The organism is Bacillus swezeyi (genome assembly GCF_030908325.1).
Classification (GTDB): Bacteria; Bacillota; Bacilli; order Bacillales; family Bacillaceae; genus Bacillus; species Bacillus swezeyi.
Genome location: NZ_CP133085.1, coordinates 1,548,595 through 1,601,653 on the forward strand (window position 1 = coordinate 1,548,595; position 53,059 = coordinate 1,601,653).

Below are 53,059 nucleotides of genomic sequence, written 5' to 3' on the forward strand. Positions count from 1 at the left end.
TTAATTTGCGATCCTGATTATTATTCCAAAACCCGCGCTTTAGGGATGTGGAGTTTGAAAGATAAAAGCGGACCATTTCAAGCGGTGCTTGAAGAACAGCTTGACGAAGCTTTCCAATTTTATAAAAACGAAGTTGATCAGCGCAGCTGGTACGGGTATTGGCATTACGGAGATGTGATGCATACGTATGACTCCGTCCGGCATGTGTGGCGGTATGACCTTGGCGGCTATGCCTGGCAAAACACGGAACTCGTCCCGAATCTATGGCTTTGGCAGACGTTTCTCAGATCGGGAAGGGAAGATGTTTTTCGAATGGCAGAAGCGATGACGCGTCATACAAGCGAGGTTGACTGCTACCATTTCGGGGAATACAAAGGGCTCGGATCAAGGCACAATGTCCTTCACTGGGGCTGCGGCTGTAAAGAAGCGAGAATCAGTATGGCCGGACTCCATAAAACGTATTATTTTTTGACGGCGGATGAACGCATCGGCGACATTTTAACCGAAGTGAAGGATGCTGACACAGCTCTAAAGCGGCTGGACCCGATGAGAGCGTATTATCCAAAAGGTGCGTTTCCAACGCACGCAAGAGTCGGTCCAGATTGGGCGGCATTTTGTTCCAACTGGCTGACACAATGGGAACGGACGGGTGACACGGCATATTTGGCAAAAATCGAGAAGGGGATCAGCCAGCTTAAAGCGCTGCCGCTTCGTTTATTATCAGGCCCGACGTTTGGCTATGATCCGGCAAATGCACATCTGTTTCATATGGGGGACGGAAATGAGGGCGGATATCACATGGTCATCGCTTTCGGTGCTCCGCAAGTGTGGATGGAGCTGTCCGGGCTCTTGGAAGATGAAGAATGGAATGAGATGCTTGGCGAATTTGGCGAATTTTATTTGCTCAGCGATGAAGAGAAGCGCCGCAGAAGCGGAGGGAAGCTCCATGATGATTTGTTCCATTGGCCGATGTTTGCCGCTCTAATGGCCGCATATGCAGCACATCGGAATCAAGACCGGGAGCTCGCCGAAAAAGCGTGGCGCCTGTTGCTTGATGAAAAACAAAGCCATACACCGCTGCCGATTGCACCGAAACAGGCGGACTGCTGGAAGAGTCTGTTGGAAATTCCCTGGGTGACGACGAACTGCATATCACAATGGTGTTTAAACACAATTGCGGTGCTGGAGCTGCTCGGCGATATGCTGCCGAGTCAAGAGATGCAAGAAAAGGTGATCGCTTGCAAATCAGGAGCAGTGCGGTGAAACGGCAGGCAAAAAATGAAGATTGCCGGAAAAATGTAAGCGCTTTAAATTTAGTTTAAATAATAAAGGGGGAATCATAAAATGCCGAAGCTGAAATACGGGGGAAAAAAGTGGCTGGTCTCGTCCGCCGTCTTTTTTCTTCTCATGGGATGCAGTTCGAACGAAACATCTAAACAAAATGGCAATGAGAAGGAAAAGGACGCCATCCGCATTATGGCGCCGCTCCTTTCGCCGGAAAGTCCGGGAGAAAACAGCCCATCGTTAAAAGCGCTCGAAAAATATACGAAAAAACAAATTAACGTGACATGGGTTCCTAACTCTTCCTATAACGATAAATTTAACATTGTCATGGCGTCAGGAGATTTGCCGCACGCCATCGTCGTGACGGATAAGTCGCCCGGATTTATCAAGTCAGTCAAATCCGGAGCGTTCTGGGAGCTTACCCCATACTTAAAAGATTATCCAAACCTCGGCAAGGCTGATGAAAAAGTCATGAAGAACAGCTCAATCAACGGTAAGGTTTACGGCATATACAGGGCGAGAGATCTGATCAGGGCCTCCATCATCATCAGAACCGACTGGCTTAAACATGTCGGGCTCGACATGCCGAAAACGATCGATGATTTTTATGAAGTGCTGAAAGCGTTTAAGGAAAAAGATCCTGACGGGAATGGCAAAGATGATACGTACGGGATGGTTGTGCCAAAATGGATGGGGCTCGGCAACGGAAGTCCGTGGGATATCATGCAGACTTGGTTCGGCACGCCGAACCGCTATGGCGTAGATGAGAATGGAGAGCTCGTCCCCGACTTTACAACAGACGAATATATGGAGGCATTGCGGTTCTTTAAAAAGCTTTATGATGAACGGCTGATCAATAAAGATTTTGCCGTGATGGATTCGGCAAAGTGGAATGATCCAGTCGTCAAAGGAAAAGCGGGAGTGATCGTCGATACGGGTTCAAGAGCCTCGCAAATCCAAAGCGCATTGGAGGAAGCTGATCCTGCAAATAAAGATGTGATCGATGTCATCGGAACGGTGGAAGGGCCGAAGGGAACCTATACGTTCCCGACGTCCGGCTATGCCGGTATGATCGCGATCCCGAAACAGAGCGTCAAAACGGAAAAAGAACTGAAGAAGGTTTTGAGCTTCCTTGACCAAATGAATGATGAAGAGGCGCAGATCATTGCCAACAACGGAGTGGAAGGGCGCAATTATAAGCTTGATGACGGAACATTCACATCCTATGAAAAAAATAATAAAAAACTCCTTTACGAGCATGAAGGGCTGGCTCAATTCAGCATGGGTATTCCGGAACGAAGGTACTATATTGAAGAACAAACGTCCAAGCTGTTCCAGCACCGTGAACAGATCATCAAAGAAGGGGAAAAAATCGCCGTCTTCAATCCTGCTGAATCGCTCGTTTCAGATGTATACACCCAAAAAGGCGCACAGCTCGACAATATCATTCTTGACGCGAAAACACAGTTTATTATTGGAGACATTGATGAAAAAGGTTTTCAGGATGCCGTCCAGCTTTGGTATAAAAGCGGCGGCGAAGAGCTGATGAAAGAGCTTAATCAACTGTATCAGCAGACTAAATAGGCCATCTCCGAGGATGAGATGAAAGGGGGATGCAGCATATGGAAATCGCCACAAAAACGGAGAAGGCCGCTGTAAAGACAGAAAGGAAAACGAATTGGCTGACAGCCGTAAGACGGGATAAATGGCTTTACCTTCTGCTTGTTCCAGGTGTTTTATATTTTCTCATTTTTAAATATTGGCCGATGTGGGGCGTATTGATCGCTTTCAAAGATTACTCTCCATATCTCGGCTTTTGGCAGAGCGATTGGGTCGGATTCGAGTATTTTAAGGACTTTTTTATGAATCCCGATTTCTTCCGCCTGCTGTACAATACGCTTATGCTGGCCGCACTCGATTTGATTTTTGCGTTTCCGGCGCCGCTGATTGTCGCGCTTCTCCTGAATGAATTGAGGCATGCCATTTACAAAAGATGCATTCAGACATTTATTTACGTACCGCACTTTGTATCATGGACGATCGTCGTCAGCATGACATTTGTCTTTTTTACAGTTGATACCGGCGTGATCAATAAAATGCTTCAGAATATAACGAGCGGAGAGATTTCCTTTCTCTCTGATCCCGAATGGTTCAGGCCGATGATCGTGCTGCAAAGCATATGGAAGGAGACGGGGTGGGGAACGATTTTGTTTTTGGCAGCGCTTGCTGCGGTTGATCAGGAGCAATATGAAGCAGCCGTGATGGATGGTGCCGGGCGCTTCAGAAGAATGTGGCACATTACGCTGCCGGCCATCAGAAGCACGATTGTCGTACTCCTCATCTTAAGAATCGGAAGCTTTTTGAACATCGGTTTTGAGCAGATTTTTTTAATGACCAACTCTTTAAATCGAAGCGTGGCGGAGATTTTTGACACGTATGTGTATATTGTCGGAATTACCCAAGGGGCTTACAGCTACAGTACGGCAGTCGGTCTTTTTAAATCAGTCGTCGGCATCATCCTGATTTTCGGCGCCAACTATATTGCGAAAAAATTTGACCAGGACGGTCTGTTTTAATAAATGGAGGTGGGTGGAATGACCGGTTCAGAATCGATCCATAACACGAAAGCCGGGCGGGTGTTCGACTTGTTTAATATGTTGTTTCTCGGCTGCTTGGGGCTTGTGACGGTTTTGCCTTTTCTTTATATTATCGCCGGATCTTTTGCAACAGAAGCCGAGCTTTCGGAACGAAGCTTTTTTATCTTTCCTGAAACATTCTCACTGGATGCGTACCGCTATATTTTTTCAACACCGACATTTATCAAAAGCATGGGGGTATCCGTGTTGATTACCGTCGTAGGAACGGTAGTCCAGCTCTTTTTTACGTTTACGATGGCATATCCACTTGCCAAACGGCATATCAAGGGGAGGAACGTACTGCTGAATCTCGTCATTTTTGCGATGCTGTTCAGCGGCGGGATGATTCCGACGTACATCGTCGTCAAATCGCTCGGACTTCTTGATTCCTATTGGGCTTTGATTTTACCGATGGCCATCAATCCGTTCAATCTCATCATTATTAAAAATTTTTTTCAGCAGCTGCCGAAAGAGCTCGAAGAATCCGCCAAAATTGACGGCTGTTCGGAGATCGGCGTATTTCTCAGAATCGCGCTTCCGCTTTCAAAGCCGATCATTGCAACCTTCGCACTGTTTTATGCAGTCGGCATCTGGAACGACTTTTTTCATGCCTTGCTTTATATAAATGACAGCGCCAAATGGCCGCTGCAGATGGTGCTGCGCCAGGTCACAATTCTTTCCGATCTGACCGGGACGACGAATGACATGATGGAAAGCACGGTGCCGCCGGAACAGTCGATCAAATTGGCCGTCATCGTCATTGCAACACTTCCGATTTTAGCGGTTTACCCATTTCTGCAGAAGCATTTTGCCAAAGGGATATTGATCGGATCTGTAAAAGGATAAAAAGGCTGCCGGAAGGTCTCCGGCAGCCCAGGGCGGCTTTAGCTGGCTGAGCCGCTATTTCTTTTTTTCATCCAAACATAAACCGGGAGTCCCACAAGGCCGATCAAAATTGACCACAGACAGCTGTAAAAGTCTGTGATCAGCGTGCTTAAAAGGACAAACAAGGATCCCGCAATAGCCGCAATCGGCAGGTAAGGGTAAAGCGGCACACTGTATGATCTCTCCATCCCGCTGTTTCGCCTCCGCAAAATAAACACCGCGAAAAATGCCATGACATAAAAGATGTAGATCATAAAAATCGAAACCTCTGACAGTTTTTCAGGATTGCTGATCAGCATTAAAACAACGGCAATCATGATCTGGACGATCACGGCAATCCATGGCGTATGGAATGTCGGATGGACATGTGAGATCCAGCGTGAAAACGGGAGCTGATTTTTTTCGGCCATCGCAAAGATGACGCGGGGAAAAGACAGCACCTTTCCGTTTAGACATCCAAAAATACTGACGATAATTCCGATGGAGATCAGTTTTCCGCCCAGCGGTCCAAACAGCATCGAAGCCGCGGTGCTTGTCGCGTTCTCACCGAGCTTAACGATTTGGTCGGCCGGTAAAATGTGAAGCAGCGCCAGATTGATAAACAGGTAGCAGGCCGTTACAATCAATATGCCTCCGCTCATCGCTTTTGGCAGGAGCTTTTCAGGGTTTTTCATCTCCCCTCCTAGCGCTGCGAGGAGAATCCAGCCGTCATAGGCAAACAATGTCGCCAAAACAGCCGCGCCGAAATTCTGCCCGCCGATACTGCTGCTGACGGCGCTGAAAATATGTTCATCGCCTTGCCATAACCCAAAGACGATAATAAATACAATGGGAATCAGCTTTCCGACCGTTGTGATCGTCTGAACCGCTCCGCCGTACTTTGTTCCGATAATGTTGACGATACACAAAAAAGCGACGGAAACGATGCCGATAAGCGCGGCCCATGATTTGTCCCAGGAAAACAGGTTGGCCATGAGCGAACCGAAATATAATCCGAGTGCGCCGATGATCGCCGGTCCGTAAATGATGATCTGAACCCAGCCGCACAAAAAGCCCCAAAATTCCCCGTATATTTCTTCAAGATACGTGTACAGTCCGCCTGTTTTCGGAATTTGTGTCCCGAGCTCGGCGATGGTCAATCCGCCCGCAAGCGTCAAAAATCCTCCGAGAATCCAGGCGAAAAGCGCAATCTGGGCGTTTCCAGAATAAGAAAGAACACTGCCGGGCTTCATAAACACACCTGAGCCGATGATCGTTCCTATGACAAGAGAAAGCGCAAATAATAAGCCAATCTCTTTTTTTAGTCCGTTTGTTTCTGCATTCATTTGTCCGCCTCCCATTGCTTCATAATCTTTTTATAAAAAACTATTTCTATATTGTAATACCTTTTTTTCAAAACGAAAATAAAATAAATTTTCTGATTTTCGTATTTCCTGTCATTGTCAGTGTGTTTTACTGCTGAAAGTTCGAAAACGGATGTTTATATACGAACTTTAATGGTTATTTTGATTCGTATTGTTAGGTTTTTGGTTGTGCTGCTTTTTTAGCGCAAGAAGGCGGATGAAAAGACGGTTTGTTTGACTTTTCAATTGAAATCACCTATTTTGATAAAGAGAAATATCTCGAATTCGAGATATATAGTGATCATCCACATAAAGGACTTCGGGAAATCACACACTGTTATCAATAGGAGATGATTTGATATGAAAGTGAATGGCATTCACCACGTATCCGCTTTAACAGCCAATGCTCAAAAAAATGTCGATTTTTATGTGAAAGGCCTCGGCATGAAACTGATCAAGAAATCGGTCAATCAGGATGATCCGACGATGTACCATTTGTTTTACGGCGATGAGGTAGCGACACCCGGTTCAGATCTGACGTTTTTCGAGATTCCGATGCTTGCCCGCCGTGTGGAAGGAACAAACTGCATTTCATCTGTATCACTCCGGGTGCCTGGCGAGGATGCGCTCGGTTTTTGGCAAAAGCGGCTTGATGAACTCGGTGTTGTTCAAAGCAGGATTACGCAGCGCGCGGGACGGAGCATTCTCCGCTTTTTAGATCATGAAGGGCAAAATATCATTCTTGCCGCAGATGAAAAAGGAAAAGACGATGGGGTGCCTGTGAAAAACAGCGCCATCCCAGAGGAATATGCCATCAGAGGCCTTGGTCCTGTCGAACTGTCTGTACCTGATGCACAGCCGACGGCGGATGTGCTGACGGATATTCTTGGCTTTAAACGAATCGCGGAAGAGAAGCTTGAAGGAACCGATCAAGAGCTGATCATTTTTGAATCGGGAGTAGGCGGAGCTGCGACAGAGGTTCATGTTGCGGAAACGAAGGGTCTCAGAAGAGAGCGGCCCGGAAAAGGAAGCGTCCACCATGTCGCATTCCGCGTCAAAGATGAAGAAGAACTGCAAAAATGGTATGAAAAAATCAGTTCACACGGTTTCACAAATTCCGGCATTGTTGAACGCTATTATTTTAAAGCGCTCTATTTCAGAGAACCGAACGGCATCCTCTTTGAGCTTTCAACCGACGGACCGGGATTTGCCGTTGATGAAGGAATTGATGAGCTGGGCCAAAGCCTTGCACTGCCTCCATACCTTGAAAACAGACGAAAAGAAATTGAAGCCCGTCTTAAACCGATTCAATAAAAACAAAGCTGATCAAGGCCTTTGGCGGGCCTTGGTTTTTTTGAAATGTAAAAGAGGCCATCGGCAAAGCCGACAGCCTTAAGGGGGATTCCATTAAGAAGCTGTTTCCTCTTTTTGGTCAAGCGTCACTTGTTTTGTCATTGTTTTGCCGTTTCTGATGATGGTCACCTTTACTGTGTCTCCGATTTTCGTATTTTTGTAAAGGAAGTTGCGTAGTGTACTTCCTGTATCAGTATCTTTTCCATTCAGGCTGACGATGACATCATCCTGTTTGAGGCCCGCTTTTTCAGCCGGAGATCCTGAAGCGACTTGGCGAATGTAGACGCCTTTGTTCAATTGGCTGCTGCTTAATCCAAGCGTTCCAGTTTGATAGTTTTCAGGAACCTGTTCAAGATCCATCATGCCGATACCGATAAATGGGCGTTCGATTTTTCCTTTTGACAACAGTTCTTCGGCGATCGGTTTGACATCATCGCTTGGGATCGCAAAACCTATGCCCTCTACGCCGGATTCGCTGATCTTCATGCTGTTGATGCCGATCACCTCGCCTTTCGTATTTAAAAGAGCGCCTCCGCTGTTGCCGGGATTGATCGCCGCGTCCGTTTGAATGACGTTCATTTCGGTTTCGCCGGCAGACGTATTGACGGAAACGGTCCGGTCAACACCGCTGATGATTCCTTGTGTGACGGTGCGGGAAAGGTCTTTGCCGAGCGGGTTGCCGATCGCAACCACTGATTCGCCTGTCTTTAGGCTTGACGAGTCTCCGAAAGAGGCGACTTTTTCAACGTGATCCGCGGAAATTTCGACAACGGCAAGGTCTGTCAAGGAGTCGCTGCCTACCAATTTGCCTTCCACTTCTTTTCCGTTTGAAAGGGAAACTGTCAGCTTATTGGCGCCTTCGACGACATGGTTGTTTGTAATGATATATGCTTTTCCATTCGCTTTTTTATAAATGACGCCCGAACCCGTTCCTGTTTCTTCCTCTTCTGAGCCGTTATTGCTGCTGCTTTCAAAGCCGAACATATCTTTCTCTGTCTGTTTTTGGTAATTCGAGATACCGACGATGGCCGGCGATAGATTCTCAACCATTGCTGAAACATCTGAAGAGCTTGTGCTTGATAAGTTTTCAGTTTTTGCCGCATTCTCAGTCGAAGAAGAATTGGCCGTTTGATTTGTTCCGGTCTGAACGGACGAATTAACCGTTTCATCATTGCTGTGCTGATAAGCCGTTACACCGAGGACGAGGCTTCCTCCAATGATGCCGCTGATGATCGGCGTCATCCATGAAAGCTTTCGTTTTTGTTGTTCCGCCTGTTTTAACGCTTGATTCGGCTTTTTATCAGAGACGATGATTTCGTTTTTGGTTTCATGTTGATGTTCCCTGTTATATTCCATATTCTCCACGCTCCTATTGTTATCATATCCTTTGATGTACCCATCATAAACAAAGACTGTGGGATAAACATGAAAACATTGTGGGAAATTGTCAAAGAAAAAGGATAGAATAAATAGGGTGCTACCCTATGCATTTTTACAATACGACATGACAGAGGTGTTAAAAACATTGAAAAAGATCGGTTTCATCGGATACGGGAGCATGGCTCGCATGATTTAGTAAATCAATCCAAAGCCTTATTGTTTCAAGGGTTTTCGCATTTTTATCTTCCTTACTTATCGAAAAAATAACATTTTAATAACATTTATTCACGAAATCCCGATATTGAGGATGTCTCCAAAAGTCTCCTGAACTTTTTGCGAAGCATCCTTTTTCATTTTATTGGTGACATGTGTATAAATTTTCATCGTAGTTTTCATATCATCATGCCCTACCTTATCCATGATTGTTGGAAGGTCAACACCGGCTTCAGTCAACATGCTGATATGTGTATGTCTGAAAATATGAGGTGTAGCATGTTTCTTGATAGATGTTTTTTTCAATATTCTTTCCATGCGCTCGATCAGAGTATTTTGTAGGGTAGGGTATCCTTTTGATCTCGCGAAAACAAAATTTTCGTTATGGTATTCTTCTGGGGGAATACGTGATCTTAATCTTCTTTTTTTCTGTTCAATCTGGAAATTCTTTAGCATCTCCATGATCTGTTTATCGATTTGAATCGTCCGGATTGAACCGACGGTTTTGGGTGGCGTTAACTCATATTCTTTCATATTGCCCTTTTCTGAATATATCGTCTTGGTAATTCGGATTTCATTTGTTTCGAAATTAAAATCAGACCATTTAAGGGCACACAATTCACCTGAACGCATACCAGAAAAAGCAAGTAAATAAAACCTTTCGAGGTCCATATCCAACCCGAATTTTTTTACAGCCAATAGAAATTCTTCGATCTCTTCTTTTTCGAGGTATTTTTCCTCAATCTTATTATTTTCAATTTCTTCTACCGTTAATCGTTTTTTCGGTACGGTTGCCCCCGACACAGGGCTATCCTTCAATAAATTCACTCTAATGGCATACTTGAAAATCAAACCTGCCGTTACATGCACTCCTTTAACTGTGTTTCGTGCGTATCCTTGTTCTATAAGATCATTAAGTATTTTTTGATATTTCCTTGTCGTAATCTCAGTAATATTTTTTTTTGCAATAAATTTATTCAGAATATTTATTTCTTGTTTTCTTATCCTGATGGTATTTTTCTTGTTACCTAAGGTAAGAGCGTAGTCATGAATCCATTCAGCAGCAAGCTTTTCAAATGTCATTTTTTTAACGACAGATTCATCTATACCGTCTTCTTTTAGGGCGGCGATAGCATCTAACACTTTTTTTTCAGCCTCTTTTTTAGTCTTTCCCCTTCTGGATATTTGTCTGCGCTTGCCTGTGACTGGATGTTTTGGCCCGTCTCCAACAGCTAGCCATTTCTTCCCCTTTACTAATTCCTCAAAGTACAAATTCCTCACCTCTGTTACATGCTATATTTTTCTGATTGGTTTTACAGACAGCTTTATACCACATAACCGAAAATTGTTTTCTTCTGTACATTTCAAGCCGTTTTGCTGCAAAAGGATAGGTTACGTTGAACGTATCTCCAATTAACTTTATGGCCTCAGATTGTAGGCGGGGCAACTGAATTTTTGCAAGCATGAAAGTTGGGACACAGAAATGATACATAAAACTGTTTGCCTGGAACTCTTGCAGCTGCCTGAACATTTTATTCATTACGAGTTGATTTCCATAGTGTTTTAAAACATGGCAAAGTTCATGAGCAAAATCTTCCCACTGCCTTTCCGGAGAGAGTCTATTGTCTAACACAATACTATAGCAGCCATGGATACAGAACATACTGCTGTCTGCCTCCTCAAAATGAATATAAATATTAAATGCAGATCCAATTTTTTTCATGTTTATTTGTTCGGGTTGAAATATGTTTAGCCGTACGTATGTTTTTTTGACGTTTTCTTCGAGCATTGATAAATGAAAAGACATGTAATCCCCCTCAATGATGAGAATGTATGTTCGATTTTTAGTTTGAAAGAAAACCCTCATATGAGAGGGCATTAATCAACAAACGTTGTATGTTTTGTTTTCCATTTTTCAAGAGAAATAAAAATCCAAAAGCTATATATACCCAAGGTAATAATGCATAAAAACCACCATTTTATCCAAAGCCCAAATAATCCAATAGCTGACCCATTGAATTTTAATCTTCTACCTTCTATGACAGTATGGTTTATTCTCCAGCCATAAATCATAGTTAAGGACCAGGGATAACAAATTCCTAGAGTGAATATTGTTACTAAAGCGCCTAATATGACCCACCCTATATATTGTAATAATCCGCCATCAAAATATGATTTTCCTATTGTATTATTTACATTCACATTCACAGCGACATTTGATTCTGACATTAAAATTTTCCCCCAGTTCATTTGTATATACATCTTTTATCATAGGACAAAATTCACAATTTTTCAACGGAATATTGCCATTTTTGTAAAAAGTTTCAGCAAAAGTGGTCAGTATTGTTTTTTGCGAGGGATCTTCTTAGTCGAAAACACAAAAATTTTTGATTGACCATCATCATATATTTAAAAGCTTCTGTTTCTTTGCTGCAAATTCTTCCTCTGTAATAAGCCCTTCATCTTTCAAAGCTGCATATTTCCTAATCTCTGAAGCTATGAAATCAAAATCAGAACTTGCTTGACTCTCGCTAGATTTACCCGCAGATTGGACCTCTTTTTAAAACTCGGATTTGACCCAAATTTTCCGGAAGAGAATCCAGATCTTATTAGTAAACAGAATTTAAACATAATAAACAAAGAAAGATATACAGGCCAGCTTGCAATACTTTTGTTTAAGCGAACAACTAATTACCTTTATCTTTAGGTCGGTTTCTCTCTTTCTCTTTGAGGTATTTTATAAAATCAACGGCCTGCTGCTTTGCTTCTTCGGAGAAATCAGCGGCATCTCTAAAAGCAATTTGTAAATCAGGGTCATTGGAAAAATCAGAGTCATTTTTACTCGGACTCTTACCTGTAAGGATATAGTCAGTAGAAACCCCATATAGTTCAGCGATCTTAACTATCATCTCGCCATCAGGTTTCCTCAAGCTGTATTCCCAATTAGCATAAGTCGACATCGCTTTAAGACCTAACTTTTTTGCAACAGTTGACTTACTCCATCCTTTTTTCTCTCTTAATTCGGTCAAAACTTTACCAGTTATATTTTCCATTGAAAACACCTTTTTTCATATAGTGTGTAAATTTTAACACGATTTACACAGGAAAAATAAAAAGTTACACAAAAAGAATAAAAAAGTATTGACTTACTCTTTACGTGTATATTATTATTGGACTAACAAAGTTACTCAAAACGGGTAAGGGGTGAAACGATGAAACTTGAAAAGTTACGTGCCGAAAGAATTTCCCAAGGAAAAACCCAAACATATATGGCTAAGAAACTTGGTTATAAATACGCAAGTGGTTACGCAAACATTGAAATGGGACGTACAAAGCCAAGTTTAGTAATAGCTAAACAAATTTCTGAAATTTTGAATGTTGATGTTAATGATCTTTTTTTTGAGCAAAAGTTACACGTTAAGAGTAAAAAAACTACAGCATAGGAGGGATTGGCAATGTTCACTATGCAATACGATGACAAATTCATCGATCAAATCGCTTCAAAGATAGCTGACAGAGCCACAGACATTTTAATCGAACGTTTAGGCTCGCTGAATGAACTGCCCCACATCCTGACAAGAGAAGAGGCAATGAAAGTTCTTAGATGCGGCCCAACCAAAATGTCTGAACTGATGTCCCGACCTGATTTTCCGGTGACTGATGAATTCGGCAAGAAAATCCCGACCCAGTTGCTTTTCAAATGGGTAGAACGCAACACGAGATGGGTCGAAGAAAACACACATTACTTTAAGAAAGGCGTGAGTTAAATGAATCAACTGCAAAAAGTATTCAGTTATCAAGATCAACAGGTCCGAACAGTCGTTAAAGATGGTGAACCTTGGTTCGTTGCAAAGGATGTTGCAGAAGTATTGGAATTTAGCGAGACCGCACAGATGACAAGGCATCTTGATAGCGACGAAGTCATGTCTGTCAAATTGACAGGTATGAATATGAACTCAACGCTGATCAATGAAGCCGGGCTTTACTCCGTGATCTTACGAAGCCGCAAACCGGAAGCCAAACAATTCAAACGATGGATAACACACGAAGTCATCCCAACAATCAGAAAAACAGGCTCTTATCACAGTGAACAGCCAAAAACTCATCTCGAAGTCTTACAGGGAACTATCAACCAACTGGTTGAGCAAGACAAACGCATGAATCAGTTAGAAGGCCAAGTCAACAATATTTCAAACATCGTATCCATGAACAATGTCGGATGGCGCGAAAAAGTAAATGTCATCTTAAAAAGAATCGCGAAAAACTGGACCGGAGTCGAGCCATACCGAAGTGTCGTGAATCTCAGCTATGACCGTTTAGAGAAGCGAGCAGGATGCAAGCTTGAGCTTCGTTTAAACAACCGACAAGAACGCGCTATTTCACAAGGCATGTCCAAAACTTATGTAAAGAAAATCAACAAATTAGACGTGATCGCCGAGGAAAAGCGCTTAGTTGAAATCTACATCCAAGTAGTCAAAGAAATGGCTATTCAATTCAAGGTAAACATCAATGACTTTAAATTTGATGAAGTTATTTAATCTCATGACTTAATCATACATCCAATATCTGTACAGAAGAATAGAGATCATAGGACAAAGGAGAGTTTAAGGATGCCGGAAATAGTAACGAAATCACTGGCCCATTTACTAGAAGCGGAGGACATGACAAACGGGCAGCTTGCCCTTGATCTGAACGTTTCGGAATCAATGGTAAGCAAGATGAAAAACGGAACAAGGAAAATGCCGTGGGATGTGGCGGAAACGTCGCTTAAGAAATTCGATCAACCGTTTTATGCAATGGGGATTATGAACAGTTTCAGTGATGGATGTTCGCCGCCTGTCTTCACCGGGGAATCTGTAGAACGTCATCGGCTGGCTTTTGAGGAAATCATGGTGACGCAGGCAACGGAAGCCGTTCAGACGCTTAATGATGTGAGTTTTGTTAAGAATCCGAAGTTGATTTCACTTGATGAAAGAGAGCGTGTGAAAGGAGCCATAAAAGAACTTCTGGACGTAGAGGCATGGGCGAAAAATTTGGCGGCTTTATTGGCGAAGGAATACAACATTTCTCTAAAAGAGTGTTACAAGAAAGCAAAAATCACATGGAAAGCGAAAGGGTGGCTCGAATGAACTTAAATCATTTCTTGAAATCTGACAGGGAGAAGGCGGAAAGGCTTTATGAATCAATTCAATTTATGGCTTTTGATTTATTGGCAAAGGCTATCGAAGACGGGGATTTTGTTGGGTGCAAAGAAGTCGCTGAAGCAATAGCCCAACACAGTAAAGATTTAAAGAAGATGGAACACCCTGAGAGAGTGGTGGAGCTTAATGAAATCGCGTCAGAGTTTGCCAAAAGAGGGTTGAACGTTGTTCCTGTTAAGCCGCCATCAAGGAGGGTTCATTGATGATCCATTTCATTCACAAGCCAACCACAGCATTAGAAGTGCGTGCATGGTGCGCGAGAATCCGAAATTATCCTGAATTACATCTTGTATGGGATCAGCGGTTTAAAAAATTCAAAGAAAAAAGGAGCCGTTTAAATGAATCATAAAAAATTCAAGTTGTCATCTTACATTTTGCAGAATGCGAAATCTATGGGCTATTCAGAAGAAGATATCAAGGGGGCTGTACAACTTCTCCATGAGGAAATCAACAAGGAGAACAAGTTTATTTTGAATTTGGTCAAACAAGTAATGTCCAACAAAGGAGTTGATTCAAATGAACATAGAACACCCAATGATTACAGAAATTAACCGTTTCGGCTACCCGAAAGAACATTTACGGTACGAAGACGAGGAAGAGAACGAAGACGATGACAAATAAAAAAAGTTCACTTTTGGGGAGTGAACTTGCAAACGGAAGATATGACTAAAAAACTATTACTTTAAGTGTACCGAGTATTTTTAAAAAAATCAAGAAAAGGGGCAATGTCTCTATGAATATATCAGATGAAATAAAGAAAGATTTAATGGATGCAATGCCGCAGGAAGATGAAGGGCCAGAAATATTTGAGGTTCACGATCTGGAGACGGCAGCAGAGGCGCAACGGCGTGTTGCTTACTTCAAAAGAAAGCAGGCTGAAATAGATGCGGTGGCCGACAAGCAAATAGAGCGCCTCAAGAGAGAAATCTTGCAGCTTGAGTATTGGCGAGTAGAAGAAAAAAAGGAATACGTCAGGCGTGAAAACTTCTACAAACATCGGCTTGAAAGATACATGCGCGAGGAAGTCAGGAAGATGCAAGATAACGGCAAAAAGCCAAAGAAAACAATCAAGCTGCCTTACGGAACGATCAAGCTTGTTAAACAACAGCCGGAATACCAACGAAATGAAAATGATCTGCTAAAATACGCGGAATCTAAGGGGTTTGTCAGGGTTAAAAAAGACGTTGATTGGGCGGCTATTAAAAATAAAGCCAAGGTGTTCGGCGACAATTTAATAGATGCAGACGGCGAGTTAATCCCCGGCGTAACGGTGGTTGACAGGGAAGACAAATTCACGGTCGAGGTGAACGAGTGATGAACATTTATCAAAAATTGGTTGAAGTCAGGAAGGCTGTTCCGTATTTAAAAAAAGATAATCAAGGCAAGCAATACGCATATACAAGTTCAAGCCAAGTAGTAGCGGCAATTAGAGAAAAAATGGATGAATTAGGTCTTTTGCTTGTGCCGAATATTATCGACAAAAACGTGCGAACTGAAACAGTTGAATTTAAAGACAAAAACGGAAACGTCAACAAAAAAACAACAACATATTTTACTGAATTGACAATGGAATACAAATGGATCAATACAGAAAACCCAGAAGAAACAATGATAGTACCGTTTTATGCACAAGGTGTTGATATAGCAGGGGAAAAGGGAGTCGGGAAGGCTTTAACATACGCCGAGAAATATTACCTTCTGAAACAATTCAACATACCGACAGATGAAGCCGATCCGGATGCATTCCAAGAAAAAGTTGAGTCTTCAAAGCCGCCCGAAATGATCACACAGGAGCAAAAGGATGAAATTCAATCGCTGGCACAAAGCTATGTTGAACTACGCGGTCAGGGTGATGTGAAGACGGTTTTGACAGCCTTGAATGTCATGGATATTAACAATATTCAAAAAGGCGAAGCGGATAAATGTATTTTTCAGCTTAAAAGATGGGTTGCGAAGCTACAGAAAGAATCAGCTTAAAACATCAGGAAAGGCGGCGCATCACGATGAACAAAATCACCCGCAAATGGGCGCGGATGTCGCGGAAACAGCAGGAGAGAAACGAGAATACAACGGCCGTCATTCTGGCGGCTCTCCTATACGGATGTTATGTGCTTATGGGTTATCAGATCATTTCGCTTTGAAAGGGGATTTCAAATGTTAGAACCAAGGTTTTGTTATCGGATACTGGCGGCTGCGGGACTGTCTCATGATGAGCAGGGTAACGATACAGACTGCTTTGCTCAGATTGATCACGTAGGCGGCTGCAAGATCAGCCAAGGACAATATGACCGCATGCATGAACAGCTTAAGCATCGTTTAGCTGCTCAATATGAAATTGACGTGAACCATTTAGAGTGCATTAGCCCAGAAGAATACGACGACAACGTAGACGACTATTAAACGAAAGGGGAAACGTTCCATGTGGGGAGTACATCAAAGACTGGCAGAGTTAAGAAACATCGAGAAAAACCACAGGGCATTGACCGAAGAAGAAAAGGCGGAATTAAACATCTGCTTGGATGCAAATTTAAACCTTTGTCGAAAGGTGGCGCACCTAAAAAACCAGTCTTTACTTGCGACCATGACAAAGGATAACGATTGGCAGTTTGAAATATGCAGCCAATTAGAAGAAATATATACGGTTTTCCATTGATTATTCAGGAGGGGCAAACATGAGAAGAAGAGCCATGAAAAGACAGTTACTTGTCAGCTACTCTTTCCTAGTTGGCGGAAAGAAAGGAAGTGGCAGAACTACAGAGTTTTTAGTCACTGGGAAAAAACGAATATCCCCTAACGACATCGCGTGGATGGAGAAAAGACTAAAAGAAGATAACGATTTTGATGCGGTCGCCATCATCAGCTATCAATATTTTTAAATAAACGCCCCGATCAGCAAGAGACGGACGGATAAAAGGAGGCAGAGGCATTGAACGGTTTGTTATTAGACGAATATCCCTTGATTGTCATTCCTTCTTTAGCAAAAGAAATCGGATTGAACGAAGCAATCGTTCTTCAACAAGTCCATTACTGGTTAAAGTCATCAGGCAAAAAAAGAGACGGTCGAAAGTGGATTTATAACACATATGACGAGTGGTTAGAACAGTTTCCGTTTTGGTCTAAAAATACGTTGAGGCGAACTGTGGAAAGACTTGAAAAGTCCGGGGTGTTGATTACAGCAAATTACAACAAAATGAGAGCCGACAAAACAAAATGGTATTCGATTGATTACGACCGACTGCCCAAAATGGGCAGAGGGACTGCCCAAAATGAGCAGACGGACTGCCCAAAATGGGCAGACAGGAGTGCCCAAAATGGGCAGAGCAATACCAGAGACTACACAGAGACTACTACAGAGACTAACAATAAACCGGATGAAAGTGAAAAACAGGACATCAGTAAAACAGATGCATTTCAAAATGAACTGGAATCGGTTGGTCCTAAATCTATAAATCTTTCAAGTTTAGAAGAGATTGAAAAATTAACAGAACTGACAATTCAAAAAGAGACTCTTCCAGCAGGGATTAAAAAAAGCATCTTAGTTCAATATCTTGACTGCCTCCGTCTTACTCGATCAACAGGTAAAATCTCGGCCAATGTTTTAATGACTCATCTTGAAAAAATGAGCAAGTACAGTCTCGATCAGCTTCATTATGCAATGTGGACGCATGTGGAGAAATACAACGACCGACAAGAAAAATACACGCTTGGCATTCTTAGAAACACAGACGACCACAAAGCGCGGCAGGGCCTCATGAAATTGATGAATCAGGGAGGTACAAGGAAAGATGAACAGTTTAGAAGATACCCTAAAGCAGTTGGAGAAATCGAATCCCGGACTAGCGAAGAGGTTGAGAGACTCGAAGCGCTTGCAAGAGAAAAGGGCTTATCCGGAAAGATACGAGATACTCACTGTGATTTCTGAGGAAAACTGCATGTATAAGAAATGCGACGGCTCCGGCCTGATCTGGATTAAAGACCATCAGGAAAACAAGGAATTCATGAAAGAGTGCCCGTGTAAGGCTGTCAAAACCTTAGAAAGAAAACTGATGGGTGCCCGGCTGCCGGAAGAGTTTAAAGACGTAACTTTAAATTCATTTGAAATAGATGTCTATGAAAATGACGAATCGAAGGAGCGCGCGGCGAATGCAAAGCGGATTTCTAAAAACTATGTATTGAAATTCGAGCAGATGCGCGAGCAGGGGAAAGGATTATATTTTTACAGCCATGAAAAGGGGAGCGGCAAAACGCGGTTAGCTGCAAGTATCATGAAGGCCATCACCAAGATGCACGACAAGCCGGACAATCCGTTGAAAATCATTTATTCCTCAACTGCTGATCTGATCGGAGAGATTAAAAAGACCTTTGAAGCAGATTCGAAGATTAAGAGTTCCGACATTATCGAAGCTGCAAAAACGGCTGATCTGGCGATCTTTGATGATATCGGAGTAGAAAAAGCGACCGATTGGGTAGAAGAAACGTTTACCCGCATTCTGGACTACAGGCTCCAGAATAAAAAGCCGACTATTTTCACGAGCAATTTAGCCATTGATGAACTGGATTTGAAGTATCCGGGTGGCAGGATCAGCAGCAGGGTTGAAAAGCTTGCTTTCCCTATCAAAATGCCAGATGAAAAAGTCAGAAGCAAGATAGCAAAACAGGAAAATGAGGAGTTGTTGCAACTGCTTTATGAATAAACAAAAACACCGAGGCGCAAGGCCCCGATGCTTTATGAACTGTGGGTAATTCAATTATAGCACACTGGGGGCGGTTTAAGTGAAACTGAAACCTATTACTATCAATGATGATCTTAGTTTTACTGGAACGATGGAGAAAGGCAAAGTCCGCGTCATTGTGGTGGATGGGAACAACGGGACGGCGCACGCAATGGACGCCCCGGAACACGGAAAATCAATTATTCAAACAGTAAAAGGCACGTTTAAACGTGTTGATTTTGAAATAGGTCTAAAAGTTGATTAAAGGAGGATTCACAATGTGCAGCTTATGTAACGGTCAGAAGGTTGTCAGGGTAGAAATTTCCAGCATGGTCGCATTCCATGCCTGCCCGAATTGCAAGATTGAGAAGCAGGATTTAACAGAAACCATCCAGCAGCTTAATGCGATCATTCAAAAACGGCAGCAGGAGAAGAGCGCGTAATGTACATCATGCTTACAAAGTGTGAGTTTGGCTGGACGACGGAAGAAATGCAGAGAGCTCGGGAGGATTGGAAAGCGGGCGTCCCCATCGAGGAAACAGCGGCAATATTAGGCCGCCCGGCGCTGGAAGTATTCTTGTTGATTGTCGATCAATGCGAACGCGGGATACTCAAAGAGCGAAAGGGGAGTATTTACGGTGACAAGGCTAAATGTGGGTGATTGGGTTAGCTTTTGCTTCGCTTTTGAATACAAGGAAATCACGGGTTACATCGTCAGAATATACAATCACAACCAGCAGGCAACAGTTCAAGCGACAAACGGGCAGTTGTATTTGAAAAACATATCAGCTTTAAAGAAGATGCCAGCTAGAACAGCACCGAAATACACGCAGGCGGACATCAGAGCGTTGATAGACGTCGCGCTAGACGCAAAGGATAGGCGATGGTTTGAAGAGCTTACAAGCGAGTTGAAACGCATTCAGGAGGTAGAGGGATGAGAGAAAGTTTAGGAGAGCGCCTGCTTCAAGCATTTTTAGAACATGTAGGAGCGACATATGACGAATTAGAACAAAATTCATCAGTCGATCTTGTATGGGTCATGAAAAAGATTTATGTCAATAGATCATTCGCGGATGCTGTTGAGGCATTAGGACAACAGTTTCCCACTTATTTTTCACCAGACGATTTTTTCAGCTTGGATGACGGATGCCCAAATGTTCCTATTGAGATAAAAGATGACATGGATATTTTGTTGGATTATGACACAGATTTCGGACACCCTGCAAATTTCATAGAGGAGGAAACAGCCTAATGCAAAAGATCAAAAGACTCATCGTGCGGCTGATCGGGCGGAAAAAGAAGGAACAGAAAAAAGTGTTTGAATGGTGGAAGCTGATATGAGGGCGCTGCTGTCCATCCTGCTACTGGCCGGATACAGGGAAAAACAGATTGAACAATGGTTACAAGATGACGGGAGGTAAGGGGAATGGACATTATCAAGATTCGTTACACATTTAGGCATAAAGGTAGCGGCAACATTGAAATGAAATGGTACAGCATCGGGCAATTGGAAGAAAGGGCGGCCGCCAAACTGTCCCCGGTATTTTCAGATGAATATGAATTGATCAGCCGGGATTTATACACCGGATTGAAGGATAATACTGACCGCGAGATTTACGAGGGGGACATTATTCATTGCGTGCACTGGTTCTTTGATGGAAACGAAATAGAAGAACACTTTACTGCTTCAGTTGGATTTCGGGATGGATCATTTACTTTGGAGAATATTAATAGCCGTTATTATTCAGATTATACATTTGAAGAAAACGGGAAAGGTATTTGCTGGATTGGGGATATAAATTACTGTGATGAAGATTATGAAATCATCGGCAATATCTATCAAAATCCTGATTTATTATCGGAGGCGGCGGAATGACAAATCTTCACTATCGAGTGTGGGACGGCGAGCAAATGCATTATTGGGATGATGAGGGGATAAGCCTGACGATCAAAAACGACGGAAGTTGGTTCTTATGGCATGATGCAGGTGGCGGCTGTGTTGTATCAAGCGATGATAAAGACGCGGTGCTCATGTGGGGAACCGGCGTGAAAGATGATGAAGGGAAAATGATCTATCCGGGTGATGCAGTCGAATATGAAACGAGAAACCTTGTGCAGGCTTTTGGTGGAGACGGCCCGGAATATTTGCTAGAAAGGCGCATCATCTGCTTGTTCGGAGGAAAGCATAATGTCCCTTGCGGATTTCTAGGGAATTTAAAGGTTATCGGGAACGTATATGAAAATCCTGATCTACCTGATGATCTATTGGAGGCGGCGGAATGAATGACTTTCAAAAAAGAAAACAATTTTTAGAGAAATACTATCAGGAATTTAAGTCATTGCAAGAGGTTGTCCTTGCAAAGTCTTTGGATGAAACATTGTCATTGTTCTGTGCTGCCTTTCCAGAAGCAGAACCACACAGAAACTATTTTTATCAAAGGGCTTTGAAGGAGGCGGCGGAAGAATGAGCGGAATGACACAAAGGGAAATTAGTCGGGATCTATTCGATCAGGTCCAACGGTTGAAACAAGAAATCAGGCAGTTAAGAAAAGAGAATGAACGGTACAAAAAAGCACTTAACAAGATAGCAGGTGATACTTCGGTAGATACCTTGGGAAAGGCCGAAGAGATCGCAAGAGAAGCATTGGAGGCGGCGGAATGATGGAAATCTGGTACAGCAGGACAGAACGCTGCGAGTTTTGTGTATATCAGTCATGGTTCAAATTCAAATACTATTATCTTTACGCTTACAGATATCGAAATAGTAGCAAGTGGTACACTGTCGGCGCTCACGTAACATACAAATCGGCGCGGAAATGGCTGAAAAAGGTGGTGGGCGATCCCGGCCGTATGAAACGGGTCGAACAGCTACCGGATGGCCTGACGGCCAAGACAAGGGAGGCAGCGGAATGAATGACCTTCAAAGAAGAAAACAATTTTTAGAGAAATACTATCAGGAATTTAAGGCATTGCAACAGATTAACACCGCCTCGTCTTTGGATGAAACATTGTCGTTGTTCTGTGCTGCCTTTCCAGAAGCAGAACCACACAGAAATTATTTTTATCAAAGGGCTTTGAAGGAGGCGGCGGCCGAATGATCAATTACGCCAATCGCGGAAAGGCTTTGCAAATGCTGATCAACAACACGAACGCAGTATACAAACAAAAGGGCTGGGCTTTGGTCGATGAAGTCCCGACGCCATCCAAAAACATAAAAGGCCGGATCATCTACGAGAGAAAAAGCACAGTGGACTATTACGGCATTTCGCAAGGGCGCGGCATCGCATTTGATGCGAAAAGCACCAAAGAAACGAAACGATTCGATCTGAAAAACGTTCATGATCATCAAGTGAAATATCTCGATCACTTCCTGAAACAAGGCGGCATTGCCTTCCTGTTGATCGAGTTCGCGAGATTAAGAGAATTCTATTTTGTGAGCATCCCGTTTTTCTTGGAATACTGGAATGCAGCCAAGAACGGCGGTAGAAAATCGATCCCATACGAGGAAATCAGATTCAACTGTGCTCCGATCAGGACTAGGCGGGGCGTCCCCCTTGATTACCTAGAATTATGCTTTAAAAATGTCGAAAACAGAGGGCTGATATTTGATGGAATGCTATAACAGATTTTGCCTTTGGAATGTTTTTGGTTCATGTTGCCATGAAAGTGAAGAGGGAATGAAAAAAGCTACCCCTAATCAACTAGATTGCCCTTCTTCGTTAAGAGCAGATTTTGAAGAACAACTAAACAATTTACTCAATGAGTGTATTGATTTATTAATGCACAGGAACATGAAAGAGCTAATAGAGGTAAAGAAATTTATCAATGAGCAAAGGAGTTAAGGGATACAAATAGGGGGCGATCATATCAAACGCCTGATCATCCGTTATAAAAACCAATACGGGCGCACTGTGGGGCATGACACCCTTTGGAGGGGTTTGGATAGCATAAGAGAGTTGCAACGGCGCTACGGCTTTTTAAACGAAGATTTGACGTATGTCGAGATCGACGGAGAGGAATGCGATCTGAAAAAGGTAAGGGCTGCGCTTGAGAAGCGCGGGTAAAAAATTTCGGCTGAGAATGTCGGTTCTTGTCGAAAAGAGACGAAAGGGGAAAGGGAAATGGATGCAAAAACAGCGCGTGAAATGGCTGAAACATGCAGAGAAATCATTATGGGGAATATACCAAAATCGGATGAATACCAAAATGTTATAAAGGCGATCAGAAATGCTTCCAAAAAAGGATTATATAGACTGGCTTATGATTACGACTTAAAGGATGCAGTTATTTACTATCGCATTAAAGAAATTTTAGAGTCAGAAGGTTTTATATGCGAAATCGAACGTAGAACAAGCGGGCTTTTGGCATCGCATGTTACAGGATTACGGCTAATAGTCGGATGGAGAGTAGAAACGGAGGGCGAAAAGCATGGCGGTTAAAATCACCAATTGGAGCTTGACACCCGGAAATTACCCTCATGATATAAACCCTTTACTTCCCGAAGAAGTAAAAGTCAATATAGCGAAAGCTTACGGAGTCAATATGAATATAGAAATTAGTTTCACCGGAGAAATAAATGACAAAACACTTCCAGAGAAAATTTTAAAAGCTATCGAGGAAATCATAGAAAAGGAGAATGCAAAAGATGATGAATAGAACGGTGCTTGTCGGAAGATTAACCAGAGACCCGGAACTAAGATATACCCAATCAGGGCAGGCGGTTGCCAGCTTTACATTAGCAGTCAATCGGACTTTCACGAATCAGCAGGGAGAACGGGAAGCGGACTTTATAAACTGCGTCGCTTGGAGAAAGACAGCTGAAAATATTGCGAATCATCTGAAAAAGGGATCAATGGCAGGTGTGGACGGCCGTCTACAGACAAGAAATTACGAAGACCAGAGCGGGCGCAGGGTGTTCGTGACGGAGATCGTCGCTGAATCGGTTCAGTTCCTTGATCCCAAGGGCGGAAGTCAGGCCGATAACAGGCAGCAGGGCAGCGGCAACGCAGGACGAAGCCAGAGCAGCGGACAGCAGGGAAACAGCTTTCCGGACGATCCGTTTGCTAATGACGGCAAGCCAATTGATATACAGGACTCAGATTTGCCGTTCTAAGGGGGCTATAGCATGACAAGGCGCGTTGTTCAGTGGTCGGCAACGAATTACGATCGGGAAGAATTGCAGGTCATTCAGGTGTTTGAGGAAGGCATAAACAAGCAGGATGTTAAAAGTCAGGTGCCGTTTAGCAGATGGCACCGGGTTCTTTACAAAACTGAAAGGGGAAACGGATATGACTTCAAATAGAAACTCAAGCAAGCACGGAGAGGTAACAGTTTGGAAGATGACGGAGGAGCAGCGCCTTGCATACATCGAGAAACACCCAATCGTGGCGAGTGATGAGCATTTGAAGTATTGGGATTGGGACGGCGGAAAAAGGGAGCAGAAGGCATGAAAGAGTATGAAATCAATTTGTCTAACGGAAGAAAATTTTACAGAAATGATGATGGTTCGTGTTGGTTGGATGGTGAATTTAAAACAAATTACGGTATCTTTAACGACATTGTAAGTGAATTGTCGGAAGAAATTATTAAATTGCAGGCGGAAAACGCACAACTAAAGGAAGACATTCAAGAGGAAATTTGCACTTGGAAAATACAAAAAAGACAACTAAATCATTGCGAAAAGGAAATTAAGCGGCTGCGGGCAGAAAACGAGGGATACAAAGCCAAATATGAACGATTTTATGACCGTTTTTGCGAAGCTAATTCGAAACTTTATGATGCCAGTACCGATAACGAAAGATTAAAAAGGGAGAACGAACAGTTACGGCAAGCAATTGCAGATGCGCGGCATTTGGCATCATACCACGGAACGACAGAGGATATTTACAATCGATTGATTAAGGTTGACCCAATTCATCAAACCTTTAAATATCTAAGGGAAATCGAAAAAGAGGAGGATTGACATGGGAATCCTTGATGAAATCGGCTTCAGCAATGTTTCTGTATGTGGCAGAGCAGGAGTCGAAATAAAGGAGGGCTGCGGCCCTCTTGAAAGGGTGGGGAAAATGACAATCGGTAAAGTCCGCAAATTCTTGTACGGCTTCGCCAAGTTTTTAGGCGATGTAAACGCAGTGAAACAGGGAACGGTCGGCAAGAGGGTAAGAAACCGGGTGATTGGGAAGTTTACGGGGCGGCTGTTTAAGTGAGGAGGTAGAAAAATACAATGAATGTATTTAAAGTTTATTGCAACGGAAAGAAAGGTTATTGGCGAGTTATTGCTGATTCAGAATCAGAAGCGATTTATGAAGTTACAAAAGGCTATGAAACACACACAGGTGTTTATGCAATTCAAATAATTTAATTAGCAGACGAGACGGGAAGGTGAGGAAATGGACAATAAAAAACGTTTAGAAGAAATAAAAGAATCTTATTCAAATTGCATTGATTTTGCTTTATCTGATGGTGAAACATTGCCTTATTTCGATATAGAAGTAGCCGATCTGAATTTTCTTATTCAGAAAGCTGAAAAGCTGGAAGAATTAGTATCCAACCTGAAAAAGATGTATGAAAATACTATTCATAAAAAAAGATTAGCTGTTCAGCAAAATGATGAATTAACAGCGGAAGTGTTCAGCGATAGAGCGACTACGATTTTTCAAATCGGATTAATGATCGGGTTCGATGTTGCGAAGGAGATAGAATAAACAGCGGCCGGAGCCGGGAAGAAGAATGAAGGACAAAAAACCGCCATGCGGCGGCCGTCCAGGCTAACCCTGAACCCTAGTTTTATGATATAATAGAGGCATAATGAAAGTCAAATAAACGTCCAAGACGGAAAGCCTGCGGACACTGAACTTACAGCATTTACGCTGTTTGTTTGGTGTCCGTTTTTTATTTATATACGACGATAAGGGGGGGAACGGACATGGATAGAAAACAAATTGAGGATATCTTGAAAAATTATCGTTGGATGATGAATAGCATTGAGGATTTAAGGGGAACAATCGAAGAACTAAGGGAATTAAACCGAGATGTCGGCGAAGGATTAACAGCAAAATACGGAATTGAGGCCGCTATGCCAAAGGCGCAGGGCACAACGAGCGATTCTGTTTACAATGAGACTGTAAGGCGGTCGAAACGATATAAGAAAATTGAAATATATGAACAGAAGGTTCAGAAGCTGCAAGAACGAATTAATCGGATTACAGATGAGAGGGAAGGCGAAGTATTGCATTGGCTACTGGAAGGCAAAAGCTATCGGTGGATTGCGCAGCATATGCAATTGTCTTTCTCTCATATCCGTAACATTCGCGATTCAATTATTGATAAGCTGGCTAACGAATCAAATTGCACGAATTGCACAAAAGGCACAAATTTCAGTAATTTGAAATCTGTGGGTTAAAATGGAGTCAAGAAACATCTTTCCCCAAACATGTTTCTTTATTGTCGTTTCTCTTAACGACGTCCTTTCAATCTACACAGGTTGTGGAAAATGTGGTTTTTACTTTTTTAATGCGATCTTGATCAAATCGCAAATAACTATGTACATTTGGCGGCACTGCGAATACGCGGGGTCGCTCTTTTTTATGCCGAAAGGAGCGGAAAACATGTACAAGAATCTAATAGAAACGTTAAAAAAACAGCTTGATATTAGGCCTACAACCGAAAGACAGAAAGAGCATGCTGATGCCCTGATGTATGGACTTTGCGCCGGGATAAAATCCGAGAAAAAAGAAAAATGAGTTTTATGTTTGTTGTGATGCGCGCCCTGTAAGTCTTGGGACAACTACCGGCTAACGCCAAGCACGGGCGCGGCTCAGAGCAAATAAAGGAGAAAAGACTATGATTCTACGACAATATTTACAAGACAAACGAGAAGAAGAACGCGAGAAAGCGAGAGAATCGGCCCGAAAAACTCACAAGTGTCATGGATGCGTGTGGGGGACATGGGCCGGGAATAAATATGTCTGTCCATTCTGGCGGTGCGTCAAAAACAAGTGAGGGAGGCGGTGTCATGTAAATGGATTGGGAGAAAATCAAAAAGGAATACGAAACAACTGACCTGACATTGAAGGCGCTGGCCAACAAACATAATGTGAAAATCGGGACTTTGAAAAGCAGAAAGAGTCGTGAAGGATGGTCAAGAGATCCCACGAAAAAGGATGCAACCAAAAAGAAAGAGGTTGCAACCCCACAACCTATTATCGAATCTGACGAATTAAACGACAAACAGAAAATGTTCTGTCTTTATTATATTAAGTATTTCAATGCGACAAAGGCATATCAGAAGGCTTATGGAGTTGATCGAAATACAGCTGAATCAATTGCTTATAGATTGATGGGGAAGGATGGAGTGAAAAGAGAAATCGAACGCCTCAAGCAAGAACGATTTAACGGAGTATTGCTCGATGCTCAAGCGGTCCTTCAAAAATACATTGATATCGCATTCGCTGATATAACGGACTTTGCGGAATTTGGCATAAAAGAAGTGCCAGCCACCAACGAGAATGGCCCGTTAGAAGATGAGGACGGAAACCCGATCATGATTGCAACTAATTACGTCGCTTTCAAAGAATCATCAGAAGTAGACGGCACAATTATTACAGAAGTGAAAAAAGGTAAAGACGGCGTTTCCGTTAAGCTTGCCGACAAGATGAAAGCCCTTGAGTTCTTGGTAAAATACACTGATCTGCTTTCAGAGAATGACCGCAAAAAGCTACAGCTTGAGAAATTGAAAGCTGAAACGGCGAAGCTTGAGGCCGAAACAAAGCAAGATAAAGGCGACGGCGGCAAAGTGGTGATCGTTAACGACAAGGAAGCGATGAGGAAGGCGATGGAAGATGACGACCAAGACAATTAACATTATGGACTTGATGAATGTCAATTTCTACTCCCTGTGGCTTGCCGAACAATCGCATATAGTAGCGAAGGGCGGCCGTTCTTCTATGAAATCGTCCGTTATTTCCTTGAAGCTTGTTACTGACTTCCTAGAAGACGATCAAGGAAATGTTGTGTGTCTCCGTAAAGTCGGAAAGTACCTTTCAACATCTATTTATGAACAAATCAAATGGGGCATTTACATGCTTGGCGTAGAAAGTGAATTCTATTTCGGTAAATCCCCGTTATTGATAAAGCATAAGTCTACAGGGACAGCATTTTATTTTTACGGCTGCGACGATCCGATAAAACTTAAATCGGCGAAGATAGCCAAAGGGTACGTTATGGCCCTATGGTTTGAAGAGGCAGCCGAGTTCGCAGGCGTGGAAGATATCGATATTGTCGAAGATACGTTCATACGGCAAGAAATCGAAGGGAAAGAGGTAAAGGTATATTTCTCTTATAACCCGCCAAGAAACCCGTATTCTTGGATAAATGAATGGCTGGATTCCAAAGCGAATGACGACGACTATTTTATACACCATTCAACGTATTTAGATGACAAAAAAGGATTCTTGTCTGAACAAATGATCAGGAAGATAGAGAAATACAAAGAGAATGACCTTGATTATTGGCGATGGATGTATAACGGTGAGGTTATCGGACTTGGTGACATGGTATACAACATCAATCATTTCAATTGGATTAAAACGATCCCGGCTGATGACGATTTAAACTTAATCGACATCGCAATTGACAGCGGCTATCAAGTGTCAGCTACTACATTCACAGCCTATGGGGTGACTAAACGAGGTAATGTTATTTTGCTTGATACCTATTATTATTCTCCAGTTAACCAAGGGAGAAAAAAAGCCCCATCTGAATTTAGTAACGATTTATGGGAGTTCGGACAGCAACTTATTCGGAGGTTCAACCGGAACATTGACAAGTGGACAATAGATAGCGCAGAAGGCGGATTGCGTAACCAGTTCTTTAAAGATTACGGGATACGCCTAAACCCCATCGCCAAGAAAAAGAAAGTTCATATGATCGAAAACGTGCAAGACCTTTTAGGACAAGGTCGTTTTTTTATGCTCAATAACAATAACAATCAGATTTTCCATGAAGAACACAAAAAATATCAATGGGATGCTGACACGATGCAGAAGGATGATCCGAAAGTCATCAAAGAAGATGACCACACATGCGACAGCTTCCAATATTACGTGAATGACAACCTTCAAAAATTGAGGTTGAAATATTAAGGGGGAAGAACAAATGTCTAAGGTTGTTATCAGAAAAAGAAAAGATGCCGAAGGGAATATGATTCATTTTAAAAATTATGATGTTTTAATAGACGGCAAAAATTTAAAAGATATATTGAATGGCGGCGCTGGCGTTTTTCGTCTTGAATTGGATTTGTCAGCCTGTCAAACGCCTGTTTTGAAAATAGAGATGCACCCAAAAGAAATAGAGTTCGAAGGCGATGCCAAGATTATAAAAGCCAAACAGGGGGACAAATAACATGCCAAAGTATAGAGAAAAGCATACCGGGGAAGAGGTTGAAGGGTTCCGATTGGGATTGGGTAGCGTCCCGGAGTGGTTTGAAAAAGAAACCGAATATGAAGACGTTCGTTTTGCGTTAGACGGTCGCCTTTACGTCCGGTTTTGGAATTACTTCAATAAACGCAAAAGATTATCGACAGCTTTCGAGGGTTATTACATTTTCAAAAATAGACACGGAAATATCATCCCAAGTGATCCGGAGGATTTCGAAAAAGAATTCGAGGAAGTGGCTGAAGATAAAGCTGATATTTGGAAGAATTTCAGGAAACGGGCGGAAGAATGGAGAGAACAGCAGCGAAAGCATCACGAAAAGGAAATGTTGGAACTGGATAATCTTATTGGACTCATCAAGTTTCTGGAAAAACAAACATCTAACCAAACAGAAGATAAAGAAGCCGATTTTGAATACTTTGCAACGCTTTTTTTAAATGGAATCATCGATATCGAATATTTCAAAAAACAAGTATTCGAGATATTTGGGAAATAAGGCGGTGACACAATGTTCAACAGCCTAATCACGTGGGGAAGGGCGGTGTTACGGAAAATGGGACTTATTAAAGAAATCAATACGATTTCAGAGATTCGGCCGATACCGATAAATGATGAGTTTTACGAAACGATAGAAAGATGGCTGGCGCTATATAAAGGGCATCTCGCGAAGTATGACGATGAGCCGTTTCACGAAGTCGAATTCACAACCATTGAGGGCGGCAAGCAGACAAGACGGATGCACACAATGGGAATGCCTAAAATCGCAAGTAAAGAAATGGCAAGCCTGATCTTTAATGAAAAATGTTCGATCAACATTGATGAGAAAGGCCTAGCCGAAGAGATTGGAAATGTTTTTGAATACAACAATTTCTCTAAGAGATTTCAAAATGATCTCGAATATATGTTTGCGCTCGGCGGCCTTGTTGTAAAAGCGCATGTCGAAGTAGACCGAACCGGCCAAAAACAAATAAAAATCAACTTTGTTACGGCCGACTGTTTTATACCGTTAGCCTATTCGAACGACGATATAACAGAGGGCGTATTTTTAAATATATCGCGCAAAGGCGATAAATGGTACACGCTTTTAGAATGGCATACATGGGAAGGTAAAGAATATGTGATTCAAAATGAACTGTTTGAATCGGACAAGGCCAGTCAATTAGGTGTTAAAGTACCGTTAAAAACGATTTATCCAGACTTGAAAGAATGGGCCTCAATAGAAAACCTTCGGCGCCCTTTATTCACGTATATCAAACCGAATATAGCAAATAACATTGATCTTCAATCACCATTGGGGATTTCTTTATTTGCAAACGGCACCGATACAATAAAGCTTCTCGATACAGCGTTTGACAGCTATCACCGTGAATTCAAGCTAGGCAAAAAGCGGATTATCGTCCCGGCGACTGCGGTTAAGGTAATTGTCGACCCGAAAACAGGGGAAACACACCGTTATTTCGATGCAAATGATGAAGTTTACCAAGCGTTTAATTTTGATAGCCTTGATGCTCAAAAGCTCTATGATAATACCGTTGAATTGCGTGTAGATGAACACATAAAGGCTATCCAATCCCTATTAGATGTTTTCGCGATGCAGATAGGTTTTAGCCCCGGTATATTCTCTTTCGACGGTCAAGGCGTTAAAACAGCGACTGAGGTAGTCAGTGAGAACAGCAAGACCTTTCAAACGAAAAACAGCCATGAAACTGTTATCGAAGAAGGGATAAAGAACCTAATTGCCTCTATTTGCGAATTAGCGAAGCTAGAAAAATTGTTCGCGGTTCCGGAAGAATATGATGTCACAATTGATTTTGATGATTCTATTGCCGAAGACAGGGACGCAAACGCCAATTATTATTTGAAGATCATGAACAACGGTTTGATGCCTAAATATATGGCCCTTATGCGGATACTCAAAGTACCAGAAGATCAGGCGAAACGAATCATTCAGGAAGCAAAAGAAGAAGCTGCCACAGAACTGCCTGACGTTGATCAAATGTATGGTGATGGTGCGTAATGGCGCGCCTAACAAAAGACAGGCTTGATCAAATCACTTGGCCAATCGCTCAAATATATTCATCGATCCAAACAGAAATCCTTGAAAACATCGCGGAACTGTTGGCTAAAGATCAAGATGCATTAGAAGAAGATACAAACGCTTGGTATGCGCTGAAATTCCAGCAAGTCGGCGGCCTTACAAAGCAAAATATCAAAACGATTTCCAAGAAAAGCGGCTTGAGCCAAAAGAAAGTCAGGGAGATATTAAGCGAGGCCGGGCATGAAGGCATACAGGAAAATGAAACGATCTTACAAACTGCGTTTCAAAAAGGCGCTCTCTCCAAACAAGCACCGGAACCTAAAGACGATCCGGCAATATGGCGCATTTTAGAGGCGTTCGAGGCTCAATCAAAGGACATATTTAATCAGATCAATTCAACTATGTTAGAGAATGGCGCTCAGGTTTACCGAGACATTCTGACGCAGACGACAGCGGCCGTTCTATCAGGAACGAAAACACCGCAGCAGGCGCTTAGAAGCACGTTGACAAAGTGGGCTAACAAAGGTATCCCGACACTCGTTAAAAGCAACGGTGACCGCATGTATGCTCAAGAATATGCGCAAATGGTCATTCGTACAATGAGCAACAATGTCGCCAACGAAATGCAGGATGCACGCTTTGATAGTTGGGGTGTCGATCTTGTTGAAATCAGTTCGCACAGCGGCGCCCGGCCAAAATGCGCGCCTTATCAGGGTAGGATATTCAGCAGGAGCGGAAATCATCCAAAATATCCGGCCTTATCCAGCACAAGCATAGGAGAGCCGGACGGGTTATTTGGAATTAATTGCCACCACTTGCAGTATCCTCATGTCCCGGGTGTTTCTGTCCAACGTTACCACCCGGTAAATGCAGAAAAGAACAAAAAAGCATACGAAAATAGCCAAAAACAACGTAATTTGGAACGATCCATCCGAAATGGTAAGCGCGAACTGGCCGTATTTGAAAAGCTTGGCGATGAGGTGGGTATAAAACGCGCCCGGGCCAAGATTGCAAGGCGGCAGGCGCAGCTTAGAACATTCATTGATGAGACCGGCCGCACAAGGCGGAGGAACAGGGAGCAAATTTATGCGTAGGGAGTGACAAGATGTGAAATTAAACGAGGTTGTCGAGATTGTCGAACAATTGAAGGGCTGCGGTTTTAAGTTCGAGGCCGCCCCGTTAGAAAATAATGTTGCTTTTGTCGAATTAGAAAAGATCGCGACTAAAGGAATGGAATTCGAAACAGCTTTATTTCTTTTGAAAAAAGGATACAAAGTTGCCCGTCGTGGTTGGAACGGCAAAGGGATGTTTCTGTATTACGTTCCTGCAAATAGTTACCCTGCACAAACGGAGGCAGCTAAAGAGCATTTCGGCGATATGGTCGATTACGGGGCCTACATTGCAATGAAAACAGCACAAGGAAATGTTGTCCCGTGGCTTGCGTCTCAAACTGATGTACTTGCGGAAGATTGGGAGATTATTAAATGAACAAGTTCACTCAATCATCAATCAATAACAATTCAATGCCTGTTTGCGAACCGATTCTTTATACGGAATCTGATAAATACAAGGAAATGCTAAATAAAGAGTTATATAAAGATTTAAGAATTCAAGTAACGTCCCAAAACTTTAGATCATCACGAATGTAAAAGTCGCTGACGCGGCTTTTTTTCTTGCCCGTTTACCTGTTGTGGGCGGTAAATAAAACACGGGATTTTACCTTATCGGAGGGATTTTCTATGTATGATAAACGCTTTTTACCTTTAAACCTTCAATTTTTCGCTGAGGACGCAGGCGACAACGATAATAACGGCGGCAGCGGAGAAGGTGTACAAGGGGACGATCAGCAAAACCCGGGAGCACAAAACGGGAGCGCTGATAATACCGGAGATTCCGGGGAGAAAACAGTTCCACAATCCAAAGTTAACAGCCTAGTGGCTACTGAAAGGAGGGACACGCTAAAGAAACTTGGAGATTTTGAAAGCATCGACCAGGCTAAAGAATGGATACAAAAAATGAGAGGTTTAGAAGAGTCGCAGAAAACAGAAGAGCAAAAACGGGATGAGCGCTTGCAAGAGTTTGAAACTCAAAACCAAACCCTTTCGAGCGAAAACGAAAGCCTCAAGGCTCAGGTTGCAGCCTTAAAAGTCGGTGTGACAGAGGAGTCAATGGAGGATGTTGTCACGCTTGCTCAAAAATACGTTTCTGATGACGTGGACCTGAATGCGGCCATTGAAAAGGTAATCGAAAAGTACCCGCATTTCAAAGAACAGCAGCAAAAGCAAGACTCGCCAAGATGGACGAATGGAAACCATCAAAAGCCACAACTAAGCGACGTTGAGGCACTCGAAGAACAAATGAAAAACGCAAAAACTTTACCTGAACGCGTTGCATTACGCAACAAAATTGCGGAATTAAAAGCGAAAGGATGATTTATAAATGACACAAGTTCAAGGACAAGGAAACACTTGGAATCTACCAAACTATGCCGGGGATCTTTACACTGCTGAGCCAGAAAGTACGCCGTTTTTATCGATGTTGGGCGGTCTTCATAACGGAGGGGTGCAAACCCAAAATTTTGAATTCACAATCGGTTCTCTTTATGACTATCCGGAACCATCACAGCCAGCGATTTCTGAACAAGCTTCCACGACTGCGCCGCAAGCGATTAATTATGCACGCTCGCAAGAAACAAACGTCACGCAGGTCTTTCAAGAAACAGTCAACCTTACTTATGTTAAACAGTCCAACTTTAACCGCATGCAAGGGCTAAACACAGCAGGACAACAGAACAACGCGCCTAACGAAAAAGACTTTCAAATTGCCCGTCAGTTGACTAAGATTGCGCGGGACATGGAACACACTTCATTTAATGGCCAATATCAAGAATCAACTGATGTTACTACACCAAATAAAACACGCGGCATGCTTGAAGCGGTGGCTAATGGAGGTACAACAATTGCCGCAGCGGGCGCAGATTTAACCCGTGATATGCTTCAAACACTTTGGAGGGAAATGTATAACAACGGCGCAACATTCACTAATCCAGTTATGTGGGTGGGTGCAAGATCAAAGCAGCTTGTTACCGATCTTTACGCATATGCGCCTACATCTCGTAATGTTGGCGGCGTGAACATCCAAGCTATCGAAACAGATTTCGGGAACATCGGCATTAGCCTGAATAAGTTCATTCCTGCTGATTCCATTCTTGTTGCGGATATGAGCGTTATCAATTCAGTATTCCAGCCAGTTCCGGAGAAAGGCAACTTCTTCCTTGAAGAGCTAGGGAAAACGGGCGCGGCTGATCAAGCAATGATTTTCGGTCAATGGGGCTTGGATCATGGGCCGGGATTCTTCCACGGTTCTATCACTGGTCTGGCAACTGCATAAATAAACAGGGGCATTAATTGCCCCTCCTTTAAGGAGGGTTAAAATGGCAGATTTACAAGAAAAAATTGAAACAGCGGTGGGATTACAGCTTGAATTACGGAAATTGTTGCTTGAAATAATCGGGCAAATCCCGGGAGAAGGCGGCGGCACAATCGACGGCTCGGATATCACAGATAATTCTATTACCCATTTGAAACTAGGAGACAGCAGCGTACGAAATAGACACATCGGCACAAGCAGTGTGCAAACGAGTAATATAGCGGCGCAAAATGTGACTCTCGAAAAGCTTGCCGATGATGTTACTACAATTTTAAAAGGGAAATTAACGGCATCACAAGGGGCAGCGGTGGCGGATAGCGCCGGGTCCACTGACGCAGATACAGCAGTTAATGCTTTGCTTGCTTCATTGCGTGCGGCTGACATTATCGCAACATCATAAGGAGTGAAATAAATGCTATTCAAATCAAAAAAACCAAATCTGATTGTATGGGATAAAGAAAAAGACAAGCCTTTGGCAGCTTTTAAAAACGGAGTGTTCGAAACAGAAGAGCAAACTGTTGTCAAAAAGCTCAAAACACACGGTTATGAAGGAGAAAAGGCTGAAAAAGGTGAGCAATAATGGCTTACATCACGCCGGATTATTATAACAACACCTATAAGGGTACGGCTGCACCGTCTACTGCTGATCTCGAACGCTATATCGAGCGGGCAAGTGATGTTATTGATCAGGTGACGGGATTCAAGCTATACGGCGGAAAATTTGATGAGTTGCCGGACGGCTTTGTCAAAGATATGGTCAAGAAAGCAACGGCGGCACAAGTTGAATTTTACGTTTTGAAGGGCGGAGATGCCGAGGTAAACGCCGGGGAAGATACCAGCATGAATAGTGTGAGCATCGGCGCTTTCAGCTATTCAAACGGTTCCTCCGGGGGCGATTCCGGCAGCTCTTTTGGACGTGATGCGGATCGAGTCAGTCCGACTGCGCTTTCTTTTTTAACACCGACAGGTCTATTATATCGCGGGGTGTTTGTCCGTGGCTAAACCAATCCCGAAAGAACTGCTTATTCATTCCATTTCGTATGAAGAATTTGCCGGAAAAGATCGATATGGCGACACATGGAAAGCCCCGGTCAATATTGATTTTGTCAGGGTTGAACCGATTGAGCGTGTTACACGAAACAGCAACGGGGAAGAAATCACTTCACAAACAACGGTTTTCGTGGATGCTGTTTACTCGTCTCCTACTCCGAATTTTGTAGAGAAATCAAAGGTGACGTTTAGCGGCCGTACTCGTTTCATCAATGAGATTCGGGAGCAGTACGCCAAGGTCAACAGTATTCACCATTGGGAGTTGATGCTTGTATGATCAATTTCAACGTCAGGATGGATATTGATTGGGGCAGCATTGAAAGAAGGACAAACCAAGGCTTTGACGCATCACAAGAAATCATAGATTCGCAGGTTTTGAAGGATTCAAACCGATATATCGCTTTTGATACCGGAGAGTTAGCACGATCTGGTGTGAGGTCAACGGAACCGGGGAGCGGTAAAGTTATTTGGGATATGCCGTACGGACGAAAGATGTACTATAATCCGCAATTCAACTTCTCCAAAGACAAAAACCCATTAGCGGGCGGTCTTTGGTTCGAACGGGCGAGATCATCACATTTAAACGAATGGATCAACATGGGACAAAACGCATTCAACCAAAATTTCAGGGGGTGATTGATTGGATTTCTTAGATCGTTTATGCGATGCGATAGAAGCCGATTTATCCCCTTATTCACCTATTGATGTGGGTTCGCTGAGCGACGGCGATTCTATCGCCATTCGTAGATACGCAACGCCCCGCAACACCCGTTATTACAACGGCGGTAAGATTGAAAACTTTGGCTTTCAGATTCTTTGCAAGAATAGCAATGCTACAGCCGCAATAAATACGATTCAAGACATCACGGATTATTTAGATGGAAAAACCGAACTGCTGTCAAATGACGGCAGTTTTTCTTTGAACATAATTGAGGTTTCCACAGACCCGAATTGGGTTGAAACCACCGAACACGCTCAAGAAGTTTATACAGCTCTCTTTGTTGCAGAGCTATACAGGGAGGTTAAATAAATGCCGAAAGATTTTCCTTTACAGTTTAAAAATGAGTTTTCTCTCGATGTAACACCTACCGGCACAACACAGACATTTGAACGCTTGGCGGCAGGATTAAAGACTATTGAATCAAACAATAACGAAGAAATCGACCAAACTGCTTACTATGACGGCAACGGAATGGCGGACAGTGATGTAATCGGTGGTCAATTGACTCTTACATGCACATGTGACCGTGTACTTGATGATCCGGTACAAAATTATATCCTGTCAATTTTATTCGAGTTCGGTGTGTCTCGCCGCACTACATGCAAATGGACAACGTCAACTGGAGAATTGATAGAGGGGCCTGTCACAATCGCAAACATCGCGCCTCCGGGCGGGGACGCAAACGCAAAAGGAGAATGGACATTCGAAATCCATTTCAACGGTAAACCGACTTACACACCTGCACCCTAAGGCGCCCCAAAATCTACAGTACACCGCAACGGTTGATAGCGTGACCGTAACTTGGAGTCCTGTAGATGGGGCGACTTCATACAACGTCTACAGAGGCGAAAAGAAAGTTTTCGCTGAGAGTGTAACTGACACAACATTTACAGCAGACGGGTTGAGTGCTGATACACAACTCACGATAAACGTAACGGCCGTGAATGAGGCAGGAGAATCGCCAATGTCTGAGATCGTAACACGTACATCGGCATCATAACAAGACAGAGAGGGCTTTTGCTCTCTCTTTTTATTTTGAGGAGGAATAGCAGATGACAATTAAAAAATTCGAGTTTAAAAAGACATATGAAGAATTTGAAGCGGCCGGGAAAACGTACCGAATGTATTTTGATGATGAAAAACTACAGGAATATCGTGATTTAGTTTTCAAATACAAAGAAGAATTCAAAGATGAAAATTTTGACGTTACAAAAATGTCAAAAGAAGAATACGACCAAAAAGCAGCGAAGCAAAAAGCGACCATCCAAGAGATGATCAATACATTCCTTGGTGAAGGTTCTTATGATGAACTATACGAAGCAAGCGGGCGCAGTACTCATAATATGGCCGATCTGCTTTATTTCTTGATGGAATTTGTTGAACATCGGACGTCCAACACGCAAAACGAAAAAGTGTACAACTACTACAAGAAAGCAGCTAAAAAATAATGTCTTTCACGCTAACGGAATACTTGGATGATTACGTTGAAATCGAGGGTACCCGTTACGCTTTGAACCTTTCATATGACAACGTTTTGCGCGTTCTGGAACTATTCAGAGATAAGGATTTTTCAAAGGAACAAAGGCTCGAAATAGCGTTCGACATGCTAGTGATAGGCACCGAGAAGCTCGACATCGACCTATATGCAAAAGATCAGATCGTGTCATTTATTCTACAGGACTTTTTAGAAATTGGTTTTAATCCAAAGAAAGGCCCTAAATACTATGATTTCACGGAGGACGCGCCATATATATACGCGTCTTTTTTGCAGGACTACAATATCGATTTGATCGATCAACAAGGAAAATTACATTGGAAAAAATTCATTGCTTTGTTGTCCAGCCTTAGCGAGGAAACAAAATTTAGTCAAGTTGTCGGAATACGCCAAATGAAAATACCGCCTCTTGATAAACACAATGCAGAGCAGCGGGCGAGCATTATTAAAGCAAAACAATTCTACAGACTCAGAGGCGAGGAAGACCCGCATATAGTTGCGGATCGGGTTGATAATGCCTTTAACCAAGTAGCCTCCATGATTAGAGCAGGGGGGTGAAAAATTGGCAGATGGAAGAATAGTCATTGATGCAATATTAAACAGGAGCGACGCAGAGCGCGGGCTTTCTGATCTGCAAAGAAGTTTTTCGAATGTATCTCAAAAAATGGCAAGCGTTGGCGCGACTTTGACAAAGGCCGTTACCCTCCCGTTAGTCGGAGCGGCAACAATGGCGACAAAATTCGCAATTGATCAAGAAACGGCGTTCGCGAAAGTGTCTACTCTTTTAGACTCTTCGAAAACAGATTATAACAAGTATAAAGACACAATCCGGGACGCATCTAACGAAATGGGCGTGTCTTTCGGCGAGTATTCAGAAGCGGTTTATCAATCAATTTCGGCGGGCGTCGATCAGGGTAAAGCTATTAAATTTACAGCAGATGCCGCGAAGCTAGCAAAAGGCGGATTTACAGATACAGCAACCGCCGTCGATATCATGACAACAGCACTTAATGCTTACGGCATGGAAGCATCCGAAGCCGGAAAAATTAGCGACTTATTGATCAATACACAGAACCAAGGTAAAACTACCGTTGATGAATTATCCGCCTCAATGGGTACAGTCATCCCGGTAGCAAAAGCGAACAACGTTTCTATTGAACAGTTATCAACTGGTTATGCAGTTCTCACAAAGAATGGTATTGCTACAGCTGAGGCTGGAACCTATATCCGTTCAATGTTTGGAGAATTAGGGAAATCCGGAACCCAGGTTGATAAAATTCTGAGGAAAAAAACCGGAAAATCCTTCTCTGAGCTTCAAAAAGAGGGGAAAACCACAGCAGATGTCTTGAATATCCTTCAAAAAGAAGCGGATAATTCAGGTTTACAGCTATCTGACATGTTCGGTTCTGTTGAGGCGGGTTCCGCAGCCATGGTGTTGGCTAAAGATGGCGGAGAAGAGTTTGACGAAATTCTTAAAACCATGGGCGATTCAGCAGGCGCGACGGATGAAGCTTTTAAGAAAATGAACGAAACAACAGGCGTTAAACTTCAAAAGGCGCTGATCAGTTTGCAAAACTCGGGTGCTAAAATCGGAGATGTTCTTTTGCCTATGTTAGCGAAAGTGGCCGAAGGTATTGCCTATCTCGCTGATAAATTCGGAAACCTTAATCCCGTAGTGCAAAAAGTCGTTGTTGCTATAGGAATATTAGTTGCCGCAATTGGCCCTTTGATGTTTGCGGTTTTTAGTATTGCACCCGGATTTGTCTCATTAGCCGGGGCATTGAATATGTCAACGGCTGCACTATTAAAGCTGATGGGTCGTATTGCTCTTTTCTCGGGAGTTTTTGCAATTCTGGCCGTAGGCATAGTATTGGCCATAACCCACTTTGACGAACTGAGAGAAAAGGCAACAGAAGTCGGAAAATCTTTGTTAAAGACCTTAAAGCCTGCTATTGAGACCATACAACGCCTATTTGAAGGAGTAGCAAAGGTATTAACAGGTGATTTAAAAAGAGGAACACGGATCATCGAGGACATCCTTCCTAAACCTGTAGCGACTTTCATCGTCAAGGGATTGGATATGATCAGGGAAGGATTTTTGAACGTAAAACAAGCCATTGAAGATGCTTTCAACGGAGATTTTAGCGGGGTAGCTGAATATATCCCGAAAATAATCGGAATTTTAACCGGGGGCATCCCGTCGTTGATTATAACGGGTCTTCAATTCCTGCCAGCCTTGGCGGAGGGTATACAAGCTAATTTACCGATGATTTTAGAGACGGCACAAACAGTAATTCAAACGTTTGTTGATAATTTCGTTGAGAATTTGCCCGTTTTCCTGCAAGCCGGCTTAGATATTGTGACGAATCTTCTCCAAGGAATCACTCAATCGCTGCCGGTTATTATTGAAGCTGTCCTTACACTTTTGAATACAATCATCGAGCAAATCACCATTTATTTGCCTATGATCGTTGGGGCCGGGGTTCTCATTCTTACGAATTTGATCAATGGAATTGTTCAGGCGCTGCCTCAAATCATAACGGCCGTGACTCAGGCCATGACCGTTTTAACTGAAACAATAACGGAATTGCTGCCGATCATCATTCAGGCAGGCATCACGATCTTGATGGCTTTGATTGATGGGATTATCCAATCCTTACCGCAAATTATCCAAGCAACCTTAACTCTCATCCTAGCAATTGCCAATGCGGTCATCGAGAATTTGCCGACCATCATAGACGCCGGGATCAAAATTTTGACATCGCTCATAGATGGAATCATAAAAATGCTTCCTCAATTGATCCAAATGGCCATTTATTTGGTCGTTTCTGTGGCGGAAGCCTTGATCAAGAATTTGCCTAAAATCATAGATGCCGGAATCAAACTTTTGCTTGCTCTGGTTGACGGGATCATAAAAATGCTTCCTCAATTGATAGAGGCAGCGGTGACAATAATAATTAAGCTGGCCGAAGGATTAATAAGGAATATGCCGCGGATTATGGAGGCCGGCGGACAATTATTAATGGCCCTTATCAAGGGTCTAATGTCGTTGGTTGGCGAATTAATCGGCGCGGGTTTTGATTTAATCGGAGAACTTGCTGGGGCTTTCGGAAGTGGAATTGGTGATATGTTCGGAATTGGGGCGGATATAGTCAATGGATTATTGGACGGAATGGGGAGCATGCTTGGAAATGTCTTAGATACAGCGGCCGACATCGGTAATTCCATAAAGGATAAATTTAAAGACATTTTCAATATTCATTCCCCTTCCCGATGGATGCGCGATGACATCGGCGTTAACTTGATGAAAGGTTATGAAGTTGGCGTTGACCAAAAGAAGCAAAGCGTACTGAGAAAATCAGCAGAGACAGCCGAGTGGATGAAACCGGACATATCGATTATGGACTTTATGCCGGAGACTGGTCCATCAACGGCAGCTAGTGGATATACAAATAGCGTCACAAACAATAATAATACACCTGTCACAATCAATATGGAGTATTACGGAGATGGCAGCCAACAGGACGCGAATAATTTCGTTGACATGATCGATAAGGCGTTCGGCGAACGCTTAAGACAAAATAATTTCATGGTGGGGGTGAGAGGGAATGCTTAGATCAATCATCATTCAAAAGCAAGATGGAACGACATATGATCTATCGGAATACGGCGTGAAAATCCGCGATGTTATTATTCCATCCGTTGACGATGTTCTATCAAGTGATTATGTCGAAGGCGGCTCCGGCATTATCCCTCTCGGAACCCGTCAGGATAGATCTCCCATAAAAGTAGATTTCGACTTTCGGGCCATGACAAGAGAGGCCTTTTTTGCTGCCCGAAATACGATTTTTCGCATATTGCGCTCTCCCGATTGGTTTTATCTGATCGACAGTGCGGAGCCGTATAGGCGCTGGAAAGTCTATTGCAATGCTTTTGAACCAGAACGCATATGGTCAATCGGAAGGCAGAACGTTGGATTCACCCTTGTGTCACCCTATGCAGAGAGTATAAATTCTACGGTCATCCCCCTCGAATGGGGGCAAGGATGGGATTGGGGGCGTGGGTTTGAGTGGGGAAACTCTTACAGTTTCACCCTTCCGTCATTCACGGTCAATAACACAGGCGATGAAACAATAGACCCAAGAAATACAAATACAGAATTTAAAATCACTTATACGGGTGCATCTACTAATTTGCGAATCCGAAATCTAACAACAGGCGACGACTGGCAGTATACAGGACAATCCAACACCAAAGACATCATTGTTTTGGATGGAATAAGGAGCCTCAAAAACGGATTATCAATATTCAGGAACACCAATAGACAATTGATAACTTTAGCACCGGGAGAAAATGAATTTCAAATCACGGGGACAAGCGGAATTTTTACAGTGAATGTAGATTTTCGCTTTCTTTACGTTTAGGAGGTAAACAATGCCTAACTATCCATACAACACACTGAATGTACAGCTTTCAATAGACAATTTAAACAAGCTAAATGATAATTTTGTAAACATCGAAACGGATATCAAAGAGGCAAATGATAGGATATCGGAGATTGTCGCACAGGCAGGGAGCGATAACACAGAGATTGTTGATGCGCGCGGCGGCTTTCCTGTATTAAGCGATAGATTAAATGATACTGACACGCGTCTGGATCAAGGATTTGCAAGTGTTCGAGATGATGTTTTTGATTATACACTAACGCCTCAATCGCCTAAGCCTCAAAAAAACGGAATTAGGACAAACAGCGCTAAGATCATTCAAAAAACCAGCGCTGATGAATTGCAAATCGTCCAAAGAACAAATAAAGGGTATGTCCACTATACATTGACTAAAAACTCTGGGGCGAGCGGAACCGAAGACTATGGTATAAATCATGAATTAATCCGGCTGACGAAAGCACGTCAGTTTCAGGATGCCTATGTTTATTTTGATATGGGTTCTCCTGCGTCTGGAACACTGACCACGTTATATGAAGCGGGGCAAAACAACACAATAGAACAAAGACTCTTCAAGCTTCCACAGTTGGATATGTCCCGCAATTTTTCATCAAAAGGCGACGGCACAGGGTTAGCGTGTTATGAATTAGCGACCGGCGGCGAAGTTACCTATAACTTAGATGCGACTAAAACCAAAAAAGCCAACATTTTATTTTTGTGTTCAACTGGCGGCGGCGAGGATGTTCAAATTCTTATCAATGACACCCTTGTGAAGTCTTTCAATCCTCGGAGTTATGTCGTGACCGGAACAACTACGGCTGCAATGGCTCTTATAGAATTCGAAATACCATCAAAAGCTGATGGAGACGAAATTATTGTTCTTAAAATAAAAAACAATTCATCGTCATATCCTGTTTATCCTTGCTGCATAAACTTTTTCGAGTTGAAAGACCATAACGGACAAGTAATTGATAATTTTAAATGCTTCGGCAGCACTCGGGGAGGATGGATAGAAAATTCCGGGGCTTCCGATTATGCCCTTTACGATGCTACAGCTGGGAAATGGTTCGGGAGCTATCACGGCGGCGAAGTATCAGAACACGATTTCTTAATTTGGAACAAAAACGCCATTACAGATATAGATGAATATGATCTCTCAATGACTGCATTTGCTGATGTTCCTACGGGTGAATGGAGAATCCAGCGCAATTTTAAATTATATCAGCAAACAGCGTTAGCGGGCGGCAAAGCGAGAATGGTGTCAGAATTTGATTTCAACGTTGATGGAACTTTAGAAATGGATTTCGGTTATTATGACGGACAAGTGCAATTAGGGACGTTTTACACCGGATTGACATCAACAAACACGGCTTTTTCGTATGTTTTTCAACCTAAATTTCATTTTTTCGGTGATGTACCATCGGGAAATCATTACAATATTCCACTTACAGAGGGAAGGATAAGCCAAGTAAATCCGACTGACGTATTACAATTGGATATTAGGTTTACCAAATTCAATCAAGAGCATGATACAAGAGGGCCGTCCATTTTCGACCATGATAATTACCGTAAGTTCTATTATGGGCCAATTTTCGGAGCGGCTTCTAACCCTGTCAGCTTGGGTTCTTTGTCATTCTCGAAAGGTCTTGATTTTATAGTTAGATAACAAAAAAACACGGGTTCCTCATTGGAAACCGTGTTTTTAACAAACGCTATGATTTTTTAAATCTATTACTTTTTGTGCAGTTGGATTCTCGTCCAAGTCTAACAGTTCAATTAATAGCCTATTATTTAGGTTTGTTAGTCTATATCCCGATAATTCAACACCTGTTTCGGCTTGATACTCTTTTTCGAAATCGCGCACAATCGTATTCAGGTTTAATGTAAGGCTTGGCATATTTGGTACGTTCCCCCTTGGTCTTTATTAGTAAATATACCACAAGTTAAAGCCCAATACCATTAAGGAAGGAGGGGGCTGATGCTTCCAATCACAGATTTAAGCGGGAACACTGAACCTGTTCCAATACTCAAAAACTTTACAAGAACACGGAAAGTCAACGGGGAAAAAACGTTGACTTTTTACGTTCTTCCAACGCATGAAGAAGCTTGGAGAATGGTCGAAACGCAGTCAATTGTAGAATTTGACGATGAAGAATATGTTATCAAAAAAGTCAAAGAAAAAAACGCCGGGCAGCTCTCTATAAAACAGGTTGAAGCTGTTCACCGTTTTTTTGATGACATGATAGGGTGTCAACAGTACGATATTCATAATGGATCGATGACTTTCGCGGCTGCTTTAACAATGGTATTTTCACCAACGCCCTATACATTCAACATTATTGATTCTTTCTATGCTGAAACATTCGAAAATTTCGGCCGCGACAATTGCCTTTCTTTATTCAAAAAGGTTTTGGATCGGTACGGGGCTGAATTTCGGATAGAGGGAAAAACCGTCTATTTAGAACGGGAAATAGGTTCAAAAACGGATTTTCAATACCGATATAGACATAACATTAAAGTTATAGATAAGGAAATCAACACAAACAATTTAGCGACTTATATCAGAGGATACGGCGGAAAACCTGATGATAAAGGAAACTATCCAATTGAGAGAGAATACACATCACCGAATGCGGAGAAATTCGGAATTATCGAGGCGGATGCAGTAGTGGATGAACGTATCACAACTGTTTCAGGAATGGAAAAACGACTTAAAAACGTTTTAATAGATGTGCCAGAATTGAGCATCACAATAGATGAAGTTGATCTCAACGAAACCATCAACGAAGGCGATTATGGCTTCGTAATCTATGAACCGATGAATGTGGATGTGGAAGCCCGTATCGTGAAAGTCCAAGAAACATTTGATATTAATCTCAAACTAATCAATCGCACTGGTACAATCTCAAATATCACAGAAAGTCAAACTGATGCTATGACACGTTTTTCTCGCACTTCCAAGCAGTTTAATAGACTGATGAACGGACAGGAAACTTTACCTTATAACGTGCTTGACGAAGCTGTTAAACAGGCTACTGAAGCCTTACAAAGCGCTCAAACGGAATTGGTATTCAATAACGGAATTATCGCAGTCGACCCCACTAATTCGAACAGGCTAGTCATTTTCAATTCTGCCGGGGTTGGAATAAGTACCGATGGTGGCCAAACATTCGAAAATGCTATCACCTATTTAGGTGTCAATACTAATGTTTTAACGGCCGGACAAATTAACACGAATAACATTAAAATAATCGGAAAAAACGACTTGTTTTACTGGGATGGCACAGCCTTGCAAGCCTATGATCCATCCGATTTAAACAGATATGTGAAGTTGAACAGCAGCGGCCTTGAAATCGCCAAAGGCGCTATATCTATTCAAAGGGAAGACGGGGCCTATTTAATAGAAAATGGGGTTCCGCAGTTTCAACATGCACAAGTTGAGGCCGATCCCCCTTTCACATCGTCCGGTGTAGAAGTTTATAGAAGGTTTTGGAGAACAAATAGCACCACTTCGCAAAACTGTCAGGTCTATACTTTGAAAAAATCCGGGAGATACCTTGTTGTCCAAGTCGTGGGAGGCATGGAAGACAACGGCCAAAGTGGAACCGGAACATTGGAATTCGTCAATTTGGTTAGCGGAGAAGTTTTTCATTCGAAAACATTTACAGGAACAATCAATGAGTCTACGAGCGCCGGCGAATATTATACGGCAACTATTGATCTTGGCATTCCTGATTACACGGCTATGTCCTATTATTTAAGAATTAGAACAAGTTCATCAAGTCGCTATATGTATCTTCGAAAATTGCGCGCTTGGGTGGAGGGATAAGCATGGAAACGAAACCAATATTAATTTTTATCAATACAGACGATCAAGGGAACATAACTGATAAAGTGGCCGGACACAACTGCATTCCAGACCGTCCATATCAATATTTTTTTATGACCTATGAACAGGAGGCCATGATAAACTCAGAGGCTGCCTTGACAGATTACGAAGAATGGCAGCGCCAAAGCTTTGGCGTATAGTCGATAGAAAGCAAGCGGCTAAATAGCGGCTTTTTTATTTTGTATAAAAGGAGGAAATACATTGGATACATTTTATAAAGGTGCCATCGCCGTTGCTGGCGGAGTAATCGGATTTCTTTTTGGAGGGTGGAGCGTTCTTTTGACGATTTTATCTGTTTTGGTCATTATTGATTATTTTAGCGGTTTGGCAGCGGCCGCAGTAAACGGAGAAGTAAAAAGCCGAGTCGGTATGATCGGCATTGCCCGCAAAGTCTTTATCTTCGTGATGGTTGGTGTCGCTCGCATGGTTGATTTATTGTTTGCTGAAAACAATATCGAAATAGGCTTTCTAGTCATGACAGTGACCATTGTTTTCTACTGTATCAATGAACTGATTTCCATTACTGAAAATGTGGGGAAAATGGGAGTTTACGTACCGGAGCCGATTACCAAGGCCATTGAGATTTTAAAACAACAAAATAAAACAAAATAGGTTGCCGACGGCAGCCTTTTTTTATAAAGAAAAATAGGAGTGGTTCAAATGGTTAAAGTTGTGAAGAATTTTGTAAAAGTCAATCAGTATACACGGCCGGGCCTAAAAATGTCTGGAGTCAAAGGGATTGTCATGCACTATACGGCTACACCTGGGGCGTCCGCTTTAAATGAGCGGAATTACTTCAATGGCACCTGCATTGCAGATAAGCGGTACGCATCATCACATTATTTTGTGGACAGAAAAGAGGCGCAGTTGATTATCCCCGAGAATGAAGTCGCATACCATGCACATGACAGAAATCGCTGCTATGTCAGCTTTTTAAAGCCGAATGCCAACACAAAGGCTATCGGTGTTGAAATGTGCGTCGAAAAAAACGGCAAGATTCACAGTGAAACTGTTCAGAATGCCGCTGAATTGGTCGCCGATCTGTGCAAGCGCTACGGGCTGTCAACTGACAAAATCGTTCGTCATTACGATGTGACAAACAAAAACTGTCCGGCACCGTGGGTGAGAGATTCAAGCCAGCTGGCGGCATTCCGGAAAAAAGTCGATAACCTGCTTGGAAATAAAACGGTATCGAAAGAAACGGCATCCACGAGCCAGCCGAGCAAATCGACTGGGACTATTCTGAAAAAAGGTTCGACAGGATCGAAAGTAAAAGCGCTGCAAAAACGTTTAATAAAAGCAGGCTTCAAACTTCCTAAATTCGGAGCAGACGGCCATTATGGGGATGAAACTAAACAGGCTATCCTTTCTCTTCAAAAGAAAGCTGGAATTGCGACAGATGGCATTTACGGACCAGCAACAGAAAAAGCATTGCAAGCCATTGAGGCGAAAAAGAAAAAGTCATCTTCAAGCGGTAAAAAATCTTACAAGCTGCCGGACGGCATCTATAAAGTAAAAAAACCTATGATGAAAGGAACAGCCGTCCGGCAGATTCAGGAGGCGCTGGCTGCTCTTTATTTCTACCCGAACAAAAAGGCCAAGAATCACGGGATTGATGGCTATTACGGCCCAGACACAGCGGATGCGGTCAAACGGTTCCAGCTGATGCACGGGCTGTCTGCTGATGGCATTTACGGACCGAAGACGAAAGCGAAACTTGAAGCATTATTGAATTGAAGAAATAAAAAACCCCTCTCTTATTAACGAGGGGGGTTAACTATTTTTGGAGCCGATTAAAGCCCTTCCAGCCAAATCGATTAAAACATAGACAACAAAGAAAATAACGAGCCAACTTATGAAATCAGCCCACATATTGTTTAGGTTCAGCAATCCAACTTTATCTAATCCGGTTTGAATGAACATTGAAATCAATGTCGCAATAAACACATAAATAAACCATTCTTTCACTGTAGATCACTCCTAGATGTTATCCTATAAATTTACAAATATACTTTGTAGTTCCGTTGTAATTTCCCCATCTTTTACAGAACTCATATGAACCCATATCTAAAAGTTTTTTACCTAACCAAGCTAACCCAGCACCGGCTAGAATTTTAAGAGCCCACGCAATAATAGGTAAAACTGTTAGATTGTTTTTCATTTCTTTAATTGCGCTTATTTGTTGATCATGAGTCTCCTTGGCTTGTTCTGGTGACAAAGATTCTAAATAGTTTTTCATTTGGACAGCATCAGCCAATGTAATTCCTGATGCAGTAGCCTTTTCAACATCAAAACTGTACTTATTTGTATCTTTGTCAAAGGTAGATGCTTCATAAAAAGCTAATGCCAACTGTTCAGCTGCTTTTTTATCTTGATAATCACTATTTACCTGTGCAGCTTGAGCTTGCGGAGTGCCAAAAATTGATGCAAAGCCTAAAATTAAACTCAACCCCAAAACAATCATGAACCAGCCCTTAAAACTCCCCACTACACTGTTCATTATATTATTCTCCTTCCACTTATATGTGAATCAATAAGAGCATACCACCACATAACATAATTTTCCACAGTTATAATAAAAATGGTAATAAGGGACCGGGGATTTTGAACACCAGAGATTCTTTAGTTGTGTTCATATGAACTCGAAAGTGACATATTGACTAAAAACCCTCTTTTTTTAAAAGGGGGCATTTTTTTATACAAAACCTCTATACAATTGTTTATAGGTATTGTATAATAAGAGTGTAAGGAGGTGAGGAAATGCTAGACAACATGATAAAAGTCCTTCAAATTATCTTCTATGTTGCTTCCATCGCCTGGATTGCACAGCAATCATCGGATGCAAAGAAGAATAATAAGAAGGACTAGCAAGTGGGGAAGCGAAGCGGTGGCTCGCTCGCTTCCTAATATAATTATAACCAGTCTAGCATATAATATGAAGAGAAGACAAACATACATTTTTTCCATGATTTTATTAAGCGTGGCTGCTATTGGGCTGCGGGAATTATGGACAAGCACTTTCACAACGGTCATCATGGTTATTGTGTTGGCCGTGACCATCTTCACGATCATTAAGGATGTAAGGAGCAGATAAGATCATGGAATATCATTTAAAAAGCCGTCAGGAGGTCGAGGACTTCATCAGGCGTGAAGTCCTGACCACCAAAGAGGCGGCTGAACTGCTTGAGGTGAATCGTTCACGAATGAGTCAGCTGATTAGTGGCGGAAAGCTTATTCCTGTAAAAAAAATGAGCGGGACTAGTCTGTTTCTCCGTTCTGATGTTGAGGAAAAGAAAAAAGAACTTGAAGCCGGCCGGGAAAAATACCGGCCGTATGATGAGTAAAGCCCTTCTAGCTGAACGAAGGGCTTACTTCATTTCTACACCAACAACATCCTCAAATTTAATGAAATTGGTGTCTCCTTTTGAATCCATTACATGGAAAAGCTTGCGCTGCTGGTTTATGTAATGGATTTTTCCTTCTATATAAATGATCTCCCCTGTTTCTGCTCCATTTAAAAAGGGCAGCGGTTTAAATACGGCGAATTGCACCGTTTTATTAAATTCCATGGCTTCGCTTATGATCATTTCCATATCTTCTATTTGAGCCAGGTCAAGCACCGGCTTTTTTACTCTGTTGTGATTGCTTTCTAATTCGCGGAGCAGGCTGACATGCTCCGGCAGCATCATAGCTGTCCATTTGATTGTGCCTCGATCTTTAAGGTTGTCGTCTCTCATGGTGTTCATCTCCTAGAGATGATTATATAGGAACGTTTGTTCTATTTTCAAGTGGTATGTTATGTATAAAAAAATAACACGAAGATAACGAAAGTTCCGTTCAAGGGCGAATAACGGCAACTTAAAACAATAAAAAAATAACATGAACACGAGAAAAAAGCAGGGAACGAAAGGGGATGAAAAACCGCGAAAACCACTTGAAACATGGCTCGCATGATTGCGGACAAACTCCTTGAACAAGAAAAAATCGCTGACGAAATGGTGCTGGTCAGCACCAGGACAAACGGAGAAAAAACGGAAACTTTAAGAAAACGTTATCCAAACGTTTCCTTTCAATCGCCTGAGGAACTTGCAAAACAATGCGTGCTCATCTTCATCTGTGTTCCGCCTATGGCGGTAAAAGAAACGCTCGCGAAAATTAATCCCTTTCTTCAGGAAAATGCGCACGTTGTTTCGATCGCCGCGGGAATGACGCTTGACCGGCTTCACGCATGGACAAACCGGCAAATAACGAGATACATCCCGACATTGACATCTGAAACGGACATCGGCATTTCACTTGTCGTACATAGCGAACGGGTTGCGGAAGACAGCAAGAAGCGGCTTGAAGGATACCTCTCCGCTTTCAGCAAAGTGAAAAACATCTGTGAGAGTGATATTGATGCCGCGAGCAATTTAACAAGTTCGTCCCCGGGTTTTATCGCCGCGATATTTGAAGAATTCGCTCAATCCGCAGTCAGAAACAGCAGCCTGACGAAAGAAGAAGCGTTTGAATTCTTGATTCATTCTTTACTTGGCACGGGAAAACTTTTATTGGAAAAGCAAATGACTTTTGAAGAAACGCTGCAAAGGGTGGCGACAAAAGGAGGCATCACTGCCGAAGGAGCGGAGGTCATTCAAAATGCCATGCCCGGGGTTTTTGATGAGCTGTTTGCACGTACGGGGAAGAAGTACGCAGAAATAAAAGAAGCTGTCCGGCCTTAGACATGAGGCTGCCTGGCCGGGCAGCCTTTTTTGTGCGCTCGACAAATTTCTTTACATTTCCATCCTTATCTTTATTTTCTAAATTTCCCAAGAGTTATTGCAATCCTATTAAAATTCTAATATAATTTGTTAGAATATTCTTAAAATAATAAAAAATTTGAGATGTTTTTTCATAAGGGGGGGTTCTATGAAACTGTATATGTCAGTTGATATGGAGGGGATTTCCGGGCTTCCTGATGATACGTTTGTCGATTCGAGCAAGCTCAATTATGAGCGGGGCCGGGTGATCATGACGGATGAGGCCAATTATGTGATTGAAGAAGCATTTAAAAGCGGCTGTTCGGAAGTGCTTGTCAATGACAGCCATTCAAAAATGAACAATCTTTTAATAGAGCGTCTCCACCCGGAAGCACAGCTGATTTCAGGGGATGTCAAGCCGTTTTCGATGGTTCAGGGGCTTGATGATACATATGGGGGAGCGGTTTTTCTCGGTTATCATGCGAGAGCGTCGATGAGAGGTGTGATGTCGCATAGCATGATTTTCGGTGTCAGACATTTTTACATAAACGGTCAAGCCGTCGGAGAGCTGGGTTTTAACGCTTATGTTGCCGGGTATTACGGCGTTCCGGTCATCATGGTTGCCGGCGACTGTCAGGCGGCGGCAGAAGCGGAGGAGCTGATTCCGCACGTCACGACGGCAGCCGTCAAAGAAACGATTTCCCGATCGGCGGTCAAATGTCTGACACCGGAAAAAGCGGGGCGGCTTTTAAAGGAACGGACGGCTTATGCGATTCAAAACAGGGACAAGGTCAGACCGCTCACACCGCCGGACAGACCTGTGCTGAGCATCGAATTTGCCAACTACGGCCAGGCGGAGTGGGCGAATCTCATGCCGGGCACTGAAATCAAACCGGGAACGACGATTGTCCGCTATCAAGCAAAAGACATATTGGAAGCCTACCAAGCGATGCTTGTCATGACAGAACTTGCGATGCGGACGACATTTTCCTAGGAAGGTGTGATGAAAAATGGCGGGTTACATCATGAAGCGGTTTTTCTCGATGCTTGTGACCATTTTAGTGATTACGACATTGACCTTTGTGATGATGAAAGTGATTCCGGGCTCTCCTTTTAATGAGGAGCGAAACACCAATGAAGCGGTTCAGCGAAACCTTGAGGCTTATTATCATTTAGATGAGCCTCTCTTTGTGCAATATTTGATTTATTTGAAATCGATCATTGCTTTCGATTTCGGCCCGTCGATTAAACAGCCTTCACAAAGCGTGAACGATATGTTGTCAAGAGGTTTTCCCGTCTCATTTGAATTGGGGATGACAGCGCTTGTGCTCGCGGTTTTTTCGGGAATAGCCCTCGGCATTTTCGCAGCTCTCCGCCAAAATGGCATCATCGATTATTTGGCGATGACAATAGCGGTGCTCGGCATTTCGGTTCCGAACTTCATTATGGCCACTCTGCTCATTCAGCAGTTTGCCGTCAACTGGAACATCTTCCCGCCTTCGACATGGACGAGCCCGATGCATATGGTGCTCCCGACAGCCGCTTTGGCGATGGGACCGATGGCGATTATCGCGCGGCTGACCCGCTCCAGCATGATTGAAGTGCTGAGCCAGGATTATATCCGGACGGCGCGGGCAAAGGGGCTTTCTCCATTTAAAATCGTCATGAAGCATGCGCTGAAAAACGCGATGATGCCCATTATCACGATTCTCGGGACACTTACCGCTTCCATTTTAACGGGAAGCTTCGTCATTGAAAAAATCTTCGCCATTCCCGGAATGGGAAAATATTTTGTTGAAAGCATCAATTCCCGCG

The 53,059-nt window shown here is 42.7% G+C and carries 83 protein-coding genes (2 of these 83 running past the window's edge); 72 read left to right on the plus strand and 11 right to left on the minus strand.

The window, feature by feature from the left end; all coding sequences use genetic code 11:
* From RBH91_RS07505 to RBH91_RS07520, 4 genes are all read left to right on the plus strand, one after another.
* A protein-coding gene (locus tag RBH91_RS07505) for an exo-rhamnogalacturonan lyase family protein (protein WP_307894010.1) crosses the window boundary here: on the plus strand, positions 1-1,263 show its 3' end. It extends 1,344 nt beyond the left edge of the window; the window shows 1,263 of its 2,607 coding nt (coding positions 1,345-2,607); the start codon falls outside the window, past its left edge; it ends in the stop codon at positions 1,261-1,263.
* Positions 1,264-1,407: 144 nt separating this feature from the next.
* A complete protein-coding gene (locus RBH91_RS07510) occupies positions 1,408-2,868 on the plus strand; it encodes an extracellular solute-binding protein (RefSeq protein WP_404802502.1) in 1,461 nt (486 codons plus the stop codon).
* A 38-nt stretch (positions 2,869-2,906) separates the two neighbouring features.
* Positions 2,907-3,860 (plus strand): ABC transporter permease, encoded by a 954-nt coding sequence (locus RBH91_RS07515; RefSeq protein WP_307894012.1) that lies wholly within the window; start codon positions 2,907-2,909, stop codon positions 3,858-3,860.
* Positions 3,861-3,878: 18 nt separating this feature from the next.
* Positions 3,879-4,766 carry a carbohydrate ABC transporter permease gene (locus RBH91_RS07520; protein ID WP_076762321.1) on the plus strand — a complete coding sequence of 296 codons (888 nt, stop codon included), beginning with the start codon at positions 3,879-3,881 and terminating at the stop codon, positions 4,764-4,766.
* Positions 4,767-4,804: 38 nt separating this feature from the next.
* Here the strand turns inward: RBH91_RS07520 and RBH91_RS07525 are convergent, their stop codons facing one another.
* The gene (locus RBH91_RS07525; protein WP_307894013.1) at positions 4,805-6,130 is read right to left on the minus strand and encodes an APC family permease; all 1,326 of its coding nucleotides are present in this window, start codon (positions 6,128-6,130) and stop codon (positions 4,805-4,807) included.
* A gap of 378 nt (positions 6,131-6,508) precedes the next feature.
* Here RBH91_RS07525 and RBH91_RS07530 point away from each other — a divergent pair, with 378 nt between their 5' ends.
* Complete coding sequence (locus tag RBH91_RS07530) at positions 6,509-7,462, plus strand: ring-cleaving dioxygenase (protein WP_076762323.1); 954 nt, start codon at positions 6,509-6,511, stop codon at positions 7,460-7,462.
* 93 nt (positions 7,463-7,555) lie between these two features.
* On the opposite strand, the gene RBH91_RS07535 is transcribed toward RBH91_RS07530, so the two are convergent.
* From RBH91_RS07535 to RBH91_RS07560, 6 genes are all read right to left on the minus strand, one after another.
* Positions 7,556-8,857 (minus strand): S1C family serine protease, encoded by a 1,302-nt coding sequence (locus tag RBH91_RS07535; RefSeq protein ID WP_307894014.1) that lies wholly within the window; start codon positions 8,855-8,857, stop codon positions 7,556-7,558.
* Positions 8,858-9,166: 309 nt separating this feature from the next.
* Positions 9,167-10,366 (minus strand): site-specific integrase, encoded by a 1,200-nt coding sequence (locus tag RBH91_RS07540; RefSeq protein WP_307894015.1) that lies wholly within the window; start codon positions 10,364-10,366, stop codon positions 9,167-9,169.
* Positions 10,356-10,901: an ImmA/IrrE family metallo-endopeptidase gene (locus RBH91_RS07545; RefSeq protein ID WP_307894016.1), complete on the minus strand. Its 546-nt coding sequence runs from the start codon at positions 10,899-10,901 to the stop codon at positions 10,356-10,358. Before RBH91_RS07545 ends, RBH91_RS07540 begins: the two co-directional genes overlap by 11 nt.
* A 71-nt stretch (positions 10,902-10,972) precedes the next feature.
* Positions 10,973-11,323: a DUF898 family protein gene (locus RBH91_RS07550; RefSeq protein WP_307894017.1), complete on the minus strand. Its 351-nt coding sequence runs from the start codon at positions 11,321-11,323 to the stop codon at positions 10,973-10,975.
* Between the two features lie 172 nt (positions 11,324-11,495).
* Positions 11,496-11,594 carry an SHOCT domain-containing protein gene (locus RBH91_RS07555; RefSeq protein WP_307894696.1) on the minus strand — a complete coding sequence of 33 codons (99 nt, stop codon included), beginning with the start codon at positions 11,592-11,594 and terminating at the stop codon, positions 11,496-11,498.
* A 187-nt stretch (positions 11,595-11,781) separates the two neighbouring features.
* Positions 11,782-12,147 (minus strand): helix-turn-helix domain-containing protein, encoded by a 366-nt coding sequence (locus tag RBH91_RS07560; protein ID WP_307894018.1) that lies wholly within the window; start codon positions 12,145-12,147, stop codon positions 11,782-11,784.
* A 159-nt stretch (positions 12,148-12,306) separates the two neighbouring features.
* Between RBH91_RS07560 and RBH91_RS07565 the strand changes: the two genes are divergently transcribed.
* The 59 genes from RBH91_RS07565 (at position 12,307) to RBH91_RS07855 (ending at position 44,282) form a co-directional block, all read left to right on the plus strand.
* Positions 12,307-12,537: a helix-turn-helix transcriptional regulator gene (locus tag RBH91_RS07565; RefSeq protein WP_307894019.1), complete on the plus strand. Its 231-nt coding sequence runs from the start codon at positions 12,307-12,309 to the stop codon at positions 12,535-12,537.
* 12 nt (positions 12,538-12,549) lie between these two features.
* Positions 12,550-12,861 carry a hypothetical protein gene (locus RBH91_RS07570; protein WP_307894020.1) on the plus strand — a complete coding sequence of 104 codons (312 nt, stop codon included), beginning with the start codon at positions 12,550-12,552 and terminating at the stop codon, positions 12,859-12,861.
* Positions 12,862-13,632, plus strand: a complete 771-nt coding sequence (locus RBH91_RS07575) for a BRO-N domain-containing protein (protein WP_307894021.1) — start codon at positions 12,862-12,864, stop codon at positions 13,630-13,632.
* 72 nt (positions 13,633-13,704) lie between these two features.
* The gene (locus tag RBH91_RS07580; protein WP_307894022.1) at positions 13,705-14,223 is read left to right on the plus strand and encodes a helix-turn-helix transcriptional regulator; all 519 of its coding nucleotides are present in this window, start codon (positions 13,705-13,707) and stop codon (positions 14,221-14,223) included.
* Positions 14,220-14,498 carry a YqaH family protein gene (locus tag RBH91_RS07585; RefSeq protein ID WP_307894023.1) on the plus strand — a complete coding sequence of 93 codons (279 nt, stop codon included), beginning with the start codon at positions 14,220-14,222 and terminating at the stop codon, positions 14,496-14,498. The genes RBH91_RS07580 and RBH91_RS07585 overlap by 4 nt, the downstream gene beginning before the upstream one ends.
* 530 nt (positions 14,499-15,028) lie before the next feature.
* On the plus strand, positions 15,029-15,610 hold the full coding sequence (locus tag RBH91_RS07590) for a host-nuclease inhibitor Gam family protein (RefSeq protein ID WP_307894024.1): 582 nt from the start codon (positions 15,029-15,031) through the stop codon (positions 15,608-15,610).
* Entirely contained in the window at positions 15,610-16,272 is a 663-nt protein-coding gene (locus RBH91_RS07595; RefSeq protein WP_307894025.1) for an ERF family protein, read from the plus strand. The genes RBH91_RS07590 and RBH91_RS07595 overlap by 1 nt, the downstream gene beginning before the upstream one ends.
* Before the next feature lie 26 nt (positions 16,273-16,298).
* Entirely contained in the window at positions 16,299-16,436 is a 138-nt protein-coding gene (locus tag RBH91_RS07600) for a hypothetical protein (RefSeq protein ID WP_307894026.1), read from the plus strand.
* A 13-nt stretch (positions 16,437-16,449) separates the two neighbouring features.
* Complete coding sequence (locus tag RBH91_RS07605) at positions 16,450-16,695, plus strand: hypothetical protein (RefSeq protein WP_307894027.1); 246 nt, start codon at positions 16,450-16,452, stop codon at positions 16,693-16,695.
* 19 nt (positions 16,696-16,714) lie between these two features.
* The gene (locus RBH91_RS07610; RefSeq protein WP_095303818.1) at positions 16,715-16,948 is read left to right on the plus strand and encodes a DUF7667 family protein; all 234 of its coding nucleotides are present in this window, start codon (positions 16,715-16,717) and stop codon (positions 16,946-16,948) included.
* A 19-nt stretch (positions 16,949-16,967) separates the two neighbouring features.
* On the plus strand, positions 16,968-17,171 hold the full coding sequence (locus RBH91_RS07615; protein ID WP_150149822.1) for a hypothetical protein: 204 nt from the start codon (positions 16,968-16,970) through the stop codon (positions 17,169-17,171).
* A gap of 50 nt (positions 17,172-17,221) precedes the next feature.
* Positions 17,222-18,217: a hypothetical protein gene (locus RBH91_RS07620; RefSeq protein ID WP_307894028.1), complete on the plus strand. Its 996-nt coding sequence runs from the start codon at positions 17,222-17,224 to the stop codon at positions 18,215-18,217.
* A gap of 10 nt (positions 18,218-18,227) precedes the next feature.
* Positions 18,228-18,989: a P-loop NTPase family protein gene (locus tag RBH91_RS07625; RefSeq protein WP_307894029.1), complete on the plus strand. Its 762-nt coding sequence runs from the start codon at positions 18,228-18,230 to the stop codon at positions 18,987-18,989.
* Between the two features lie 79 nt (positions 18,990-19,068).
* A complete protein-coding gene (locus RBH91_RS07630) occupies positions 19,069-19,272 on the plus strand; it encodes an XtrA/YqaO family protein (RefSeq protein ID WP_094023866.1) in 204 nt (67 codons plus the stop codon).
* A gap of 13 nt (positions 19,273-19,285) precedes the next feature.
* Positions 19,286-19,450, plus strand: coding sequence for a hypothetical protein (locus RBH91_RS07635; RefSeq protein ID WP_307894030.1), 165 nt, complete (start codon positions 19,286-19,288; stop codon positions 19,448-19,450).
* A complete protein-coding gene (locus RBH91_RS07640; RefSeq protein ID WP_307894031.1) occupies positions 19,450-19,668 on the plus strand; it encodes a hypothetical protein in 219 nt (72 codons plus the stop codon). Before RBH91_RS07635 ends, RBH91_RS07640 begins: the two co-directional genes overlap by 1 nt.
* The gene (locus RBH91_RS07645) at positions 19,646-19,945 is read left to right on the plus strand and encodes an IDEAL domain-containing protein (protein WP_307894032.1); all 300 of its coding nucleotides are present in this window, start codon (positions 19,646-19,648) and stop codon (positions 19,943-19,945) included. The genes RBH91_RS07640 and RBH91_RS07645 overlap by 23 nt, the downstream gene beginning before the upstream one ends.
* Complete coding sequence (locus tag RBH91_RS07650) at positions 19,942-20,259, plus strand: hypothetical protein (RefSeq protein WP_307894033.1); 318 nt, start codon at positions 19,942-19,944, stop codon at positions 20,257-20,259. Before RBH91_RS07645 ends, RBH91_RS07650 begins: the two co-directional genes overlap by 4 nt.
* A 174-nt stretch (positions 20,260-20,433) precedes the next feature.
* Positions 20,434-20,883, plus strand: coding sequence for a YopX family protein (locus tag RBH91_RS07655; RefSeq protein ID WP_307894034.1), 450 nt, complete (start codon positions 20,434-20,436; stop codon positions 20,881-20,883).
* Positions 20,880-21,290 (plus strand): YopX family protein, encoded by a 411-nt coding sequence (locus RBH91_RS07660; protein ID WP_307894035.1) that lies wholly within the window; start codon positions 20,880-20,882, stop codon positions 21,288-21,290. Before RBH91_RS07655 ends, RBH91_RS07660 begins: the two co-directional genes overlap by 4 nt.
* Complete coding sequence (locus tag RBH91_RS07665; RefSeq protein WP_307894036.1) at positions 21,287-21,475, plus strand: hypothetical protein; 189 nt, start codon at positions 21,287-21,289, stop codon at positions 21,473-21,475. Before RBH91_RS07660 ends, RBH91_RS07665 begins: the two co-directional genes overlap by 4 nt.
* A complete protein-coding gene (locus tag RBH91_RS07670; RefSeq protein ID WP_307894037.1) occupies positions 21,472-21,669 on the plus strand; it encodes a hypothetical protein in 198 nt (65 codons plus the stop codon). The genes RBH91_RS07665 and RBH91_RS07670 overlap by 4 nt, the downstream gene beginning before the upstream one ends.
* A complete protein-coding gene (locus tag RBH91_RS07675; RefSeq protein ID WP_307894038.1) occupies positions 21,666-21,920 on the plus strand; it encodes a hypothetical protein in 255 nt (84 codons plus the stop codon). Before RBH91_RS07670 ends, RBH91_RS07675 begins: the two co-directional genes overlap by 4 nt.
* Entirely contained in the window at positions 21,917-22,105 is a 189-nt protein-coding gene (locus RBH91_RS07680; protein ID WP_307894039.1) for a hypothetical protein, read from the plus strand. Before RBH91_RS07675 ends, RBH91_RS07680 begins: the two co-directional genes overlap by 4 nt.
* Positions 22,102-22,629 carry a Holliday junction resolvase RecU gene (locus RBH91_RS07685; RefSeq protein ID WP_307894040.1) on the plus strand — a complete coding sequence of 176 codons (528 nt, stop codon included), beginning with the start codon at positions 22,102-22,104 and terminating at the stop codon, positions 22,627-22,629. The genes RBH91_RS07680 and RBH91_RS07685 overlap by 4 nt, the downstream gene beginning before the upstream one ends.
* 316 nt (positions 22,630-22,945) lie before the next feature.
* The gene (locus tag RBH91_RS07690; RefSeq protein ID WP_307894041.1) at positions 22,946-23,071 is read left to right on the plus strand and encodes a hypothetical protein; all 126 of its coding nucleotides are present in this window, start codon (positions 22,946-22,948) and stop codon (positions 23,069-23,071) included.
* Between the two features lie 57 nt (positions 23,072-23,128).
* Positions 23,129-23,446: a hypothetical protein gene (locus tag RBH91_RS07695; RefSeq protein ID WP_307894042.1), complete on the plus strand. Its 318-nt coding sequence runs from the start codon at positions 23,129-23,131 to the stop codon at positions 23,444-23,446.
* Positions 23,436-23,663 (plus strand): hypothetical protein, encoded by a 228-nt coding sequence (locus RBH91_RS07700; protein ID WP_307894043.1) that lies wholly within the window; start codon positions 23,436-23,438, stop codon positions 23,661-23,663. Before RBH91_RS07695 ends, RBH91_RS07700 begins: the two co-directional genes overlap by 11 nt.
* Entirely contained in the window at positions 23,653-24,120 is a 468-nt protein-coding gene (gene ssb, locus RBH91_RS07705) for a single-stranded DNA-binding protein (protein WP_307894044.1), read from the plus strand. Before RBH91_RS07700 ends, ssb begins: the two co-directional genes overlap by 11 nt.
* Before the next feature lie 12 nt (positions 24,121-24,132).
* Entirely contained in the window at positions 24,133-24,309 is a 177-nt protein-coding gene (locus tag RBH91_RS07710) for a hypothetical protein (protein ID WP_190325462.1), read from the plus strand.
* Positions 24,296-24,457 carry a hypothetical protein gene (locus tag RBH91_RS07715; RefSeq protein WP_307894045.1) on the plus strand — a complete coding sequence of 54 codons (162 nt, stop codon included), beginning with the start codon at positions 24,296-24,298 and terminating at the stop codon, positions 24,455-24,457. Before RBH91_RS07710 ends, RBH91_RS07715 begins: the two co-directional genes overlap by 14 nt.
* Positions 24,454-24,969, plus strand: coding sequence for a hypothetical protein (locus RBH91_RS07720; protein ID WP_307894046.1), 516 nt, complete (start codon positions 24,454-24,456; stop codon positions 24,967-24,969). Before RBH91_RS07715 ends, RBH91_RS07720 begins: the two co-directional genes overlap by 4 nt.
* Before the next feature lies 1 nt (position 24,970).
* Positions 24,971-25,213: a hypothetical protein gene (locus RBH91_RS07725; protein ID WP_307894047.1), complete on the plus strand. Its 243-nt coding sequence runs from the start codon at positions 24,971-24,973 to the stop codon at positions 25,211-25,213.
* A 17-nt stretch (positions 25,214-25,230) separates the two neighbouring features.
* Positions 25,231-25,368: a hypothetical protein gene (locus RBH91_RS07730; RefSeq protein ID WP_307894048.1), complete on the plus strand. Its 138-nt coding sequence runs from the start codon at positions 25,231-25,233 to the stop codon at positions 25,366-25,368.
* Positions 25,369-25,396: 28 nt separating this feature from the next.
* Positions 25,397-25,711 carry a hypothetical protein gene (locus tag RBH91_RS07735; protein WP_307894049.1) on the plus strand — a complete coding sequence of 105 codons (315 nt, stop codon included), beginning with the start codon at positions 25,397-25,399 and terminating at the stop codon, positions 25,709-25,711.
* Positions 25,712-25,932: 221 nt separating this feature from the next.
* Positions 25,933-26,409, plus strand: a complete 477-nt coding sequence (locus tag RBH91_RS07740; protein ID WP_307894050.1) for a helix-turn-helix transcriptional regulator — start codon at positions 25,933-25,935, stop codon at positions 26,407-26,409.
* A 205-nt stretch (positions 26,410-26,614) separates the two neighbouring features.
* A complete protein-coding gene (locus RBH91_RS07745) occupies positions 26,615-26,749 on the plus strand; it encodes a hypothetical protein (protein WP_307894051.1) in 135 nt (44 codons plus the stop codon).
* Between the two features lie 278 nt (positions 26,750-27,027).
* Positions 27,028-27,867, plus strand: a complete 840-nt coding sequence (locus RBH91_RS07750; RefSeq protein ID WP_307894052.1) for a terminase small subunit — start codon at positions 27,028-27,030, stop codon at positions 27,865-27,867.
* Positions 27,848-29,149, plus strand: coding sequence for a PBSX family phage terminase large subunit (locus RBH91_RS07755; RefSeq protein ID WP_307894053.1), 1,302 nt, complete (start codon positions 27,848-27,850; stop codon positions 29,147-29,149). The genes RBH91_RS07750 and RBH91_RS07755 overlap by 20 nt, the downstream gene beginning before the upstream one ends.
* A gap of 13 nt (positions 29,150-29,162) precedes the next feature.
* Complete coding sequence (locus RBH91_RS07760; protein WP_307894054.1) at positions 29,163-29,408, plus strand: hypothetical protein; 246 nt, start codon at positions 29,163-29,165, stop codon at positions 29,406-29,408.
* A gap of 1 nt (position 29,409) precedes the next feature.
* Positions 29,410-29,937: a hypothetical protein gene (locus tag RBH91_RS07765; protein WP_307894055.1), complete on the plus strand. Its 528-nt coding sequence runs from the start codon at positions 29,410-29,412 to the stop codon at positions 29,935-29,937.
* A gap of 12 nt (positions 29,938-29,949) precedes the next feature.
* Positions 29,950-31,458 (plus strand): phage portal protein, encoded by a 1,509-nt coding sequence (locus RBH91_RS07770; protein WP_307894056.1) that lies wholly within the window; start codon positions 29,950-29,952, stop codon positions 31,456-31,458.
* Positions 31,458-32,573 (plus strand): phage minor capsid protein, encoded by a 1,116-nt coding sequence (locus RBH91_RS07775; RefSeq protein WP_307894057.1) that lies wholly within the window; start codon positions 31,458-31,460, stop codon positions 32,571-32,573. The genes RBH91_RS07770 and RBH91_RS07775 overlap by 1 nt, the downstream gene beginning before the upstream one ends.
* Before the next feature lie 13 nt (positions 32,574-32,586).
* Positions 32,587-32,967: a DUF2829 domain-containing protein gene (locus RBH91_RS07780; RefSeq protein ID WP_307894058.1), complete on the plus strand. Its 381-nt coding sequence runs from the start codon at positions 32,587-32,589 to the stop codon at positions 32,965-32,967.
* Between the two features lie 251 nt (positions 32,968-33,218).
* Positions 33,219-33,911 (plus strand): hypothetical protein, encoded by a 693-nt coding sequence (locus tag RBH91_RS07785; RefSeq protein ID WP_307894059.1) that lies wholly within the window; start codon positions 33,219-33,221, stop codon positions 33,909-33,911.
* Between the two features lie 7 nt (positions 33,912-33,918).
* A complete protein-coding gene (locus RBH91_RS07790; RefSeq protein WP_307894060.1) occupies positions 33,919-34,869 on the plus strand; it encodes an SU10 major capsid protein in 951 nt (316 codons plus the stop codon).
* Between the two features lie 43 nt (positions 34,870-34,912).
* The gene (locus tag RBH91_RS07795) at positions 34,913-35,308 is read left to right on the plus strand and encodes a hypothetical protein (protein WP_307894061.1); all 396 of its coding nucleotides are present in this window, start codon (positions 34,913-34,915) and stop codon (positions 35,306-35,308) included.
* A gap of 12 nt (positions 35,309-35,320) precedes the next feature.
* On the plus strand, positions 35,321-35,488 hold the full coding sequence (locus tag RBH91_RS07800) for a hypothetical protein (protein ID WP_307894062.1): 168 nt from the start codon (positions 35,321-35,323) through the stop codon (positions 35,486-35,488).
* Positions 35,488-35,910, plus strand: a complete 423-nt coding sequence (locus tag RBH91_RS07805) for a head-tail connector protein (protein WP_307894063.1) — start codon at positions 35,488-35,490, stop codon at positions 35,908-35,910. Before RBH91_RS07800 ends, RBH91_RS07805 begins: the two co-directional genes overlap by 1 nt.
* A complete protein-coding gene (locus tag RBH91_RS07810; RefSeq protein ID WP_307894064.1) occupies positions 35,903-36,235 on the plus strand; it encodes a putative minor capsid protein in 333 nt (110 codons plus the stop codon). Before RBH91_RS07805 ends, RBH91_RS07810 begins: the two co-directional genes overlap by 8 nt.
* Positions 36,232-36,594, plus strand: a complete 363-nt coding sequence (locus RBH91_RS07815; RefSeq protein WP_307894065.1) for a minor capsid protein — start codon at positions 36,232-36,234, stop codon at positions 36,592-36,594. Before RBH91_RS07810 ends, RBH91_RS07815 begins: the two co-directional genes overlap by 4 nt.
* 4 nt (positions 36,595-36,598) lie before the next feature.
* Positions 36,599-36,988 (plus strand): phage tail terminator protein, encoded by a 390-nt coding sequence (locus RBH91_RS07820; protein WP_307894066.1) that lies wholly within the window; start codon positions 36,599-36,601, stop codon positions 36,986-36,988.
* Entirely contained in the window at positions 36,989-37,429 is a 441-nt protein-coding gene (locus tag RBH91_RS07825; protein ID WP_307894067.1) for a phage tail tube protein, read from the plus strand.
* Positions 37,392-37,679 carry a fibronectin type III domain-containing protein gene (locus tag RBH91_RS07830; protein WP_307894697.1) on the plus strand — a complete coding sequence of 96 codons (288 nt, stop codon included), beginning with the start codon at positions 37,392-37,394 and terminating at the stop codon, positions 37,677-37,679. Before RBH91_RS07825 ends, RBH91_RS07830 begins: the two co-directional genes overlap by 38 nt.
* 52 nt (positions 37,680-37,731) lie before the next feature.
* The gene (locus RBH91_RS07835) at positions 37,732-38,127 is read left to right on the plus strand and encodes a hypothetical protein (RefSeq protein ID WP_307894068.1); all 396 of its coding nucleotides are present in this window, start codon (positions 37,732-37,734) and stop codon (positions 38,125-38,127) included.
* A complete protein-coding gene (locus tag RBH91_RS07840) occupies positions 38,127-38,732 on the plus strand; it encodes a Gp15 family bacteriophage protein (RefSeq protein ID WP_307894069.1) in 606 nt (201 codons plus the stop codon). The genes RBH91_RS07835 and RBH91_RS07840 overlap by 1 nt, the downstream gene beginning before the upstream one ends.
* Positions 38,733-38,736: 4 nt before the next feature.
* On the plus strand, positions 38,737-41,790 hold the full coding sequence (locus RBH91_RS07845; protein WP_307894070.1) for a phage tail tape measure protein: 3,054 nt from the start codon (positions 38,737-38,739) through the stop codon (positions 41,788-41,790).
* Positions 41,783-42,598, plus strand: coding sequence for a phage tail family protein (locus RBH91_RS07850; RefSeq protein WP_307894071.1), 816 nt, complete (start codon positions 41,783-41,785; stop codon positions 42,596-42,598). The genes RBH91_RS07845 and RBH91_RS07850 overlap by 8 nt, the downstream gene beginning before the upstream one ends.
* Positions 42,599-42,608: 10 nt before the next feature.
* Positions 42,609-44,282, plus strand: a complete 1,674-nt coding sequence (locus tag RBH91_RS07855) for a hypothetical protein (RefSeq protein ID WP_307894072.1) — start codon at positions 42,609-42,611, stop codon at positions 44,280-44,282.
* A 36-nt stretch (positions 44,283-44,318) separates the two neighbouring features.
* Here RBH91_RS07855 and RBH91_RS07860 read toward each other — a convergent pair whose 3' ends face one another.
* On the minus strand, positions 44,319-44,513 hold the full coding sequence (locus RBH91_RS07860) for a hypothetical protein (RefSeq protein WP_307894073.1): 195 nt from the start codon (positions 44,511-44,513) through the stop codon (positions 44,319-44,321).
* An 81-nt stretch (positions 44,514-44,594) separates the two neighbouring features.
* Between RBH91_RS07860 and RBH91_RS07865 the strand changes: the two genes are divergently transcribed.
* The 4 genes from RBH91_RS07865 (at position 44,595) to RBH91_RS07880 (ending at position 48,242) form a co-directional block, all read left to right on the plus strand.
* Positions 44,595-46,445 (plus strand): phage tail protein, encoded by a 1,851-nt coding sequence (locus tag RBH91_RS07865; protein WP_307894074.1) that lies wholly within the window; start codon positions 44,595-44,597, stop codon positions 46,443-46,445.
* Between the two features lie 2 nt (positions 46,446-46,447).
* The gene (locus RBH91_RS07870; protein WP_307894075.1) at positions 46,448-46,645 is read left to right on the plus strand and encodes a hypothetical protein; all 198 of its coding nucleotides are present in this window, start codon (positions 46,448-46,450) and stop codon (positions 46,643-46,645) included.
* Between the two features lie 61 nt (positions 46,646-46,706).
* Positions 46,707-47,117 carry a phage holin family protein gene (locus RBH91_RS07875; protein ID WP_307894076.1) on the plus strand — a complete coding sequence of 137 codons (411 nt, stop codon included), beginning with the start codon at positions 46,707-46,709 and terminating at the stop codon, positions 47,115-47,117.
* 48 nt (positions 47,118-47,165) lie between these two features.
* Positions 47,166-48,242 carry a peptidoglycan recognition protein family protein gene (locus RBH91_RS07880; RefSeq protein ID WP_307894077.1) on the plus strand — a complete coding sequence of 359 codons (1,077 nt, stop codon included), beginning with the start codon at positions 47,166-47,168 and terminating at the stop codon, positions 48,240-48,242.
* A 36-nt stretch (positions 48,243-48,278) separates the two neighbouring features.
* Here the strand turns inward: RBH91_RS07880 and RBH91_RS07885 are convergent, their stop codons facing one another.
* Positions 48,279-48,473 (minus strand): hypothetical protein, encoded by a 195-nt coding sequence (locus RBH91_RS07885; protein WP_076762290.1) that lies wholly within the window; start codon positions 48,471-48,473, stop codon positions 48,279-48,281.
* A gap of 19 nt (positions 48,474-48,492) precedes the next feature.
* Complete coding sequence (locus tag RBH91_RS07890; protein ID WP_307894078.1) at positions 48,493-49,005, minus strand: hypothetical protein; 513 nt, start codon at positions 49,003-49,005, stop codon at positions 48,493-48,495.
* A gap of 598 nt (positions 49,006-49,603) precedes the next feature.
* Between RBH91_RS07890 and RBH91_RS07895 the strand changes: the two genes are divergently transcribed.
* Entirely contained in the window at positions 49,604-49,849 is a 246-nt protein-coding gene (locus tag RBH91_RS07895) for a helix-turn-helix domain-containing protein (protein ID WP_307894079.1), read from the plus strand.
* A 24-nt stretch (positions 49,850-49,873) separates the two neighbouring features.
* Here the strand turns inward: RBH91_RS07895 and RBH91_RS07900 are convergent, their stop codons facing one another.
* Complete coding sequence (locus RBH91_RS07900; RefSeq protein ID WP_307894080.1) at positions 49,874-50,242, minus strand: YolD-like family protein; 369 nt, start codon at positions 50,240-50,242, stop codon at positions 49,874-49,876.
* A gap of 204 nt (positions 50,243-50,446) precedes the next feature.
* On the opposite strand from RBH91_RS07900, the gene proG reads away from it, so the two are divergent.
* From proG to RBH91_RS07915, 3 genes are all read left to right on the plus strand, one after another.
* Positions 50,447-51,226, plus strand: coding sequence for a pyrroline-5-carboxylate reductase ProG (proG, locus tag RBH91_RS07905; RefSeq protein ID WP_307894081.1), 780 nt, complete (start codon positions 50,447-50,449; stop codon positions 51,224-51,226).
* Positions 51,227-51,413: 187 nt separating this feature from the next.
* Entirely contained in the window at positions 51,414-52,238 is an 825-nt protein-coding gene (locus RBH91_RS07910; RefSeq protein ID WP_307894082.1) for a M55 family metallopeptidase, read from the plus strand.
* Between the two features lie 16 nt (positions 52,239-52,254).
* A protein-coding gene (locus tag RBH91_RS07915; RefSeq protein ID WP_307894083.1) for an ABC transporter permease crosses the window boundary here: on the plus strand, positions 52,255-53,059 show its 5' portion. It continues 122 nt past the right edge of the window; the window shows 805 of its 927 coding nt (coding positions 1-805); it begins with the start codon at positions 52,255-52,257; its stop codon lies beyond the right edge, outside the window.

Excerpts from the sequence above, each read along its gene's own strand:
- RBH91_RS07510 (WP_404802502.1), top strand. The coding sequence starts at position 1,408 with ATGGGATGCAGTTCGAACGAAACATCTAAACAAAATGGCAATGAGAAG.
- RBH91_RS07710 (WP_190325462.1), top strand. The coding sequence starts at position 24,133 with ATGACAAGGCGCGTTGTTCAGTGGTCGGCAACGAATTACGATCGGGAA.
- RBH91_RS07750 (WP_307894052.1), top strand. The coding sequence starts at position 27,028 with ATGGATTGGGAGAAAATCAAAAAGGAATACGAAACAACTGACCTGACA.
- ssb (WP_307894044.1), top strand. The coding sequence starts at position 23,653 with ATGATGAATAGAACGGTGCTTGTCGGAAGATTAACCAGAGACCCGGAA.
- RBH91_RS07575 (WP_307894021.1), top strand. The coding sequence starts at position 12,862 with ATGAATCAACTGCAAAAAGTATTCAGTTATCAAGATCAACAGGTCCGA.
- RBH91_RS07840 (WP_307894069.1), top strand. The coding sequence starts at position 38,127 with ATGTCTTTCACGCTAACGGAATACTTGGATGATTACGTTGAAATCGAG.
- RBH91_RS07570 (WP_307894020.1), top strand. The coding sequence starts at position 12,550 with ATGTTCACTATGCAATACGATGACAAATTCATCGATCAAATCGCTTCA.
- RBH91_RS07650 (WP_307894033.1), top strand. The coding sequence starts at position 19,942 with ATGAGAGAAAGTTTAGGAGAGCGCCTGCTTCAAGCATTTTTAGAACAT.
- RBH91_RS07605 (WP_307894027.1), top strand. The coding sequence starts at position 16,450 with ATGTTAGAACCAAGGTTTTGTTATCGGATACTGGCGGCTGCGGGACTG.
- RBH91_RS07765 (WP_307894055.1), top strand. The coding sequence starts at position 29,410 with ATGCCAAAGTATAGAGAAAAGCATACCGGGGAAGAGGTTGAAGGGTTC.
- RBH91_RS07785 (WP_307894059.1), top strand. The coding sequence starts at position 33,219 with ATGTATGATAAACGCTTTTTACCTTTAAACCTTCAATTTTTCGCTGAG.
- RBH91_RS07685 (WP_307894040.1), top strand. The coding sequence starts at position 22,102 with ATGATCAATTACGCCAATCGCGGAAAGGCTTTGCAAATGCTGATCAAC.
- RBH91_RS07680 (WP_307894039.1), top strand. The coding sequence starts at position 21,917 with ATGAATGACCTTCAAAGAAGAAAACAATTTTTAGAGAAATACTATCAG.
- RBH91_RS07870 (WP_307894075.1), top strand. The coding sequence starts at position 46,448 with ATGGAAACGAAACCAATATTAATTTTTATCAATACAGACGATCAAGGG.
- RBH91_RS07595 (WP_307894025.1), top strand. The coding sequence starts at position 15,610 with ATGAACATTTATCAAAAATTGGTTGAAGTCAGGAAGGCTGTTCCGTAT.
- RBH91_RS07835 (WP_307894068.1), top strand. The coding sequence starts at position 37,732 with ATGACAATTAAAAAATTCGAGTTTAAAAAGACATATGAAGAATTTGAA.
- RBH91_RS07550 (WP_307894017.1), bottom strand. The coding sequence starts at position 11,323 with ATGTCAGAATCAAATGTCGCTGTGAATGTGAATGTAAATAATACAATA.
- RBH91_RS07675 (WP_307894038.1), top strand. The coding sequence starts at position 21,666 with ATGATGGAAATCTGGTACAGCAGGACAGAACGCTGCGAGTTTTGTGTA.
- RBH91_RS07735 (WP_307894049.1), top strand. The coding sequence starts at position 25,397 with ATGGACAATAAAAAACGTTTAGAAGAAATAAAAGAATCTTATTCAAAT.
- RBH91_RS07525 (WP_307894013.1), bottom strand. The coding sequence starts at position 6,130 with ATGAATGCAGAAACAAACGGACTAAAAAAAGAGATTGGCTTATTATTT.
- RBH91_RS07610 (WP_095303818.1), top strand. The coding sequence starts at position 16,715 with ATGTGGGGAGTACATCAAAGACTGGCAGAGTTAAGAAACATCGAGAAA.
- RBH91_RS07910 (WP_307894082.1), top strand. The coding sequence starts at position 51,414 with ATGAAACTGTATATGTCAGTTGATATGGAGGGGATTTCCGGGCTTCCT.
- RBH91_RS07530 (WP_076762323.1), top strand. The coding sequence starts at position 6,509 with ATGAAAGTGAATGGCATTCACCACGTATCCGCTTTAACAGCCAATGCT.
- RBH91_RS07560 (WP_307894018.1), bottom strand. The coding sequence starts at position 12,147 with ATGGAAAATATAACTGGTAAAGTTTTGACCGAATTAAGAGAGAAAAAA.
- RBH91_RS07715 (WP_307894045.1), top strand. The coding sequence starts at position 24,296 with ATGACTTCAAATAGAAACTCAAGCAAGCACGGAGAGGTAACAGTTTGG.
- RBH91_RS07815 (WP_307894065.1), top strand. The coding sequence starts at position 36,232 with ATGATCAATTTCAACGTCAGGATGGATATTGATTGGGGCAGCATTGAA.
- RBH91_RS07825 (WP_307894067.1), top strand. The coding sequence starts at position 36,989 with ATGCCGAAAGATTTTCCTTTACAGTTTAAAAATGAGTTTTCTCTCGAT.
- RBH91_RS07855 (WP_307894072.1), top strand. The coding sequence starts at position 42,609 with ATGCCTAACTATCCATACAACACACTGAATGTACAGCTTTCAATAGAC.
- RBH91_RS07775 (WP_307894057.1), top strand. The coding sequence starts at position 31,458 with ATGGCGCGCCTAACAAAAGACAGGCTTGATCAAATCACTTGGCCAATC.
- RBH91_RS07635 (WP_307894030.1), top strand. The coding sequence starts at position 19,286 with ATGTGCAGCTTATGTAACGGTCAGAAGGTTGTCAGGGTAGAAATTTCC.
- RBH91_RS07700 (WP_307894043.1), top strand. The coding sequence starts at position 23,436 with ATGGCGGTTAAAATCACCAATTGGAGCTTGACACCCGGAAATTACCCT.
- RBH91_RS07850 (WP_307894071.1), top strand. The coding sequence starts at position 41,783 with ATGCTTAGATCAATCATCATTCAAAAGCAAGATGGAACGACATATGAT.
- RBH91_RS07805 (WP_307894063.1), top strand. The coding sequence starts at position 35,488 with ATGGCTTACATCACGCCGGATTATTATAACAACACCTATAAGGGTACG.
- RBH91_RS07585 (WP_307894023.1), top strand. The coding sequence starts at position 14,220 with ATGAACTTAAATCATTTCTTGAAATCTGACAGGGAGAAGGCGGAAAGG.
- RBH91_RS07860 (WP_307894073.1), bottom strand. The coding sequence starts at position 44,513 with ATGCCAAGCCTTACATTAAACCTGAATACGATTGTGCGCGATTTCGAA.
- RBH91_RS07800 (WP_307894062.1), top strand. The coding sequence starts at position 35,321 with ATGCTATTCAAATCAAAAAAACCAAATCTGATTGTATGGGATAAAGAA.
- RBH91_RS07730 (WP_307894048.1), top strand. The coding sequence starts at position 25,231 with ATGAATGTATTTAAAGTTTATTGCAACGGAAAGAAAGGTTATTGGCGA.
- RBH91_RS07655 (WP_307894034.1), top strand. The coding sequence starts at position 20,434 with ATGGACATTATCAAGATTCGTTACACATTTAGGCATAAAGGTAGCGGC.
- RBH91_RS07770 (WP_307894056.1), top strand. The coding sequence starts at position 29,950 with ATGTTCAACAGCCTAATCACGTGGGGAAGGGCGGTGTTACGGAAAATG.
- RBH91_RS07880 (WP_307894077.1), top strand. The coding sequence starts at position 47,166 with ATGGTTAAAGTTGTGAAGAATTTTGTAAAAGTCAATCAGTATACACGG.
- RBH91_RS07535 (WP_307894014.1), bottom strand. The coding sequence starts at position 8,857 with ATGGAATATAACAGGGAACATCAACATGAAACCAAAAACGAAATCATC.
- RBH91_RS07795 (WP_307894061.1), top strand. The coding sequence starts at position 34,913 with ATGGCAGATTTACAAGAAAAAATTGAAACAGCGGTGGGATTACAGCTT.
- RBH91_RS07660 (WP_307894035.1), top strand. The coding sequence starts at position 20,880 with ATGACAAATCTTCACTATCGAGTGTGGGACGGCGAGCAAATGCATTAT.
- RBH91_RS07890 (WP_307894078.1), bottom strand. The coding sequence starts at position 49,005 with ATGAACAGTGTAGTGGGGAGTTTTAAGGGCTGGTTCATGATTGTTTTG.
- RBH91_RS07760 (WP_307894054.1), top strand. The coding sequence starts at position 29,163 with ATGTCTAAGGTTGTTATCAGAAAAAGAAAAGATGCCGAAGGGAATATG.
- RBH91_RS07545 (WP_307894016.1), bottom strand. The coding sequence starts at position 10,901 with ATGTCTTTTCATTTATCAATGCTCGAAGAAAACGTCAAAAAAACATAC.
- RBH91_RS07565 (WP_307894019.1), top strand. The coding sequence starts at position 12,307 with ATGAAACTTGAAAAGTTACGTGCCGAAAGAATTTCCCAAGGAAAAACC.
- RBH91_RS07755 (WP_307894053.1), top strand. The coding sequence starts at position 27,848 with ATGACGACCAAGACAATTAACATTATGGACTTGATGAATGTCAATTTC.
- RBH91_RS07580 (WP_307894022.1), top strand. The coding sequence starts at position 13,705 with ATGCCGGAAATAGTAACGAAATCACTGGCCCATTTACTAGAAGCGGAG.
- RBH91_RS07615 (WP_150149822.1), top strand. The coding sequence starts at position 16,968 with ATGAGAAGAAGAGCCATGAAAAGACAGTTACTTGTCAGCTACTCTTTC.
- RBH91_RS07520 (WP_076762321.1), top strand. The coding sequence starts at position 3,879 with ATGACCGGTTCAGAATCGATCCATAACACGAAAGCCGGGCGGGTGTTC.
- proG (WP_307894081.1), top strand. The coding sequence starts at position 50,447 with ATGGCTCGCATGATTGCGGACAAACTCCTTGAACAAGAAAAAATCGCT.
- RBH91_RS07590 (WP_307894024.1), top strand. The coding sequence starts at position 15,029 with ATGAATATATCAGATGAAATAAAGAAAGATTTAATGGATGCAATGCCG.
- RBH91_RS07515 (WP_307894012.1), top strand. The coding sequence starts at position 2,907 with ATGGAAATCGCCACAAAAACGGAGAAGGCCGCTGTAAAGACAGAAAGG.
- RBH91_RS07640 (WP_307894031.1), top strand. The coding sequence starts at position 19,450 with ATGTACATCATGCTTACAAAGTGTGAGTTTGGCTGGACGACGGAAGAA.
- RBH91_RS07865 (WP_307894074.1), top strand. The coding sequence starts at position 44,595 with ATGCTTCCAATCACAGATTTAAGCGGGAACACTGAACCTGTTCCAATA.
- RBH91_RS07670 (WP_307894037.1), top strand. The coding sequence starts at position 21,472 with ATGAGCGGAATGACACAAAGGGAAATTAGTCGGGATCTATTCGATCAG.
- RBH91_RS07695 (WP_307894042.1), top strand. The coding sequence starts at position 23,129 with ATGGATGCAAAAACAGCGCGTGAAATGGCTGAAACATGCAGAGAAATC.
- RBH91_RS07895 (WP_307894079.1), top strand. The coding sequence starts at position 49,604 with ATGGAATATCATTTAAAAAGCCGTCAGGAGGTCGAGGACTTCATCAGG.
- RBH91_RS07745 (WP_307894051.1), top strand. The coding sequence starts at position 26,615 with ATGTACAAGAATCTAATAGAAACGTTAAAAAAACAGCTTGATATTAGG.
- RBH91_RS07900 (WP_307894080.1), bottom strand. The coding sequence starts at position 50,242 with ATGAGAGACGACAACCTTAAAGATCGAGGCACAATCAAATGGACAGCT.
- RBH91_RS07725 (WP_307894047.1), top strand. The coding sequence starts at position 24,971 with ATGGGAATCCTTGATGAAATCGGCTTCAGCAATGTTTCTGTATGTGGC.
- RBH91_RS07740 (WP_307894050.1), top strand. The coding sequence starts at position 25,933 with ATGGATAGAAAACAAATTGAGGATATCTTGAAAAATTATCGTTGGATG.
- RBH91_RS07720 (WP_307894046.1), top strand. The coding sequence starts at position 24,454 with ATGAAAGAGTATGAAATCAATTTGTCTAACGGAAGAAAATTTTACAGA.
- RBH91_RS07665 (WP_307894036.1), top strand. The coding sequence starts at position 21,287 with ATGAATGACTTTCAAAAAAGAAAACAATTTTTAGAGAAATACTATCAG.
- RBH91_RS07625 (WP_307894029.1), top strand. The coding sequence starts at position 18,228 with ATGTATAAGAAATGCGACGGCTCCGGCCTGATCTGGATTAAAGACCAT.
- RBH91_RS07600 (WP_307894026.1), top strand. The coding sequence starts at position 16,299 with ATGAACAAAATCACCCGCAAATGGGCGCGGATGTCGCGGAAACAGCAG.
- RBH91_RS07790 (WP_307894060.1), top strand. The coding sequence starts at position 33,919 with ATGACACAAGTTCAAGGACAAGGAAACACTTGGAATCTACCAAACTAT.